General features: G+C 66.3%; 47 protein-coding genes and 1 tRNA gene (1 of these 48 running past the window's edge). 26 read left to right on the top strand and 22 right to left on the bottom strand.

What is annotated here, in order from left to right; genetic code table 11:
• From HNQ66_RS19360 to HNQ66_RS19335, 6 genes are all read right to left on the bottom strand, one after another.
• Nucleotides 1–80 carry the 5' portion of a transporter associated domain-containing protein gene (locus HNQ66_RS19360; protein WP_184145824.1) on the bottom strand. 805 nt of this gene lie to the left of the window's left edge, so only the first 80 of its 885 coding nucleotides appear in the window; it begins with the start codon at nucleotides 78–80; its stop codon lies beyond the left edge, outside the window.
• Nucleotides 77–1204 (bottom strand): 3-dehydroquinate synthase, encoded by a 1128-nt coding sequence (gene aroB, locus HNQ66_RS19355; RefSeq protein WP_184145823.1) that lies wholly within the window; start codon nucleotides 1202–1204, stop codon nucleotides 77–79. Before aroB ends, HNQ66_RS19360 begins: the two co-directional genes overlap by 4 nt.
• Before the next feature lie 10 nt (nucleotides 1205–1214).
• On the bottom strand, nucleotides 1215–1808 hold the full coding sequence (locus HNQ66_RS19350) for a shikimate kinase (protein WP_184145822.1): 594 nt from the start codon (nucleotides 1806–1808) through the stop codon (nucleotides 1215–1217).
• A 79-nt stretch (nucleotides 1809–1887) separates the two neighbouring features.
• Nucleotides 1888–6060, bottom strand: coding sequence for a translocation/assembly module TamB domain-containing protein (locus HNQ66_RS19345; protein WP_184145821.1), 4173 nt, complete (start codon nucleotides 6058–6060; stop codon nucleotides 1888–1890).
• Nucleotides 6061–6232: 172 nt separating this feature from the next.
• Nucleotides 6233–8155 carry an autotransporter assembly complex protein TamA gene (locus tag HNQ66_RS19340; protein WP_184145820.1) on the bottom strand — a complete coding sequence of 641 codons (1923 nt, stop codon included), beginning with the start codon at nucleotides 8153–8155 and terminating at the stop codon, nucleotides 6233–6235.
• Between the two features lie 263 nt (nucleotides 8156–8418).
• The gene (locus HNQ66_RS19335) at nucleotides 8419–8682 is read right to left on the bottom strand and encodes a glycine zipper domain-containing protein (RefSeq protein WP_184145819.1); all 264 of its coding nucleotides are present in this window, start codon (nucleotides 8680–8682) and stop codon (nucleotides 8419–8421) included.
• A 459-nt stretch (nucleotides 8683–9141) separates the two neighbouring features.
• Between HNQ66_RS19335 and HNQ66_RS19330 the strand changes: the two genes are divergently transcribed.
• The 4 genes from HNQ66_RS19330 (at nucleotide 9142) to hemA (ending at nucleotide 14356) form a co-directional block, all read left to right on the top strand.
• Entirely contained in the window at nucleotides 9142–9633 is a 492-nt protein-coding gene (locus HNQ66_RS19330) for a (2Fe-2S)-binding protein (RefSeq protein ID WP_184145818.1), read from the top strand.
• Between the two features lie 108 nt (nucleotides 9634–9741).
• A complete protein-coding gene (locus tag HNQ66_RS19325) occupies nucleotides 9742–12090 on the top strand; it encodes a xanthine dehydrogenase family protein molybdopterin-binding subunit (protein WP_184145817.1) in 2349 nt (782 codons plus the stop codon).
• Nucleotides 12091–12101: 11 nt separating this feature from the next.
• Nucleotides 12102–12899 (top strand): FAD binding domain-containing protein, encoded by a 798-nt coding sequence (locus HNQ66_RS19320; RefSeq protein ID WP_184145816.1) that lies wholly within the window; start codon nucleotides 12102–12104, stop codon nucleotides 12897–12899.
• Nucleotides 12900–13141: 242 nt separating this feature from the next.
• The gene (gene hemA / locus HNQ66_RS19315) at nucleotides 13142–14356 is read left to right on the top strand and encodes a 5-aminolevulinate synthase (protein ID WP_184145815.1); all 1215 of its coding nucleotides are present in this window, start codon (nucleotides 13142–13144) and stop codon (nucleotides 14354–14356) included.
• Between the two features lie 19 nt (nucleotides 14357–14375).
• Here hemA and dxr read toward each other — a convergent pair whose 3' ends face one another.
• Nucleotides 14376–15551 (bottom strand): 1-deoxy-D-xylulose-5-phosphate reductoisomerase, encoded by a 1176-nt coding sequence (gene dxr, locus HNQ66_RS19310; protein ID WP_184145814.1) that lies wholly within the window; start codon nucleotides 15549–15551, stop codon nucleotides 14376–14378.
• Nucleotides 15552–15739: 188 nt separating this feature from the next.
• Between dxr and HNQ66_RS23620 the strand changes: the two genes are divergently transcribed.
• Entirely contained in the window at nucleotides 15740–16456 is a 717-nt protein-coding gene (locus HNQ66_RS23620; RefSeq protein ID WP_343059565.1) for an META domain-containing protein, read from the top strand.
• 23 nt (nucleotides 16457–16479) lie between these two features.
• On the top strand, nucleotides 16480–16860 hold the full coding sequence (locus HNQ66_RS19300) for a CAP-Gly domain protein (protein ID WP_184145813.1): 381 nt from the start codon (nucleotides 16480–16482) through the stop codon (nucleotides 16858–16860).
• A gap of 17 nt (nucleotides 16861–16877) precedes the next feature.
• Here the strand turns inward: HNQ66_RS19300 and HNQ66_RS19295 are convergent.
• Nucleotides 16878–16954 (bottom strand) — tRNA-Arg (locus HNQ66_RS19295).
• Between the two features lie 150 nt (nucleotides 16955–17104).
• Between HNQ66_RS19295 and HNQ66_RS19290 the strand changes: the two genes are divergently transcribed.
• Entirely contained in the window at nucleotides 17105–17365 is a 261-nt protein-coding gene (locus HNQ66_RS19290; RefSeq protein WP_184145812.1) for a hypothetical protein, read from the top strand.
• A gap of 66 nt (nucleotides 17366–17431) precedes the next feature.
• Here the strand turns inward: HNQ66_RS19290 and HNQ66_RS19285 are convergent, their stop codons facing one another.
• Entirely contained in the window at nucleotides 17432–18592 is a 1161-nt protein-coding gene (locus HNQ66_RS19285; protein WP_184145811.1) for a M20 aminoacylase family protein, read from the bottom strand.
• A 131-nt stretch (nucleotides 18593–18723) separates the two neighbouring features.
• On the opposite strand from HNQ66_RS19285, the gene HNQ66_RS19280 reads away from it, so the two are divergent.
• Together HNQ66_RS19280 and HNQ66_RS19275 are read left to right on the top strand one after the other, a co-directional pair.
• The gene (locus tag HNQ66_RS19280) at nucleotides 18724–19836 is read left to right on the top strand and encodes a D-alanyl-D-alanine carboxypeptidase family protein (RefSeq protein WP_184145810.1); all 1113 of its coding nucleotides are present in this window, start codon (nucleotides 18724–18726) and stop codon (nucleotides 19834–19836) included.
• A gap of 11 nt (nucleotides 19837–19847) precedes the next feature.
• Complete coding sequence (locus HNQ66_RS19275) at nucleotides 19848–20996, top strand: CobW family GTP-binding protein (RefSeq protein WP_184145809.1); 1149 nt, start codon at nucleotides 19848–19850, stop codon at nucleotides 20994–20996.
• Nucleotides 20997–21023: 27 nt separating this feature from the next.
• On the opposite strand, the gene HNQ66_RS19270 is transcribed toward HNQ66_RS19275, so the two are convergent.
• The 5 genes from HNQ66_RS19270 to HNQ66_RS19250 form a co-directional block, all read right to left on the bottom strand.
• The gene (locus HNQ66_RS19270; RefSeq protein WP_184145808.1) at nucleotides 21024–21272 is read right to left on the bottom strand and encodes a sulfurtransferase TusA family protein; all 249 of its coding nucleotides are present in this window, start codon (nucleotides 21270–21272) and stop codon (nucleotides 21024–21026) included.
• Nucleotides 21269–22771, bottom strand: coding sequence for a L,D-transpeptidase family protein (locus HNQ66_RS19265; protein ID WP_184145807.1), 1503 nt, complete (start codon nucleotides 22769–22771; stop codon nucleotides 21269–21271). Before HNQ66_RS19265 ends, HNQ66_RS19270 begins: the two co-directional genes overlap by 4 nt.
• A 193-nt stretch (nucleotides 22772–22964) precedes the next feature.
• Entirely contained in the window at nucleotides 22965–23918 is a 954-nt protein-coding gene (locus HNQ66_RS19260; protein WP_184145806.1) for an acetyl-CoA carboxylase carboxyltransferase subunit alpha, read from the bottom strand.
• Nucleotides 23919–23996: 78 nt separating this feature from the next.
• Nucleotides 23997–24944, bottom strand: a complete 948-nt coding sequence (gene xerD, locus HNQ66_RS19255; RefSeq protein ID WP_184145805.1) for a site-specific tyrosine recombinase XerD — start codon at nucleotides 24942–24944, stop codon at nucleotides 23997–23999.
• Entirely contained in the window at nucleotides 24941–25090 is a 150-nt protein-coding gene (locus tag HNQ66_RS19250) for a hypothetical protein (protein WP_184145804.1), read from the bottom strand. The genes xerD and HNQ66_RS19250 overlap by 4 nt, the downstream gene beginning before the upstream one ends.
• 183 nt (nucleotides 25091–25273) lie before the next feature.
• Here HNQ66_RS19250 and HNQ66_RS19245 point away from each other — a divergent pair, with 183 nt between their 5' ends.
• Both HNQ66_RS19245 and HNQ66_RS19240 read left to right on the top strand, forming a co-directional pair.
• On the top strand, nucleotides 25274–25750 hold the full coding sequence (locus HNQ66_RS19245) for a chemotaxis protein CheW (protein WP_184145803.1): 477 nt from the start codon (nucleotides 25274–25276) through the stop codon (nucleotides 25748–25750).
• A 387-nt stretch (nucleotides 25751–26137) separates the two neighbouring features.
• Entirely contained in the window at nucleotides 26138–27901 is a 1764-nt protein-coding gene (locus tag HNQ66_RS19240; protein WP_184145802.1) for a methyl-accepting chemotaxis protein, read from the top strand.
• 63 nt (nucleotides 27902–27964) lie between these two features.
• Here HNQ66_RS19240 and HNQ66_RS19235 read toward each other — a convergent pair whose 3' ends face one another.
• The 6 genes from HNQ66_RS19235 to HNQ66_RS19210 all read right to left on the bottom strand — a co-directional run bounded on the left by HNQ66_RS19235 (nucleotide 27965) and on the right by HNQ66_RS19210 (nucleotide 35058).
• Entirely contained in the window at nucleotides 27965–28213 is a 249-nt protein-coding gene (locus tag HNQ66_RS19235) for a formate dehydrogenase subunit delta (protein ID WP_184145801.1), read from the bottom strand.
• Nucleotides 28214–28222: 9 nt separating this feature from the next.
• Complete coding sequence (fdhD, locus tag HNQ66_RS19230) at nucleotides 28223–28999, bottom strand: formate dehydrogenase accessory sulfurtransferase FdhD (RefSeq protein WP_210308833.1); 777 nt, start codon at nucleotides 28997–28999, stop codon at nucleotides 28223–28225.
• Between the two features lie 65 nt (nucleotides 29000–29064).
• Nucleotides 29065–31944, bottom strand: coding sequence for a formate dehydrogenase subunit alpha (gene fdhF, locus HNQ66_RS19225; RefSeq protein ID WP_184145799.1), 2880 nt, complete (start codon nucleotides 31942–31944; stop codon nucleotides 29065–29067).
• 4 nt (nucleotides 31945–31948) lie between these two features.
• Nucleotides 31949–33505, bottom strand: a complete 1557-nt coding sequence (locus tag HNQ66_RS19220; RefSeq protein ID WP_184145798.1) for a formate dehydrogenase beta subunit — start codon at nucleotides 33503–33505, stop codon at nucleotides 31949–31951.
• Nucleotides 33502–33981, bottom strand: a complete 480-nt coding sequence (locus HNQ66_RS19215) for a formate dehydrogenase subunit gamma (protein WP_184145797.1) — start codon at nucleotides 33979–33981, stop codon at nucleotides 33502–33504. The genes HNQ66_RS19220 and HNQ66_RS19215 overlap by 4 nt, the downstream gene beginning before the upstream one ends.
• A gap of 183 nt (nucleotides 33982–34164) precedes the next feature.
• On the bottom strand, nucleotides 34165–35058 hold the full coding sequence (locus HNQ66_RS19210; RefSeq protein WP_184145796.1) for a LysR family transcriptional regulator: 894 nt from the start codon (nucleotides 35056–35058) through the stop codon (nucleotides 34165–34167).
• A 102-nt stretch (nucleotides 35059–35160) separates the two neighbouring features.
• On the opposite strand from HNQ66_RS19210, the gene acuI reads away from it, so the two are divergent.
• Nucleotides 35161–36156, top strand: coding sequence for an acrylyl-CoA reductase (NADPH) (acuI, locus tag HNQ66_RS19205; protein ID WP_184145795.1), 996 nt, complete (start codon nucleotides 35161–35163; stop codon nucleotides 36154–36156).
• 57 nt (nucleotides 36157–36213) lie between these two features.
• Here the strand turns inward: acuI and HNQ66_RS19200 are convergent, their stop codons facing one another.
• Nucleotides 36214–36984, bottom strand: a complete 771-nt coding sequence (locus HNQ66_RS19200; protein ID WP_184145794.1) for an SDR family NAD(P)-dependent oxidoreductase — start codon at nucleotides 36982–36984, stop codon at nucleotides 36214–36216.
• 144 nt (nucleotides 36985–37128) lie between these two features.
• Between HNQ66_RS19200 and HNQ66_RS19195 the strand changes: the two genes are divergently transcribed.
• The 14 genes from HNQ66_RS19195 (at nucleotide 37129) to clpB (ending at nucleotide 55321) form a co-directional block, all read left to right on the top strand.
• Nucleotides 37129–37899, top strand: coding sequence for a DeoR/GlpR family DNA-binding transcription regulator (locus HNQ66_RS19195; protein ID WP_184145793.1), 771 nt, complete (start codon nucleotides 37129–37131; stop codon nucleotides 37897–37899).
• A 114-nt stretch (nucleotides 37900–38013) separates the two neighbouring features.
• The gene (gene glpD / locus HNQ66_RS19190; RefSeq protein ID WP_184145792.1) at nucleotides 38014–39531 is read left to right on the top strand and encodes a glycerol-3-phosphate dehydrogenase; all 1518 of its coding nucleotides are present in this window, start codon (nucleotides 38014–38016) and stop codon (nucleotides 39529–39531) included.
• A gap of 43 nt (nucleotides 39532–39574) precedes the next feature.
• Complete coding sequence (locus HNQ66_RS19185) at nucleotides 39575–40657, top strand: ABC transporter ATP-binding protein (RefSeq protein ID WP_184145791.1); 1083 nt, start codon at nucleotides 39575–39577, stop codon at nucleotides 40655–40657.
• Between the two features lie 10 nt (nucleotides 40658–40667).
• The gene (locus tag HNQ66_RS19180) at nucleotides 40668–41738 is read left to right on the top strand and encodes an ABC transporter ATP-binding protein (protein WP_184145790.1); all 1071 of its coding nucleotides are present in this window, start codon (nucleotides 40668–40670) and stop codon (nucleotides 41736–41738) included.
• A 3-nt stretch (nucleotides 41739–41741) separates the two neighbouring features.
• On the top strand, nucleotides 41742–42608 hold the full coding sequence (locus HNQ66_RS19175) for a carbohydrate ABC transporter permease (RefSeq protein WP_184145789.1): 867 nt from the start codon (nucleotides 41742–41744) through the stop codon (nucleotides 42606–42608).
• Nucleotides 42609–42622: 14 nt separating this feature from the next.
• The gene (locus HNQ66_RS19170) at nucleotides 42623–43468 is read left to right on the top strand and encodes a carbohydrate ABC transporter permease (RefSeq protein ID WP_184145788.1); all 846 of its coding nucleotides are present in this window, start codon (nucleotides 42623–42625) and stop codon (nucleotides 43466–43468) included.
• On the top strand, nucleotides 43468–43887 hold the full coding sequence (locus tag HNQ66_RS19165) for a DUF2160 domain-containing protein (protein WP_184145787.1): 420 nt from the start codon (nucleotides 43468–43470) through the stop codon (nucleotides 43885–43887). Before HNQ66_RS19170 ends, HNQ66_RS19165 begins: the two co-directional genes overlap by 1 nt.
• A gap of 75 nt (nucleotides 43888–43962) precedes the next feature.
• Entirely contained in the window at nucleotides 43963–45684 is a 1722-nt protein-coding gene (locus tag HNQ66_RS19160) for an ABC transporter substrate-binding protein (RefSeq protein ID WP_184145786.1), read from the top strand.
• Nucleotides 45685–45897: 213 nt separating this feature from the next.
• A complete protein-coding gene (locus HNQ66_RS19155) occupies nucleotides 45898–47172 on the top strand; it encodes an aspartate kinase (RefSeq protein ID WP_184145785.1) in 1275 nt (424 codons plus the stop codon).
• Between the two features lie 89 nt (nucleotides 47173–47261).
• Complete coding sequence (gene ptsP / locus HNQ66_RS19150; RefSeq protein WP_184145784.1) at nucleotides 47262–49529, top strand: phosphoenolpyruvate--protein phosphotransferase; 2268 nt, start codon at nucleotides 47262–47264, stop codon at nucleotides 49527–49529.
• Nucleotides 49530–49550: 21 nt separating this feature from the next.
• Nucleotides 49551–50633, top strand: coding sequence for a peptide chain release factor 1 (prfA, locus tag HNQ66_RS19145; RefSeq protein ID WP_184145783.1), 1083 nt, complete (start codon nucleotides 49551–49553; stop codon nucleotides 50631–50633).
• Complete coding sequence (gene prmC, locus HNQ66_RS19140; protein WP_184145782.1) at nucleotides 50630–51502, top strand: peptide chain release factor N(5)-glutamine methyltransferase; 873 nt, start codon at nucleotides 50630–50632, stop codon at nucleotides 51500–51502. The genes prfA and prmC overlap by 4 nt, the downstream gene beginning before the upstream one ends.
• A 330-nt stretch (nucleotides 51503–51832) precedes the next feature.
• Nucleotides 51833–52498, top strand: a complete 666-nt coding sequence (locus HNQ66_RS19135; RefSeq protein WP_184145781.1) for a DUF4167 domain-containing protein — start codon at nucleotides 51833–51835, stop codon at nucleotides 52496–52498.
• 216 nt (nucleotides 52499–52714) lie between these two features.
• On the top strand, nucleotides 52715–55321 hold the full coding sequence (gene clpB / locus HNQ66_RS19130) for an ATP-dependent chaperone ClpB (protein WP_184145868.1): 2607 nt from the start codon (nucleotides 52715–52717) through the stop codon (nucleotides 55319–55321).
• Between the two features lie 54 nt (nucleotides 55322–55375).
• Here the strand turns inward: clpB and HNQ66_RS19125 are convergent, their stop codons facing one another.
• Nucleotides 55376–57337, bottom strand: a complete 1962-nt coding sequence (locus tag HNQ66_RS19125; RefSeq protein ID WP_184145780.1) for a M23 family metallopeptidase — start codon at nucleotides 57335–57337, stop codon at nucleotides 55376–55378.
• Nucleotides 57338–57671: the final 334 nt, after the last annotated feature.

Here is a 57671-nt window from a genome sequence, read left to right as displayed (position 1 = left end):
AGGGCGGCGGAAAGCAGGAGCAGGCCGAGGGCAAGGGCGGCCCAGAGCCAGACATGCGGAGCGGGCGCCGCGCCGGTCATTTCGGCAGCTTTTCCCTGAGGAAGGCGACGACTTCGGATTGCGGCACGTCGTCGGCGACGAAGGACTGGCCGATGCCGTGCGTCAGGATGAAGGTGAGCTTGCCGCCCTTGACCTTCTTGTCCTGCGCGATGGCGTCCATCAGCGTCTCGGCCGGCGGCAGGCCGCCGGGGATCTCGCCCATCGTCGTCGGCAGGCCGACGTCGCGCAGATGTGCCTCGACGCGCTTGCCGTCGTCGGGGCTCGCAAGGTTCATCCTGGCGGAGAACTGGTGGGCGAGCACCATGCCGATGGAAACGCCTTCGCCATGGACGAGGCGGGCGCTGTCATAGTGCGTCGCTGCCTCCAGCGCATGGCCGAAGGTGTGGCCGAGATTGAGGAGGGCGCGCTGGCCGTTCTCCCGCTCGTCGGCGGCGACGACGTCGGCTTTCGCCTGGCAGCTCGTGGCGATGGCCGTAATGCGCGCCTCGCCGCCGGCAAAGACGGCGCGCCAGTTCTTCTCCAGCCAGGCGAAGAAGTCCGGCTTGTCGATGAGCCCGTATTTGGCGACCTCGGCATAGCCGGCGCGGAACTCGCGCGGCGAGAGCGTGTCGAGCACGTCCGTGTCGGCAAGCACGAGGTCCGGCTGGTGGAAGACGCCGATGAGGTTCTTGCCGTGGGAAGAGTTGATGCCCGTCTTGCCGCCGACGGAGGAATCGACCTGCGCGAGCAGCGAGGTCGGCACCTGGATGAAGCGCGAGCCGCGGCGCACGATGCCGGCGGCAAAGCCGGTGAGGTCGCCGATGACGCCGCCGCCGAGCGCCACTACGGCATCGCCCCGCTCGATGCGGGCGGCGAGCACACTGTCGCAGACGCCGATCAGGTGCTCGAAGCTCTTCGTCTTCTCGCCCGCCGGCAGGACGAGCGAGACGGCGTCGATGCCCTCGGCGCTCAGAGCCGCCATGAAGTTGTCGAGATAGAGGGGCGCGACGTGCTCGTCGGTGACGACGGCGATCTTGCGGCCCTTGAGGCGGCTTGCGATCTCGCGGCCGGCGGCGGAAATGAGGCCGGGGCCGATCAGGATGTCGTAGGAGCGGTCGCCGAGGTTAACCCGCACGGTGCGGCGCGCGGTGGCATTGGCAGTCATGGTCATCTCGTCAGGTTCGGGGCGGAGCGGCGGTGATCGCGGCGAGCACCTCCTCCACCATGGTTTCCTTCTTCACGTCGCGCGACATCACGGTGAGATCGGCTTCCGCATAGATCGGGTAACGGGCGTTCATGAGGTTTTCCAGCGTCTGACGCGGGTTCTCGGTCTTCAGCAGCGGGCGGGTGTCGCGCTTGTTGACGCGTTCCCAGAGCACGTCGAGGTCTGCCTTCAGCCAGACGGTAAGGCCGCCGCGCTTGATGTGCCGGCGCGTGTTCTCGTTGATATAGGCCCCGCCGCCGGTGGACACGACCCGCGGGCCGGTGCGCAGCAGCCGCTTGATGACGCGGGTTTCCAGCGCGCGGAACTCCGCCTCGCCATAGGCGGCGAAAAGGTCGGTGATCGACATGCGCGAGACGCGCTCGATCTCGTGGTCGCTGTCGATGAAGGGAATGCCGAGCGCCTGCGCCGTCATGCGGCCGATCGCCGACTTGCCGGCGCCCATCAGGCCGATCAGAACGAGGTTGCGCTTGCCGAGCGCGGCTCGGGCGACCTCGGCGAGCGGCGGGGCGAGCGTGGAAGAGGCCTGTTCGGTCGGCTCGGTCATGGTGGTTTCCGGATTCTCGTTCCTTCCGTATCGACAAAAGCGCCGGAAGCGTCAAGCCTGCCCGCAAACCGGCGCCGCGTCAGTATTCCTTCTCGTAGAAGATGCCGGCGCCCGCGCTGCCGCCGCTGCCGGCCTCGCCGCGCAGCTTGAGGCCCTTGCCGACGTCGAGGTTGATCACCGCCTTGGCGCCGTTGGTCTCCGGGTCCTGCTTCAGTTCGATATAGGTCCGGTCGTTGAGGTATTTGCCCGCCGAGACCGCGGCCCGGCCTTCCGCATCCGTCGTGATGTCGAGGTCGTCGACGCCGAGCTTGCTGCGCAGGCTGTCGAGCAGGCCCGTCGATCTGCCACCGGCAAGCTGGCTGGCGGCTGAGGCGAGCTGGGCGATCTGCACCGCCGAAAGGTTTGACATCGAGCGGTTGAAGATGAGCTGTGCGAGGATCTCGTCCTGCGGCAGGGACGGCGAGGACGCGAAGGTCACCGTCGGGTTGCTGGCAAGGCCCGCCACCGTCACCGTGATCTCCGTCGTGCCCGCCGTGCTGGCGGCGACGAGATCGACCGTCGGCACGAGGCCGCCGGCAAAGCCGATATGGGCGCTGGTGAAATCGAGGCGGCGGGTCAGGATCTCCATGCGGCCGCGCTTCAGCTCGAAGCCGCCGGAGACGACGGGGGCCACGGAGGTGCCGGTGATCGTCAGGGTGCCGCCCATTTCCGCGTTGATGCCGCGTCCGCGCACGAAGAGCTGTTCCGGCGCCTCGATCGTCAGGTCGAGGCCGATGCCGCGCGCCGCGCCGCTCGCGCCCTGCTCGCGCTGAACGTCGGCGGTCATGCGCCTGACGTCGGCGGGGGCGTTGCGGTGCTTGATGTCGATCTCGGAGAGCGAGGCCGGCAGCTTCTGCGGAATGGTGATGTTGGCCTTGTTGATATGCACCTTGCCGCCGAGGGCAAGCCCGGCGACCGGCCCCTTCAGCGTCAGGTCGCCCGTGACGTTCGCCGTCACCAGCGTGCCGTCGACATAGGTGACGTCGCCGAGCTTGAGGGCGACGTCCACCGGAAAGCCGCTCGCCGGATCGATGCCGACCGTGCCGCTCGCCGAAAGCTGCCCGCCGCTTGCCAGCTTGCCGGAGAGCGTCTGGATCACCGCCTGCTTGCCGTCCATGGTGACGCGGATGTCGAGGTTCTCGACCGCGAGGTTACGGCGCACGTCGACGAGGCGTGCCCCGCCCGAGGTGATGCTGCCGGTGACGGAGGGGGCGGCTGCCGTTCCGCCGATGGAGACATCGACGGCGGCATTGCCGGTGAGCACGAAGCCCTGCGCGGAGAGCTGGCCCTGCAGCAGGCCGAAGGGCACGGTGCCGTTGAACTTCAGCGCGAGCGGGGTCGCCCCGCCGATGCCCACCGTGCCGCCGCCGCGGAAGGAGAGGCCGCCGTCGCCGGTGAGCACCGTGTCGAGCTTCACCCTGTTGTCGGCGAAATCGCCCTTGGCGTCGATGTTGAGCGGGCCGATGCCGGCCCCGCGCGTCTGGCTGGTCACGGCGCCCTTCCAGTCGAGCGCATAGGTGACGACGGGGGCTGTCGCCTTGCCCTTGACTGTGACCGTGCCGTCGATGGCGCCGCCCGCGTCGAGCCCGGCGGCGAAGGTGTTGGCGAGCGCGGCCGGCAGCGCGTCGAGGCGGACGGCAAGGTCGAGCGTCTCGCCGGCCTTGCCGGTGACGGCGACGGCGCCGCTGCCCGTGCGGATCGTCAGCCCGTCGAGCACGGCCGCGCCGTCCACGACGCGGATCGTCGACGGTTTGGCGAGCTTCAGCGGGATGCGGCGCGGTGCGGCCTCGAAGGCGTCGAGCGCGACCGCGAGCCCGCCCTCCTGCAGGACCTTGCCCTTGACCGTAAGCGGCGCGTTGTCGAGGCGGCCGGCGAGATCGAAGGCGGTGCTCTGGCCTTGCCGGGAGAAACCGAGCCTCAGGGCCTCCAGCCGGTTCTCGCCGGCGGCGACCCCGGCGGCCTCCACCGTGCCGGTCACGGCGAGGCTGGCGAGATCGGAGACGGAAAGGTTGACGGCGGGCTTGGTGATGCTCGCCGTGTCGCGGCTCAGCTTGGATCCGGAGGCCTCGATGGTCGCGGAGGTCTTGCCGTTTGCCGTGGCGATCTCGACCTGGCCGGCAAGGTCGCCGGCGGCCTTCTGGCCCGCCATGGCGGCGAGGAGGCCGATATCCGGAAAATCGAAGCGGATCGTGCCGTCCGGCATGAAGTTCGGCGCAAGCGTCAGCGCGCCCTTCAGCGTGTTGGGGCCGATCTCGGCCTCCAGCACGGGAACGGTGATGCGGCCGTTCTCGGAAGCGACGGAGGCGCGCACGTTGATCGCCTGGCCGCCGAGCGCGCCGGTTGCCGTCAGGTCGCCGGACGGGCTGTCGGGGACGGCCTTGCCCTTGAGCGTCACGATGAGGTCGCTCAAGGTGCGGCCGGAAAGGGTCGCGCCGCTGGAGGTGACCTTGGCCGAGACGTCGAGCCCGTCGAGAGGGCCGCTGGCGGCAAGGTCGAAGGCGGCTTCCCCCGAGGCATCGGCAAGCAGCTTGCCGAGGGTAAGGACCTTGCCGGAGAGCGTGGCATCCAGCTTGCCGCCGCCGAGCGAGACGTCACCGCCGGCCTCCAGCGTGCTGGATTTCACTTCAAGGCCACTGACCGAGAGTGCGCCGTCGCCCGCCTGCCGGAGGCGGCCGGAAAGGCCGATGGTCGTGTCGATCTTGCCGGCGAGCGCCGGCGGCAGCACGGCCGGCAGCGCGAAAAGGCGGAAATTGACGTCGGCCTGACGGCTTTCCAGCCCGTAGCTGCCGGAAAGCGTGCCGCCGATGCTGGCGCTTTCGAGCGTTGCGGGGTCGAAGGCGATGGTCTGCGGCGAGACGTCGAGCGTCGCGGCGAGCTTGGCCGGGCCCTTCACCAGCCGGTCGAGATCGGCATTGGCGAAGGCGGTCGCGCCGGTTTCGAGCGTGATCTCGAGGCGGCCGGAGCGGTTTGCGACGTCGAAGGCGTCGCTGTGCGCCGACAGGTGGACCGCCTCGATACGGCCGGCGGGGAGGGCGGCGGAAGCGAGCCGCGCATCGGCCGAAAGCACCGCCGCCTTCGCCTCGCCCTTGAGGGAGATGTCGGCCCCTTCGATGAGGGCCTGGACCTCGCCGTCGGCGAGCGGCCAGCGGAAATCGATGGGGCCGTCCTTGCCGGCGAGCTTCACGTCGAGGTCGTTGGCGCCGCTGGCGCTGACGGTGCCGGAGGCGGCGAGCGTCAGCGCGCCGGTGGAGATCGCGCCCTTTTCGATGCGCAGCATGTCGGAGCCGTCGAAGGCGGCGGTGATGTCGATGCCGGTCTCGCCGGCGAAGAGCGGACGCAGCGGCGGCGGCATCAGCGCGTCGAACGTGCCGCCGCCGTTGAGGGAGAGGGTGTGCAGGCCGTTTGCCGCAAGGTCGTGTCGGCCGTCGATGCGCAGCGTCTCGGTGCCGTCGAGCGCGGCGGAAAGCCGGCCCTTCCATTGCGAGAGCGGGCCGTCGCCCGTCAGGCGGATCGAGACGGCGGGATCGTTCGGCAGCTTGAGGAGGCCGGCGAGCACGCCGCCCTTCGGTTCGGCGACGGTGGCCTCTAGGCGCAGTTCGTTGGCGTCCGGGTTGAAGGCGATGTCGGCCGCGACATGGGCGTCGGGCCGCGCCTTTTCGGATGCGGAGAGCTTGAGGGCGATGCTCTCTCCCGTCGCATCGCCGCGGCCGGAGACGACGATCCGCTGGTCGCGCCCGGCGACGGCGCCGGAGACGAAGAGCTCCGGAATGGCGAGCGAGCCGACATGCACTTCCACCGGCAGGGAGAACGAGCCGCCGGACGTCGTCGTTTCTGCTTCCGCTTTCTTTTCGGGCAGGCGGAACAGGGAAACGGTGGAGGCGGAGACGCGCTCGGCCTCGAAGCTGAGGGTCAGCAGGCGTAGCGGCGACCAGTCGACGGCAAGGTCGCGGATCTCGGCATAGGTGCCCTTCCCGTCGCCGAGCGTGATTGCGGCGGCGCGCAGCTTGCCGGTCAGAAGGCCGGAGGGCTCGCTGATCGAGATCACCTGCCCGTTCGCCGCCGCGATCCGCTCCGCATAGGAAACGGCCAGCCGCGCGCCCGTATCGGTGAAGCCGACGAAACCCAGCGCGGCGACAAGGACGACGAGGAGAACGGCAAGGGCGTAACCGGCATAGCGGAGCGTGGCGCGGAGAATTCGGGTCAGCCTGTTCATCTTCTTCCATTCGGCCGGCGGGAAGTGCCGCACCTCAGCGTCTAAACTAGGGCGCTTTCGCGCGTCTTCGAATCGCGCGGGGGCGCCCCTGGTCTTTTAGTCGAAGCAATGGCGGGCGCAAAATCGCCGCTTGCCTTCCCGCCATCACCCTGGCTGCAAATCGCGGCGGCCGTCAGAAGGACTGGCCGATGCCGGCATAGACCCCGAAGGAGGTTCCGCCGGGATATTTCTTCAGCGGAACGGCGACGTCGAGGCGGAGCGGCCCGAAGGGTGTCGCGTAGCGCAGCCCGATGCCGGCGCCCGCCCGGATGTCCTCGAAATCCGGCACCTCGTCGGTCGAGACCGTGCCGACGTCGATGAAGGGGACGATGCCGAGCGTCTCGGTGATGCCGATGCGCGCCTCCGCGGAGGCCGCCACATAGGACCGGCCGCCCAGCAACTCGCCCTTGCCGTTGCGCGGGGAGATCTCCTGGTAGCCGTAGCCGCGCACCGTGCCGCCGCCGCCGAGGAAGAAGCGGCGCGTCGCCGGGATGTCGGAAAGCTGGTCGCCGCCGATGATCGTGCCGGCGGCGAGCTTGCCGGCCAGCACGAAACGGTCCTCCGCGCCGAGCCCCTGGTAGCCGGTGATCGCCCCCTCGAAGCTGGAGAAGACCGTGCCGCGATAGGTCTCGTAGCTCGGCTTGGCGTTGATCAGGAAGCGGTAGCCTTCCGTCGGGTTCAGCTTGTCGTCGCGGGTGTCGCGCACATATTCGATGGGCAGGCTGACGGTCAGGTACTTGTTCTTGCCGAAGGCGTCCTCGACGTCGCTCCACATGACCTCGCCGCCGGCGCTCACCGTGTCCCTGTCGGAAAGCTCCACGCTGACGCCGGCGGCGGCCGTGGTGGTGAAGGCGTTGTAGGCGTCCGGATCGACCAGCGCGGCCTTCAGGCTGGCATTGAAGGTCGAGGCCGGCCCGAAGGCGCCGGGCTTGGAGAAGAGGATCGCCGTCGTATAGTCGAGGTCGCCGAGGTTCGACTCGCCGATCCGGTTGACCGAGCCTTCGATGCGCAGGGATTCGGCCTGGCCGAAGAGGTTGCGGTGGCCCCAGTAGCCCTGGAGGCCGAAGCCGTCCGTGTTGGAATATTGCGCGCCGACGCCGAAATAGCGGTGCTTGCCTTCCGAGACCTCGATGGTCATCGGCAACGAGCCGTCCGGGGCGAGGCTGCCGGCTTCGCGGATCGTCACGCTGGAGAAGACGCCGAGCTGGCGCAGGCGCTCGGCGGCCCTGGTGAGCGCTTCCGGCGAATAGGGCTGGCCGGCATTGATGCGCGAATAACGCTGCACGAAATCCGCATCCACCGTCTTGGTGCCCTTGACGCCGACGGCGCCGACGGGCGCGACCGGGCCGCCCTCGGCGGCGATCACAACGTCGACGGTGCGCGTCTTGTGGTCGGCGGTCGCGTTGCGCTCGGTGAGCTTTGCGAGCGGCCGGCCCTCGGCCTTGATATCCGCGACGATCTTCTCGCCGGCCTTCAGGATGAGTGTGGAATCGGCGCGCGCGCCGGCGACCAGACCGTAGTCCGCCGGGTTGCGGCCTTCCGCATCGCCGGAAAAGGCGACTTCGCCGAAGGTGAAGACCGGGCCGGGCTCGACGCGGATCGACACGGGGATCGCACCCCTGGCGTTGAATTCCGGGTTCGGCGGCAGCGAATCGAGGTCCTGCCCGTTGATGGTGACGTTGACCACGCCGCCGTAGCGGGCGTGCTCGTAGAGCGCGGCGAGGATGCGGTCGCGGTCGTCGCGCGCCTTGATGACGAGGCCGAGATCGCCGGAGACCGGCTTGCCCTCGTCCTGCTTGAGCAGTGCGGTGTTCTCGATCGCCTCCTTGAGGTCGTCGTCCTCCGTGCCGGGATCGAGCGTCAGCGTGTAGGAGACGGGGTCGATGACGGGAGCGGTGTCTTCCTCGCTCTCGAAGAACTTCATGCCGAAGAGCTCGAAGGCGGATGCCGAGGAAACGGAAAGCGGGCCGCAGGCGAGCGATGCCGCAACCGCGAGCGCGGTGCCAGCCTTCAGAAACGCAAAACTCTTTTCCGGCCGGTTCACTTTGTCCCGCATCCGCAGCAATCCGTCGCCTTTCTCCCAAGGTGCGGTGCGGGCGGCAGGCCGACAGCGTCCGACACGATCTCTAGGCACTCCGTTCCATCCGGAGCCTTCCAGGCAGGAAACGACCCTAACGCGTTAGGTTTTCCGTAATGTTAACGGCGGTTTTACACGCTGGCGCGGCGGATTTGAAGCACCGGAGGGGATTTTGTGCGAAGCGCGCAAAGCAAAAGCCCCGGGCCATGCCCGGGGCTTCGCATGAATGACAACCGTCAGGCTCAGTAGTTGGACGGGCAATTGTCGATGTAGCGGCGGCCGTAGCGGTCGCGGTAGTAGCACTGGCCCGGCTGTTCCGAGACATGGCCGATGACGCCGCCGGCAATGCCGCCGATGGCTGCGCCCACGGCCGCGCCACGGACGTTGCCGGTGACCGCGCCACCGATGATTGCGCCGGAGACGGCGCCGATGCCCGCACCCTTTTCCGTCTGCGTGCAACTGGCGGCGGCAAGGCCCACCAGGACGAGCGCAATGACTTTCTTCATGAAGATGTTCTCCAAAGTTGAGCGGCGGCCGCGTTTGCCGGGTCCGCCCTATCCCCTTCTACCCAGGAACATACCGGGGCCGTTCGCGACGGCCGGGTCTGTCCGAGCCTGAGGATATATGCGGGACCGGGGAAGTCCATGGCATTGAAGTATTTTTTTGCAGACCGAATAAAATGCGGGGCCGTTCCGTTTGGCCTCGCCCGGTGCGCGCCCGGTCACGATAATTTTCATCCCCCTTACAAAGTAGCGGTTGATCGCCGCCGCAAAACGTCAAATGATATGATTGTTGAGGTCGCGGCGAAGGAGGAGAAGACGTCGCCGCGGCACTCGTGCCGAAAAGAATGCACGCGAATCGAAATGCTGGAGTCGCTCGATCCCCGCCCGCGTCGTGAGGACGCCCGCTGCATATGACGTCGGATCGTCCGGTCCCAGCGGCAGGTAACCGCCAGGGAGGAATGAATGGCGAAAGTGGCAATGACCGTCAACGGCAGGAAGGTGAGCCGCGAGTGCGAGGACCGCACCCTGCTTGTGCACTTCCTGCGCGACCAGCTCGCTCTCACGGGAACCCATGTCGGCTGCGACACGTCCCAGTGCGGGGCCTGCGTGGTGCATATGGACGGCAAGGCCGTCAAGAGCTGTTCCATCCTCGCGGCCCAGGCCGCCGGCTCCGAGATCCTCACCATTGAAGGCCTTGCCGCGGGTGGGGACCTCCATCCCGTGCAGGCGGCCTTCAAGGCGAACCACGGCCTGCAATGCGGCTTCTGCACGCCCGGCATGGTGATGACCGCGGTGGACATGATCAACCGATACGGCGCCAAGCTCGACGAGAAGACCGTTCGGGAAAATCTCGAAGGCAATATCTGTCGATGCACCGGCTACCACAACATCGTGAAGGCCATCCTCGCCGCCGCCGAAGAGATGGGCGCGGCAGGCCGGCAGGCGGCGGAATAAGGCATTGGGCGGTAGGCGGTAGCCAGTAGGGAGGCCGTCGCGAGGCGACGAAGTCCCTGACGCCTATTGGCTAGAGCCTGTCGCCTCCATTCTCTGGAGGAGATGAAGATGGGTGTCGAAGGCATCGGCGCGCGCGTCGCGCGAAAGGAAGACAAGAGGTTTCTCACCGGCAAGGGGCGCTATACGGACGACATGTCCGTGCCGGGCATGCGCTATGCCGCATTCGTGCGCTCGCCGCACGCCCATGCGAGGATCAGGAGCATCGATACGTCGGCGGCGGAGGACATGCCGGGCGTCATCGCCGTGCTCAACGGCAAGCAGATGCTGGACGACGGCATCGGCAACCTGATCTGCGGCTGGATGATCCATTCCAAGGACGGCTCGCCGATGAAGATGGGCGCCTGGCGGCCCATCGCCCATGAGACGGTGCGCTATGTGGGCGATGCCGTCGCCGTGGTGGTCGCCGACAGCGTCGGCGAGGCGCGCGATGCGGCCGAGGCCGTCGTCGTCGACTACGAGGTGCTGCCCGCCGTCACCGACGCCGTGAAGGCGCTGGAAGCCGGCCAGCCGCAGCTTCACCCCGAGGCCCCCGGCAACCTCATCTACGACTGGGAGATCGGCGACAGCGCCGCGACGGACGCGGCCATCGCATCGGCCGCCCATGTCACCGAGATGAAGATCGTCAACAACCGCCTTGCGCCGAACCCGATGGAGCCGCGTGCCGCGCTTGGCATCTACGATGCGGCCGAGGACCACTACACCTGCTACACGACGAGCCAGAACCCGCATGTCGCGCGCCTCGTCATGAGCGCCTTCTACAACGTGGCGCCGGAAAACAAGCTGCGCGTCATCGCGCCCGACGTCGGCGGCGGCTTCGGCTCGAAGATCTACATCTACCCGGAGGAGATCGTCTGCCTGTGGGCCTCCAAGCGGGCCGGCGTTCCGGTAAAGTGGACGAGCGACCGCACCGAGGCCTTCCTCACCGACGCGCATGGCCGCGACCATGTCTCGACGGTCAAGATGGCCTTCGACGCGGAGAACCGCGTCACGGCGCTGAAGGTCGACACCATCGCCAATTTCGGCGCCTACATGTCGCTCTTCTCCTCGGCGGTGCCGACCTATCTCTATGCGACGCTGCTTTCCGGCCAGTACAATTTCCCGGCGATCCACGCCAATGTCAGGGCCGTCTACACCAATACGGTCGCGGTCGACGCCTATCGCGGCGCCGGACGCCCGGAGGCGACCTATCTTCTCGAACGGACCATGGAGACGGCGGCGCGCGAACTCGGCGTCTCGCCGGCCGAGCTTCGCCGCATCAACTTCATCCGCTCCTTCCCGCACCAGACGCCGGTGATCATGAACTACGACGCCGGCGACTACGAGGCTTCGCTGGAAGCGGCGATGAAGGCGGCCGACTGGGCCGGTTTTGCGGCCCGCAAGGCGGAGGCCGCAGGCCGCGGCATGAAGCGCGGCATCGGCATGAGCTGCTATATCGAGGCCTGCGGCATCGCGCCGTCTGCGGCGGTCGGCTCGCTCGGCGCGGGTGTCGGCCTCTGGGAATCGGCGGAGGTGCGCGTCAATGCGGTGGGCACCATCGAGGTCCTGACCGGCTCGCACAGCCACGGCCAGGGCCATGAGACGACCTTCGCCCAGCTCGTCGCCGACCGCTTCGGCGTGCCGCTCGACAGCGTCTCCATCGTCCATGGCGATACCGACAAGGTGCAGATGGGCATGGGCACCTATGGTTCGCGCTCGGGCGCGGTCGGCATGTCCGCCGTCGTCAAGGCGCTCGACAAGGTGGAGGCCAAGGCCAAGAAGATCGCCGCCCACCTGATGGAGGCCGACGAGAGCGATATCGTCGTGGAGAACGGCGCGCTGAAGGTCGCGGGCACGGACAAGTCGGTGCCGTGGTTCCAGATGGCGCTTGCCGCCTATACCGCGCACAACCTGCCGGCCGGCATGGAACCGGGCCTCAAGGAAGGCGCCTTCTACGACCCGGCGAACTTCACCTTCCCGGCCGGCTGCTATATCTGCGAGGTCGAGGTGGATCCGGAGACGGGCAAGACGAAGATCGTCCAGTTCGTCGCCGCCGACGACTTCGGCAACATCATCAACCCGATGATCGTCGAGGGGCAGGTGCATGGCGGCATCGCGCAGGGTATCGGCCAGGCGCTGCTGGAAGGCGTGCACTACGACCCGGAAACGGGCCAGCTCTTGACGGCGAGCTACATGGACTACACCATGCCGCGCGCCGACGACCTGCCGTCCTTCCAGGTCTCGCACCAGGTCACGCCCTGCCCGAACAACCCGCTCGGCATCAAGGGCTGCGGGGAGGCGGGGGCCATCGGCTCGCCGCCGGCGCTGATGAACGCCATCACCGACGCCATCGGCAACAACGACCTCACCATGCCGGCAACGCCCCAGAAGGTCTGGGCGGCGCTGGCGGCCAGCAACTGACGGAGGAAGCCATGTACGCAACCAATTACCATCGTGCATCCTCCGTCGCGGATGCCGTCAAGCTGCAGTCCTCGTCCGACGAGGCGAAATACGTCTCCGGCGGCATGACGCTGATCCCCACCATGAAGCAGCGGCTCGCCGCGCCGTCCGACCTCGTGGACCTGCGCCACGTCGCCGAGCTGAAGGGCATTTCCGTCGACGGCAACCGTGTCCGCATCGGTGCGGGCACGACGCATTACGAGGTCTCGACCTCGGCGGAGCTCAAGGCGGTCTGCCCGGCGATCTGCCATCTGGCGTCCCATATCGGCGACCCGCATGTGCGCCACATGGGCACGATCGGCGGCTCCATCGCCAACAACGACCCGGCGGCGGACTACCCCTCCGCCATGCTGGCGCTGGGGGCGACCATCGTCACCGACCGCCGCGAGATTTCCGCCGGCGACTTCTTCACCGGGCTCTTCGAGACCGCGCTGGAGGACGGCGAGATCGTGACGGCGGTGACCTTCGAGGCGCCGGCGAAGGCCGGTTATTCCAAGTTCCCCAACCCGGCCTCGCGCTATGCCATGGCCGGCGTCTTCGTGGCGAAGGGGGCGGACGGCAGCGTGCGCGTGGCGGTGACGGGGGCCGGCTCCGACGGCGTCTTCCGGCACGAGGGCATGGAACGGGCGCTTGCCGCAAACTGGTCGCCGGAGGCAGTCGCCGGCGTTTCGGTCGATGCCGGCGGTCTCCTCTCGGATATCCACGGCAGCGCGGAATACCGGGCGAACCTCGTGAAGGTCATGGCGAAGCGCGCGGTCGCGGCCGCCTGACCCCCGCAAAAGCTGAAACTGGTTCGATTAAAAGGACGGTTGAGGCCGTCCTTTTTTCGTGCAGACTTGACATGCATCAACATCGAATGGCCTTTGGAGACCTAGGATAGATTGGAATGGTTCAAAGGTGGCGCCGATTTGCCGCAGCGGATTTCGTTGCGGCGCAGGAGCGCCGGGTGTAGCCGATTGAACGACAGCCAACGACGATGATGTCCGGGTTCTCGCCGGACAGGAGACTGCGGATGGACTTCGAGACTTTCTTCAAGAACGAACTGGGCGGCCTGCATCAGGAAGGCCGCTACCGCGTTTTCGCCGATCTGGAGCGCCAGAAGGGCAACTTCCCCAGGGCGACCCGCTACACGGCGGACGGCCCGAAGGACGTCACGGTCTGGTGTTCCAATGATTATCTCGGCATGGGCCAGAATCCCGCGGTCACGGAGGCGATGAAGCTTGCCATCGACCAGTGTGGCGCCGGTGCCGGCGGCACCCGCAACATCTCCGGCACCAACCACTACCATGTGCTTCTCGAACAGGAACTCGCCGACCTGCACGGCAAGGAAGCGGCCCTGCTCTTCACCTCGGGCTACGTGTCCAACTGGGCTGCGCTCGGCACGCTCTGTTCGAAGGTTCCCGGCCTCATCTGTTTCTCCGATGCCGGGAACCACGCTTCGATGATCGAGGGCATCCGCCATTCGAAATGCGAGCGGGTGATCTGGAAGCACAACGACCTGAAGGACCTCGAAGCCAAGCTGGCGGCCGCCGACCCGAAGGCGCCGAAGCTGATCGCCTTCGAATCGGTCTATTCGATGGACGGCGACATCGCCCCCATCAAGGAAATCTGCGACCTTGCCGACAAGTACGGCGCGATGACCTATCTGGACGAGGTCCATGCCGTCGGCATGTACGGCCCGCGCGGCGGCGGCATTGCCGAGCGCGAAGGCCTGATGGACCGCCTGACGGTCATCGAGGGCACGCTTGCCAAGGCCTTCGGCGTGATGGGCGGCTATATCGCCGGCTCCTCCGCGCTGTGCGATTTCGTGCGGTCCTTCGCCTCGGGCTTCATCTTCACGACGTCGCTGCCTCCGGCGCTGGCCGCCGGTGCGCTCGCCTCGATCCGGCACCTGAAATCCAGCCAGACCGAGCGCTTCGCGCATCAGGAGCGCGTGCGCAAGCTGCGCGCCGCGCTCGACCGCAACGGCATCCCGCACATGCCGAACCCGAGCCATATCGTGCCGGTGATGGTGGGCGATGCCGCCAAGTGCAAGTGGATCTCGGACCTGCTGCTCGACAATTTCGGCATCTACGTCCAGCCGATCAACTATCCGACCGTGCCGCGCAAGACCGAGCGCCTGCGCATCACGCCGACGCCGCTGCATTCGGATGCCGATATCGAGCATCTCGTCGGCGCGCTGCACGCGCTCTGGTCGCGCTGTGCGCTGGCCCGCGCCGTCGCCTGAGACGGCGGCGCAATCGACGTTATCCGATGAGCCCGGCGGCCACCCGCCGGGCTTCTTCGTCTCCGGCGAAGACATCGTCCATCGAGGATGCCGGCGGCAGGTGGGCGAGCCTTTCCATCGTCTCCTCGGCGATGTCGGCCATGGCGAGGAAGCCGATGTGCCCGGCCACGAAGGCGTGGAAGGCGACTTCCTCGGCCGCGTTCATCACCGCGCCCTGCAGGCCGCCGCGCGTCAGCGCCGTGCGGGCAAGGCGCAGCGCCGGGAAGCGCACCTCGTCGGGCGCTTCGAAATCGAGCCGCGCGAGCTTTGCGAAATCCAGCCGGTCGACATCGAGCGGCGCGCGTTCGGGATAGGTCAGAGCGTAGCCGATGGCCGTGCGCATGTCCGGCGCGCCGAGCTGGGCGAGCACCGAGCCGTCGACATAGCCGACCATGGAATGGACGATCGACTGCGGATGGACGATGACCTCGATCTGCTCCGGCCGAACGTCGAAGAGGTGCTTGGCCTCGATCATCTCCAGCGCCTTGTTGAACATGGAGGCGCTGCCGATGGAGATCTTGAGTCCCATCGACCAGTTCGGGTGCGCGCGGGCGATATCGGCCGTCACGCCGGCCATCTCCTTGCGGCTCCAGGTGCGGAAGGGCCCGCCCGAGGCGGTGAGCACGATGCGCTCGACGGCGTGGCGCTGGTCCTCCTCCAGCGCCTGGAAGATCGCGCTGTGCTCGCTGTCGACGGGGATCAGCCGCCCGCCGCCCCTGGCGACGGCGTCGACGAAAAGGTCGCCGGCCGAAACGAGGCATTCCTTGTTGGCCAGCGCAATGTCCGCGCCGCGCTCCGCCGCCGCAAGCGTCGGGGCAAGGCCCGCCGTGCCGACGATCGCCGCCATCACCCAGTCCGCATCGCCGGAGGCCGCTTCCAGCAGCGCCGCTCGTCCCGCGGCCGCTTCGATGCCGCTGCCGGAAAGCGCGTCCTTCAGCGCGGCGTAGCGGCTCTCGTCGGCCGTCACGGCCAGTCGGGCGCCGCATTCCTTGGCCTGCGCGGCCAGCAGCTCGACATTGCCGTTGCCGGTCAGTGCCAGCACCTCGTAGCGCTCGCGCCCGCCGCGCTGGCGCACCACGTCGAGCGTGCTGGTGCCGATGGAGCCTGTCGAGCCGAGAATGGTGATGCGGCGCTTCTGCCGCGTGTCGGGAGCCATGATGATGTCCGCATTTTCTTGTGTTCTGTCTATGGCTCTACAGGCGAAAGAAGTCTGCAACAAGCCATGGAAACGCGTGAAAACGGCGGGCGGGCCGCCGTTGCCGAATCGCGGCTTGACCTTTTCGTGCGGACAGCCATAACGTCCCGGCAAAGCGGTCTTCCGCGACGATCCGATTGGAGAATTCTGTGCACCGACGCCTGAGAGTATGGACGCTCGCCTGCCTTGCCTTCTTGGCGGCAGCGCCGGCCTATGCCGACGAGCCGGTTCCCGGCGGTCTCGGCGGCACCTGGCTCGTCGAGGACATCGGCGGCAACGGCGTCATCGACGACCTGCAGACGACCCTTGAGATCAAGCCGGACGGCTCCTATGGCGGGAACGGCGGCTGCAACACCTATCGCGGCAAGCTGAAGGTGCAGAACGGCACCATCGCCTTCGCGCCGGCCGCCGCCACGCGCAAGATGTGCGCGCCGGCGATCATGGACCAGGAGCAGAAGTTCTTCGACGCGCTCGGCACCGTCATCTCCTGGAAGCTCGAGAACGGCATCCTGCACCTGACGGGCAAGGAGGGCGCGCCGGAGATCCGCCTTGCCGGCCTCAAGAACAACACGGACGTCGTCATCCGCCTGCCCGGGCCGGAGCAGAGCGTGGTGCGCGAGACGCTGAACTACCAGTGCGACGCCGACCAGCGCATCAGCGTCGAATACATCAATGTCGGCGCCAATTCGCTTGCCGTGGTGCGGATCGGCGAGGAGACGGTGATCGCCTCCAACGTCATGGCCGCCTCCGGCGCCAAATATGCCGGCGGCCGCTACGAATGGTGGACCAAGGGCGACGAGGCGACGCTCTACGACCTGACGAAGGGCGAGAACGCGCCGGGCGTCAACTGCCGCAAGACCGGCTGAGGCCGGTATCGGAGGGAAAGGGCATGCCCACGTTCCATGTCGGCCAGAAGGTCGTCTGCATCAACGACCGCTTCAAGAACGTCTCCATCGACCAGGGCATCCGCAAGGGCCAGGTCTATACGGTCCGCTGGGCGGGCCACTACCGGCACTATGTCGACGGCGATTTCTACGGCATCAAGCTGATGGAGCTCCATCGCGGCATGGACGACGGCCCGGAAGGCTACGGCGCCGTCGACATGCCCTTCCGCGCCAGCCGCTTCCGCCCGCTCGTCTCCGACCGCATCCGCACCATGCTCGGCATGAAGGCGCCGAAGCCGAAGGTCGTCGCCAAGCCGTCCATCGTCCCCGCCGTGCGCACCAAGCCGCGCGTCACCACGCCCGAGCGCGAGACGGAAGAGGTCTGATCGCCATTTCAAGGAAATGGTGATCCCGCCGCGATTCGAACGCGGGACCCCCAGATTAGGAATCTGGTGCTCTATCCTGCTGAGCTACGGGACCACTGACTGCACCCATACAAAAGCCGCGGCGGGAAGCCAAGCGATTTTCCGCGGGACGTTCCCTGCGGAACAGCGAGGCGGCGCGGCGCGTGAGACAGTCGGTTCATGGGATGAAATGGTTCATCCGCAGGAACCGACAGGAGAATGTCTCATGCGCAGGATCATGCTTTCCGCCGTCGTCGCCACTTTCGCGGCGCTTTCCTTCGCCGCGCCCTCCAGCGCCGGCGATTTCTCGATCGGCTTCGGCTTCGGCCATGGCTGGGGACATGGCCATGGGCATGGTCACGGCTGGGGCCACGGCGCCCATGTGCAGGTCTATGACGACTACGGCTACGACTGCTTCTGGAAGAAGGTGAAGCGCTACGACGCCTGGGGCAACCTCGTCATCCGCAAGGTGCGCGTCTGCCGTTGATCCTTACCTTCGCCCGGTCCTTTCCGCCTCGCCCGGCTGATGTCCCTGCAGCCGGGCGCTTTTCCGTCAGGCCGCAAGGCGGCTTTCGGCGAGCTTGACCCAGTAGGTCACGCCGTGGGGAATGGCCTCGTCGTTGAAGTCGTAGGCGGGATGGTGGAGCCCCGCCGTATCGCCGTTGCCGAGGAAGATGAAGGCGCCGGGACGGGCGAGCAGCATGTAGGAGAAATCCTCCCCGCCCATCATCGGGGCGAGCGCCGGTTCGACGGCGGCTTCGCCGGCGATCTCGCGCGCCACCGCGACCGCATGGCCGGTTTCCTCGGCATGGTTGACGGTGACGGGATAGTTGCGGTGGTAGGCGACCGTGATCTCCGCGCCGTGCGCGGCGGCAAGGCCGGCGCAGATCTGGCGGATGCGGCTTTCGGCCTCCTCGCGCATCTCCGGGCTCAGCGTGCGCACGGTGCCGGCAAGCTGCGCCTCTTCCGGGATGACGTTGTGCGCGAAGCCCGCATTGAACTTGGTGACGGAAACGACGAGCGAGGCGATGGGATCGGCGACGCGCGAGACGATGGTCTGCAATGCCGTCACCACCTGCGCGCCGATGACGATGGGATCGACCGTCTTGTGGGGCAGGGCGGCGTGGCCGCCGCGGCCCTTCACGGTGATGTTGAATTCGTCGGTCGCCGCCATGATGGGGCCGGAGCGCGTACCGAAGGCGCCGACGGGAAGGCCCGGCAGGTTGTGCATGCCGTAGACCTCGGCAATGCCGAAGCGCTCCATCATGCCGTCCTTGACCATCTCGTTGCCGCCGCCGCCGCCTTCCTCGGCCGGCTGGAAGATGACCGCCACGTTGCCGGAGAAATTGCGCGTCTCGGCAAGGTATTTCGCAGCGCCCAGCAGCATGGCGGTGTGGCCGTCGTGGCCGCAGGCGTGCATCTTGCCCCTGACGGTGGAGGACCAGGGCTTGCCGCTCGTCTCCTCGATCGGCAGCGCGTCCATGTCGGCGCGAAGGCCGATGGTGCGGCCTTCTGCCTTGCCGCGGATGAGGCCGACGACGCCGGTGCGGCCGATGCCGGTCACCACCTCGTCCACGCCGAATTCACGCAGCTTCTCGGCCACGAAGGCGGCGGTCTTTTCGACGGCGAAGAGGAGCTCGGGCTCCCGGTGCAGGTTCCGGCGCCATCCGGCGATTTCATCCTGCAATTCTGCGGCGCGGTTGAGAACGGGCATGCAACGCTTCCTGTAATTTCGGCCGTAAATTCGGCCTGCCTACCTCGATGGCTTTGCCATGAGGGTGCCATATAGGTTAAATAGGGCGACGGTTCGAGACAACTCCCGATTTCGAGGACAGACCTTTGCAGATGAACGGACGATCGACGCGCCGGAGCGCGCGGCTTTTGGGCTCCGCCCTGTTGCTTGCAGCTTCCCTTTCCGTAACCGTGGCGAATGCCAATCCGCGCATGCTGGTGGACGTCAACACGCTGAAGGTCATCGAGCACGAGGACGCGTTCCAGCGCTGGTATCCGGCTTCCCTCACCAAGCTGATGACGGCCTATACCGTCTTCCGCGCCATCAAGGCCGGCGAGTTGACGCTGGACAGCCCCGTCACCATGACGAAGAACGCCGCTGCCGAGCCGCCAGCCAAGATGTATTTCAAGCCCGGCCAGAAGATGACGCTCGACAGCGCGCTGAAGATCATCCTCGTCAAGTCGGCAAACGACGTCGCGGTCGCCATCGCCGAATCGGTCGGCGGTTCCGAGCAGCAGTTCGTGAACCGCATGAATGCGGAGGCGGCCCGCATCGGCATGACCTCCTCGCATTTCATCAATCCGAACGGCCTGCCCGGCAAGGGCCAGTACACGACGGCGCGCGACCTTGCGGTGCTCGCCGTCACGCTGAAGCGCGAATTCCCGCAATACGCGCCCTATTTCGCGCTGGAAGGCTTCACCACGGGCAAGAAGCAGTATCCGAACTTCAACATGCTGATCGGCCGCTTCGATGGGGCGGACGGCATGAAGACGGGCTTCATCTGCGCGGCCGGCTTCAACCAGGTCTCCTCGGCGACCCGCAACGGGCGCAGCGTCGTTTCGGTCGTGCTCGGCTCGGACAGCCTCGGCGCGCGCGCCGATATCTCCGCCAACCTTCTCCAGAAGGGCCTGACGGGGCCTGCCGGCAACGGCCCGACGCTCGGCCAGCTTCGCCCCTACGGCGAGACGCGCGACGTGGTCGCGGACATCTCGCAGGACATCTGCACGAAGCATGCCGCCAAGGTGCGCAGCGAGGGGCGCGACGAGGCCGGCCGCCAGAAGCTCGGCTCGCCCTATATCCATGAACTGAACCGGCCGCTGAAGCTCGTCTATGCCGGTCTCATCGCCGGCGACAGCGACAAGCCGGCGGGCGACGACAAGGTCGCCATCGGCGATATCGGCGATGCGGTCAACGTGCCGATCCCGATCCCGCGTCCCACCTACTGACAGGACTGGCCATGACCCTTGCAGAGCGGCGCGTGCCGGTTTCCGTGCTGACCGGGTTCCTGGGCGCGGGCAAGACGACCTTGCTCAACCGCCTGCTGAAGGATCCGAGCCTGACGGATACCGCCGTCATCATCAACGAGTTCGGCGAGGTCGGCATCGACCATCTCCTCGTCGAGCAATCGGGCGACGGCATCATCGAGCTTTCCGACGGGTGCCTGTGCTGCACCATCCGCGGCGAGCTGGTCGATACGCTCGCCGACCTGATGGACCGCATGCAGACGGGAAAGATCCAGCCGCTGAAGCGCGTGGTGATCGAGACGACCGGCCTTGCCGATCCCGCGCCGGTGCTCCAGGCGGTGATGGGCAATCCGGTGCTCGCCCAGTCCTTCAGCCTCGACGGCGTGATCACGGTGGTCGACGCCGTCAACGGCCTGTCGACGCTCGCGAGCCACCCGGAGGCCGTCAAGCAGGTCGCCGTCGCCGACCGCGTGCTCGTCAGCAAGACGGCGATGGCCGACGCGGCGACGCTGGAGGCGGTGAAGCGGGAGATTGCGGCGCTCAATCCGCGCGCGCCGGTATCCGATGTCGATACGCCCGGCCTTGCCGGTCCGGACCTGCTCGCCAACGGCCTCTACGATCCCGGCAGCAAGAGCGCGGACGTCCGCCGCTGGCTGCACGAGGAAGCGCACGGCCATCATCACCATGATCACGATCATGATCATGACGATCACCATCATCACCACGATCATGGACACCGGCATGCCCATGACGTGACGCGCCACGATGCGACGATCCGCTCCTTCAGCATCGTGCACGATCGCCCTATCGATCCGATAGCGCTGGAAATGTTCGTCGATCTCCTGCGCTCGGCGCATGGAGAGAAGCTGCTGCGCATGAAGGGCATCGTCGCCATGTCGAATGCGCCGGAGCGTCCGCTGGTGCTGCAGGGCGTGCAGAGCGTGTTCCATCCGCCGGAGCGTCTTGCGGCCTGGCCCGACCCGGACGACCGGCGCACGCGCCTGGTGCTGATCACGAAAGACCTGCCGGAAGCCTTCGTGCGCGACCTCTTCGACGCCTTCACCGGCACGCCCAAGATCGACCGCCCGGACCGCGCGGCGCTCGCCGACAACCCGCTGGCGATACCGGGATTGAAGCTTTAGGGTTGGGGCCACCCCCTCTGCCGCCAATCAAGTCTTCTTGCGGATCAGGAAACGGTGTCCCGCCCCTATGCGCTCGCTGGCTTCCAGCGCGTGGCCGTCCTCGTGGCAGAAATGGGGGATGTCGATGACGGCGAGGGGGTCGGTGGTCTCGACCCAGAGCGCGGTGCCGGGCGCCATGGCGGAGAGGCGCTTGCGCGTCTTCATCACCGGGAGCGGGCATTTGAGGCCGCGCAGGTCGTAGGTCTCGGTGTCGTCCTCTGCTGCCGTTCCGGTCATTTCTGCCAGAACTTCCAGAAAGGCTTCTTCGGCGTCTGCTCGACGACTTCCACGGCCGGGTTTTCCTCCGGCACCGGGACCGCGCCCGCCGTGTCCGCCGGCTTCTCCACCTCCGCTCCGACCTCGGCGGTCCGCGCTTCCTTGCGCGCCTGCCGGCCTTCGCCGAGGGGTTTTTCAGCGGTGTCCTGCGTCGCGGTTACGGCGGGCACGGCTGCGCTCTCGTCGCTGTCCTTCGTCCAGAGCTTCCAGAAGGGCTTCTTTTCCTTCTTCTCGACGACCGTCACGCCCGGGTTTTCCTCCGGCACGGGCAGGGCGCCCTTGCCCTGGGCGGCCTTCTGCGCCTTCTCGGCCGCGACGTCGGCGGCAAGGTCCTCGGCTTCCTTGATCTTCTTTTGCTCGGCCTCGATCTTCGCCTGTTCGACGGCCTGCTTTGCGCGCTCCTCGGCTTCGAGCCTGCGCTTTTCGGCCTCCTCGGCCTTGCGCTTCTGCGCCTCGATCTCGCGCTCGGTCATCAGCTTGCCGGCGTCGAGCGACGTGCCGGTCGGGGCATAGGCGAGCTCGCGGCCCTTGCGCTGGTCGGCGACGATCGCCTTGCGCTGGGCTTCGGACGGCTCGACCCAGACGGTGCCCTCGTATTTCGACAGCGCCTTCGCATAGGCGGCCGCATAGGTCTTGTTGTAGTTTGCGAGCGCCGTTTCCAGCGCGGCCGGCGTCGTCATCGCCGGGCAGGCGCCGCCCGGGGAGAAGGGCTTGTCGGCCTGCTGGTTGAAGACGTACTTGCCCTCGCAGACATTGACCTCCGGCGGGCGCTTGGTGATCTCGAAATGATCCCAGCCGACCTTCAGCATCTTCCAGAAGCCGATATTCGGATTGTCGCGGTGGCGCGCCATGTTCTCCGCGGTCATGCGGAAGGGGAAGGCCTCGAGCTGGATGGCCTTCTGCCCGCCGTCGAAGGCGTCGCGCGCGAAGGCGAAGATCTCCAGCATCTGCTCGTCGGTCATGGAATAGCAGCCGGACGACGAACAGGCGCCGTGTATCATGAGGTTGGTGCCGCTCGCCTTGTTGGCGCGGTCGTAGGTGTTCGGAAAGCCCGTGTTGATCGCGAGATAGTAGCTCGAATTCGGGTTCAGGTTGGCGCGCGAGAGCGGATAGAAGCCTTCCGGCGCCTGGCGGTCGCCTTCCTTGGTCTTCGGCCCCAGCTTGCCGGACCAGGCGCAGATCTTGTAGCTGCGCACGAGCTGGTAGCGGTTCGAGCGGTCGGCCTTCCAGATCTCCAGCCGGCCCTCTTCCTTGAGGATGCGCAGCATCATCGGCGAGGAGCGGTCGATGTTCATCGCCGCCAGCTTGCTGACGACGGACGAGGAGAGCTGATAGCCGGTCTTGCTGGATACCGTGCGCAGGTCGACGTCCACCTTGTCGAAGGAATCCAACGTCTCGTTGGTGCAGCCGGCGGCGGCAACGGCGAGAAGCGAAACGGCGGCAAGAGCTGTCAGGCGCATGCAGAATCCATGAACTATCGTCAGATCGCGAGCCGTCGCGCCGTTGCGGCGGGACGTGCTGTCGTTACCGGCTTATACTTCATAAAGCCTTAACCGGAAATTCTTTCGCGAGGCTGCCGGCAGGCTCACCGTTTCAGACACAAGGATTATGGCCGAGATGGGGCGGCGGGCGGCCTGCCGCCCGCAAATCGCCTCAGAGCTGGCGGCCGATGTTGAGGTAGCGCTGGCGGCGCTCCTTGCGCAACTGGTCGCCCGGCTTGGCGCCGAGATCCTTGAGCGCGGCGGCGATCACGTCGCCGGTGCGGCCGATCACCGCCTCGGCGTCGCGGTGCGCGCCGCCGACAGGCTCGGGAATGATGCCGTCGATGATGCCGAAGGCCTTCAGGTCCTCGGCGGTGATCTTCATGTTGCTCGCCGCTTCCTTGGCGCGGGTGGAATCGCGCCAGAGGATGGAGGCCGCGCCTTCCGGCGAGATCACGCTGTAGATGGCGTGCTCCAGCATGTAGACCCGGTCGCCGGTGGCAATGGCGATCGCGCCGCCCGAGCCGCCCTCGCCGAGAACGACGGAGACGATCGGCACGCGCACGTTGAGACACATTTCCGTGGAGCGGGCGATGGCTTCCGCCTGGCCGCGCTCCTCGGCGCCGATGCCCGGATAGGCGCCGGCGGTGTCGATGAGCGTGACGATGGGCAGGCCGAAGCGGTCGGCCATTTCCATGACGCGGATCGCCTTGCGGTAGCCTTCCGGACGGGCGCTGCCGAAATTGTGTTTCAGGCGCGACTTGGTGTCGTTGCCCTTTTCCTGGCCGATGATGGCGACCGCCTCGCCGCGGAAGCGGCCGAGGCCGGCCTGGATCGCCTCGTCCTCGGCGAACTTGCGGTCGCCGGCGAGCGGCGTGAATTCCTCGAAGAGCTGGGCGGCATAGTCGACGAAATGCGGACGCTGCGGATGGCGCGCGACCTGCGTCTTCTGCCAGGGGGTCAACTTGGAATAGATGTCGGCCATCGCCTCGCGGGCGCGCACTTCCAGCCGGCCGATCTCGTCCGTCGTGTCGATGCTCTCATCTTCCTCGGCGAGCTTGCGGAGCTCGTGGATCTTGCCTTCGAGATCCGAGATGGGCTTTTCGAAATCGAGGTAGTTGTGCATGAGATGCGTTTCCGATCGTTTGCTCAAACCGCGCCAGGCTGCCGTGGACCGGAAGGCCAGCGGCAAGCGATGGGGGTCCTAATCCGTTTTTTTCGCCTGTTTGGCAAGGGGGTGATGGGTTTGAACGAGCTCGTGCAGCCGTTCTTCCAGCACATGCGTATAGATTTGTGTCGTTGAAATGTCCGAATGACCGAGCAGTTCCTGTACCGCGCGAAGGTCCGCGCCGTTCTGCAGGAGGTGGCTGGCGAAGGCGTGGCGAAGGACGTGCGGGGAGAGCGTGGCGGCGCGGATGCCGGCCCGTCCCGCGAGCGCCTTGAGGTCGCGCGCGAAGACCTGGCGCGGCAGATGGCCCTCCTTGCTTGCCGCCGGAAAGAGGAAGTCGCCGGCCGGCGGATCGTCGTCGGCTTCCGCCGCAAGCGCCGTCCTGTAGGCCTCCATCGCGGTGACGGCGGCGCGCGACAGCGGCACCAGCCGCTCCTTGTTGCCCTTGCCCTTGACGACGAGGAAGCGCCCGGTCTGCGCCAGCACGCTCGCCGGCAGCGAGACGAGCTCGCTGACGCGCATGCCCGTCGCATAGAGGAGCTCGACGAGAAGGTGCATGCGCCGCTTGAGGAGGGGATTGCCGCCGGGTTCGTTCGCCTCCGTCTCCGCCCGGGCGATGAGGCGGGTGACGTCGTCGACGCTGAGGGTCTTCGGCAGGGCGCGGCCCTTCTTCGGCGCGTCGAGGATGCCGGTCGGGTCGTCGCCGCGCAGGCCCTCGCCGTAGAGGAACTTGAAGAATTGACGCAGCGCCGAAAGCCGCCGGGCCTGCGATGAGGCGGCAAAGCCCTGCCGCGCGAGATGGCCGAGATAGGCGCGCAGGTCGTCGGCCGTAGCCTCGGTGAGGCGCACGCCACGCCCGTTCAGGAAGGAGCGGGCGTCCTCCAGGTCGCGTTCGTAGGATTGCAGCGTGTTCGTCGCCGCGCCGCGCTCGGCGCTCATCATCTCGAGGAAGGATTCCACCTGGAGCGCCGAAGGATCCCTCATGGCTGCGGGTTCACCCGTTCGGAGGGGATGCGGATCGTCACCTCGCGCGTCGTCGGCTCGACGAACGTCACCAGCGCCACCATCGTGCCGTAGACCGAGCCGGCGATCACGGCGCAGAAGAACAGGAATCGGAACAGGGTGGGCATGACACTCTCCGGGACGACGATCCTATATCGCCCCGCCCGCCGCCGAGCGCAAGGGTAAGGGGCGCGGCGGCCCGCGAGCATCATGCGGGCGATGCGCAACAAAAGGCCCGCCGTTTGAAAGATTTTAACCAGAGGGTGCATAGGATCGGGCCCACGACGCAGACCAACTGGAAAGACCTCACGATGACCGCCATCAAAACTCCCGGCTTTACCGGCGATACGCTCGAAATCATCGCCTTCCGCCTGCACGATCAGGAATTCTGCGTGAAGACGACCACGATCCGCGAAATCCGCGGCTGGGCGCCGTCCACGCCGATCCCGCATTCGCCGCCGGACGTCATCGGCGTGATGAACCTGCGCGGCACGGTGATCCCGATCATCGACCTTGCCCACAAGCTCGGCATGAAGAGCACGGAGGCCAACGAGCGCAGCGCCATCGTCGTTGCCGAGGTGCACAGCATGGTGGTCGGCCTCGTCGTCGACCGGGTGTCCGATATACTCACCATCCGCGGCGAGCAGATCCAGCCGGTGCCGGAAGTGACGACCTCCTTCGACAAGGCCTATGCCGAGGGCATCATCGCCCATGAGAACGGCATGATCTGCTTCCTCAATCTCGCGCGCATGTTCAAGGAGCGCGACATGGAAGACATGGCGGCCTGACCGCCTCTTCCATCGCACACAGGACGAACCGCCGTGCCGGCCGCACGGCGGTTTTTTGTTGCCTGTTCGAGGCCGCAACTTTTGCGTTATTTAGCGTGCAGGCTGAAAATTCCGCCTGACGCAACGTTAACTTCCTCGACCCCGAATTGTCCCCGTTTCTCAGGGGAAAGGCGATATGTCGCTCGCTTTCCTTTATCACTTGTTAAGTCTGTCACTCTATCCTTGATTGCAAATGCGCATTCCGGCGGTTCGCCACGTCGCCTTCCGCCGAAAGAGACACCGAGGAACCCGCGCGGCCGGTGAAGCAGGCCGCGGAGAACGCAACCCAATGGCCGCCGCGCAGGCAATTCCCAGGAAGGCGTGGCCGTCGTAGAAAAGGGACAGGTCATGCTTTCATTCGCCAAGTCCATGGATGCGGGCCATATCGTCGATGCGCTGTCGCGCTCGCAGGCCGTGATCCAGTTCGATCTCAAAGGCAATATCCTCACCGCCAACGAAAACTTCTGCCGCGCGCTCGGCTACGAGCTGAAGGAGATCGTCGGCAAGCATCATCGCATCTTCTGCGACGCCGCCCATGTGGAGAGCGACGCCTACCGCCAGTTCTGGGCGCGGCTCGGCAACGGCGAATACGATTCCAACACCTACAAGCGCATCCGCAAGGACGGGGCCGAGATCTGGATCCTTGCGACCTACAATCCGGTCTTTCGCGGCGGCAAGCCCTACAAGGTCGTCAAGTTCGCCACCGACATCACCGAGGCGCGGATGCGGGCGGCGGAAGATGCCAGCAAGCTCGCGGCGATTTCCCGCTCCCAGGCGGTGATCGAGTTCACGCCGACGGGCGAGATCCTCGATGCCAATGCCAATTTCTGCGATGCGCTCGGCTACGACATTTCCGAGATTCGCGGCAAGCATCATCGCTTGTTCTGCGATCCCGCCTATACGCAGACGCAGGCCTATGCGGATTTCTGGAAGAGCCTTGCTGAAGGCAACTTCGCTTCGAGCGAATTCGTGCGCTACGGCAAGGGCGGACGGGAGATCTGGATCCAGGCGGCCTACAACCCCATCCGCGACCTCAACGGGCGCGTCTACAAGGTGGTGAAGTTCGCCACCGACGTGACGGAGCGCATGTCGGCGATCAATGCGCTCGGCGGCGCGCTGAAGGCGCTTTCCGAAGGAGACCTGACGCAGAACCTCGCCATGACGTTCGTTCCGTCGATGGAGGCGGTGCGCAAGGACTTCAACGAGGCGGTGGCAGGCCTTCACGAAGCCATGCGCACGGTCGAGACCAATGCCAATGCCATCGCCTCGGGCGCGCAGGAGATCCGCTCTGCCGCCGACGATCTCGCCAAGCGCACGGAGCAGCAGGCGGCCTCCGTCGAGGAGACGGCCGCCGCGCTCGACGAGATCACCACGACCGTCGCCGATTCGAGCCGGCGGGCCGACGAGGCCGGCACGCTGGTCGCCAAGACCCGCGCCGGGGCGGAAAAATCCGGCGAGGTCGTCAAGAAGGCGATCGACGCGATGGGGCAGATCGAGCAGTCCTCGCGGGAAATCTCCAACATCATCGGCGTCATCGACGACATCGCCTTCCAGACCAACCTGCTGGCGCTCAACGCCGGCGTGGAGGCGGCGCGCGCGGGCGAGGCCGGTAAGGGGTTCGCGGTGGTGGCGCAGGAGGTTCGCGAGCTCGCCCAGCGGTCGGCGAGCGCTGCCAAGGACATCAAGGCGCTCATCACCACCTCGGGCGAGCAGGTGAAAAGCGGGGTGGCGCTGGTCGACGAAACGGGGCGCGCGCTCCGGGAAATCCTGGAACAGGTGCAGGAGGTCCACACCAACGTGTCGGCGATCGTCGAAGCCTCGCGCGAGCAGTCGACCGGGCTTCGCGAGATCAACCAGTCCGTCAACTCCATGGACCAGGCGACGCAGAAGAACGCGGCGATGGTGGAGGAAAGCACGGCGGCAAGCCACGCGATGGCGCGGGAGGCCGAGGCGCTGCATACCCTCATCCGCCGGTTCCGGCTTTCGGGCAGCGCGCCGTCCGCGGCGCGCCCGCATACGCCGGCTCCCGTCCCGCAGCTTCATGCCGTGGCGCGCACCATGCGCGCGCCGCGTGGCTCCACGGCGGCGGCGGAGAGCTGGGAAGAGTTCTGAGCCCGCGATGCGACAGGAAGGCGGCCGGCAGCGATGCCGGCCGTCGGCATTCGTGAGGAAGCGTCAGCGGGCGGCGGGCGGCACTTCCGGCGGCGGCGGACGGCGGATCATGGGCACGGCCTCCATGACGAGCCAGTCGAGCCCTTCGCCGCCGCGGTTGTCGACGATGTCGAAAAGCTGCCGGCGCATGCGCGGCTCCCAGAATTTGTTGATATGGGTCGCCACGCCGCTCGCCGCTCCGCTCCTGGGCTGCGAATGGAAGAACGTGGCGATCTGGTTCGCCTCCCTGACCAGTCTGTTGCCTTCCGACATTCCTGTCTCCTAACCGCTGCCGACCTTGCGTCTCGCGCCGGAGGCGATGCGCCCGGCGCCTGTGAAAATCTCGAATTCATCGCCCCGGACCAGCGCGACCAGCGTCATGCCCGCCTCTTCCGCCGTGCGGATGGCAAGCGCCGTCGGCGCGGAAATGGCGATGATGAAGGGGCTGCCGACAATGGCCGTCTTCTGCACCATCTCGACGGAAACGCGGCTCGTCACGATAACCGCGCCCGCTCCGCCGTCATGGCCCGCGCGGCGCGCGGCGCCGACGAGCTTGTCGAGCGCATTGTGCCGGCCGACATCCTCGCGCACGGCGACGAGCCCCTTTCCCGGCACATAGAAGCCGGCGCCGTGCACGGCGCGGGTCGTCCTGTGCAGCGGCTGCCCGCCGTTCAGCAGATGGACCGCCTCGACGATCTCGTCCTCGCTCAAGGTCAGCGCCGACGAGCGCACGGACGGCGTGACGCGCACCGCCTGCTCGATCGATTCGATGCCGCAGAGGCCGCAGCCGACCGGCCCCGCCATATGGCGGCGGCGGGCGACGAGCGCGTCGTTGCTGGCATCCGCAAGGCGGATCTGCAGGTCGATGCCCTTGTCTTCCGCGACGACCTCGATGGCCTCGATCTCGCCGAGACCCGCGATGATGCCCTCGGTCAGGCTGAAGCCGGTGGCGAAGTCCTCGAGGTCAGCGGGCGTTGCCATCATCACCGCATGGGTGGAGCCGGCATAGGAGAAGGCGACCGGCGTTTCTTCCGGCACGAAGCGCTCGCCGTCCTCCATCCGCCCGCTGCGGCGGGCGATCTCGGCAACCTTGATCGTGGTGGAAAAGCCCGTCACGGTCGTTCCTATTCCGCCGCCTCCATCTTGCCGGCGATGCGGCGCGCGCGGCGCGCCACCTCGTCATATTCGACCTGCCATTCGGACGGGCCGTTCGACGGGGAGATCTGCACGGCGGTCACCTTGTATTCCGGGCAACTGGTCGCCCAGTCGGCGAAATCGGTGGTGATGACGTTCGCCTGCGTGCCCGGATGGTGGAAGGTCGTGTAGACGACGCCCGGCGCCACGCGGTCGGTGACGAGCGCGCGCAGCGTCGTCTCGCCGGCACGGCTGGCGAGGCGCACCCAGTCGCCGTCGCGGATGCCGCGGTTCTCCGCGTCGTGCGGGTGGATCTCCAGCCGGTCCTCGGCATGCCAGGCGACATTGTCGGTGCGCCGCGTCTGGGCGCCGACATTGTACTGGCTGAGGATGCGGCCGGTGGTCAGAAGCAGCGGGAAGCGCGGGCCGGTCTTCTCGTCGGTCGCGACATATTCCGTGCGGATGAACTTGCCCTTGCCGCGCACGAAGCCGTCGACATGCATGATCGGCGAGCCGAGCGGATGCTGCTCGTTGCAGGGCCACTGGATGGAGCCGACCTTGTCGAGGTAATCATAGGAAACGAGGGCGAAGCTCGGAGTGGTCGCTGCGATCTCGTCCATGATCTCGGAGGGATGGGTGTAGTTCCAGTCGAGGCCCATCGCCCTTGCGAGGTTCTGCGTGACCTCCCAGTCGGCATAGCCGTTCCTCGGCGTCATGACGCGGCGAACCCGGTTGATGCGGCGTTCGGCATTGGTGAAGGTGCCGTCCTTCTCCAGGAAGGTCGAGCCCGGCAGGAAGACATGGGCATAGTTCGCCGTCTCGTTGAGGAAGAGGTCCTGCACGACGACGCATTCCATGGAGGAAAGGCCGGCGGCGACGTGCCGCGTGTCGGGGTCGGACTGGAGGATGTCCTCGCCCTGCACGTAGAGGGCCTTGAACGAGCCGTCCACGGCCGCATCCAGCATGTTGTTGACGCGCAGGCCCGGCTCGGGATTGAGCGTCACGCCCCACATCTTCTCGTAGATGTCGCGCGTGCTCTCGTCCGAGATGTGGCGATAGCCCGGCAGCTCGTGCGGGAAGGAGCCCATGTCGCAGGAGCCCTGCACGTTGTTCTGGCCGCGCAGCGGGTTCACGCCGACGCCCGTCCGGCCGATATTGCCGGTGACCATGGCGAGGTTGGCGATGGCGATGACGGCGGTCGAGCCTTGGCTGTGCTCGGTGACGCCGAGGCCGTAGTAGATCGAGCCGTTGCCGCCGGTGGCGAAGAGCCGGGCGGCGCCGCGCAGCGCCTCGGCCGGCACGCCGGTGAAGGCCTCGGTCTCTTCCGGGCTGTGGCGCGGCTCGGCGACGAAGGCGGCCCAGTCCTCGAATTCCGACCAGTCGCAGCGCTCGCGGATGAACGCCTCGTCGCAAAGCCCTTCGGTGACGATGACATGGGCGAGTGCGGTGAGGATGGCGACGTTCGTGCCGGGCTTCAGCGGCAGGTGGAAGGCGGCCTTCACATGCGGCGCGGAGACAAGCTCGGTGCGGCGCGGATCGATGACGATGAGCTTGGCGCCCTCGCGCAGGCGCTTCTTCATGCGCGAGGCGAAGACCGGATGGGCGTCGCTCGGATTGGCGCCGATGATGATGATGACGTCCGTGTGCTCGACGGAATCGAAATCCTGCGTGCCGGCGGAGGTGCCGAAGGTCTGGCCGAGGCCGTAGCCGGTCGGCGAATGGCAGACGCGCGCGCAGGTATCGACATTGTTGTTGCCGAAGCCGGCGCGGACCAGCTTCTGCACGATATAGGTCTCCTCGTTCGTGCAGCGCGAGGAGGTGAGGGCGCCGATCGAATCCCGGCCGTACTGGTACTGGATGCGGCGGAATTCGGAGACGACATGCGCATAGGCCTCTTCCCAGGTGACTTCACGCCAGGGGTCGGAGGTCTTCTCGCGGATCATCGGGTTGAGGATGCGCTCGCGATGGGTCGAGTAACCATAAGCGAAGCGGCCCTTGACGCAGGAATGGCCGTGGTTGGCCTTGCCGTCCTTCCAGGGCACCATGCGCACCAGCTCCTCGCCGCGCATCTCCGCCTTGAAGTTGCAGCCGACGCCGCAATAGGCGCAGGTCGTGATGACGGAATGCTCCGGCTGGCCGATCTCGATGACCGACTTCTCCGTCAGCGTCGCCGTCGGGCAGGCCTGCACGCAGGCGCCGCAGGAGACGCATTCGGATTCCAGGAAATTCTCGTGCATGCCGGCCGAGACGAAGCTGTCGAAGCCGCGGCCCTCGATGGTGAGCGCGAAGGTGCCCTGCACCTCCTCGCAGGCCCGGACGCAGCGCGAGCAGACGATGCACTTGGAGGGATCGTAGGTGAAATAGGGGTTGGATTCGTCCTTCGGCGTCCAGCGGGCGTTGATCTCGCCGTTGTTGCGCGGCTTGACGTGGTTTTCGCCGTCATAGCCGTAGCGCACGTCGCGAAGGCCGACGGCGCCGGCCATGTCCTGCAGCTCGCAGTCGCCGTTTGCCGCGCAGGTGAGGCAGTCGAGCGGGTGGTCGGAGATGTAGAGCTCCATCACGCCCTTGCGGATCTGCTTGAGGCGGCTCGTCTGGGTATGGACGACGAGGCCGGGCGCGACGGGCGTCGTGCAGGAGGCGGGCGTGCCGTTCCGCCCCTCGATCTCCACGAGACAGAGGCGGCAGGAGCCGAAGGCGTCCACCATGTCGGTGGCGCAGAGCTTGGGCACCTCGATGCCGGCCTCCATCGAGGCGCGCATGATGGAAGTGCCTTCCGGCACGGTAATCTCGTTCCCGTCGATGGTGAGCGTCACCATCTTCTCGGAGCGGGAGGCGGGCGTGCCGTAGTCGATTTCAGAAATCAGGGGCATGGGATCACTCCGCAGCTTGGGCGATGGGCGCCGGCGAAAAATCTTCCGGGAAGTGGGTCATGGCGCTCATGACCGGATAGGGCGTGAAGCCGCCGAGCGCACAGAGCGAACCGAACTTCATCGTGTTGCAGAGATCGGTGAGCAGCGCGCGGTTCTTCTCCGGCTCGATGCCCTCGGCGATCTTGTCGGCGGTCTCCACGCCGCGCGTCGAGCCGATGCGGCAGGGCGTGCACTTGCCGCAGCTTTCGACGGCGCAGAACTCCATGGCGAAGCGCGCCTGCTTGAGCATGTCGACCGTGTCGTCGAAGACGGTGATGCCGGCGTGGCCGATCAGCCCGTCCTTTGCCGCGAAGGCCTCATAGTCGAAGGGCGTATCGAAGAGGGCGCGCGGGAAATAAGCCCCGAGCGGACCGCCCACCTGCACGGCGCGCACCGGCCGGCCGGAGGCCGTTCCGCCGCCGATGGCATCGACGATCTCGCCGAGCGTCAGGCCGAAGGCGGTCTCGTAGAGGCCGCCATGCTTGACGTTGCCGGCGATCTGGATCGGGATGGTGCCGCGCGAGCGGCCCATGCCGAAATCGCGGTAGTAAGCTGCCCCCTTTTCCATGACGACCGGCACGGAGGCGAGCGAGATGACGTTGTTGACGACGGTGGGGCGGCCGAGGAAGCCCTGCAGCGCCGGCAGCGGGGGCTTGGCACGCACGACGCCGCGCTTGCCTTCGAGGCTGTTGAGCAGCGCCGTCTCCTCGCCGCAGACATAGGCGCCGGCGCCGGTGCGGATCTCCATGTCGAAGGCCTTGCCGGAGCCGAGCACGGACGGGCCGAGGATGCCGGCGGCGCGCGCGATGTCGATGGCGTCGCTCATGGCGGCGATGGCATGGGGATATTCGGAGCGGGTGTAGACGTAGCCCTTGGTCGCGCCGGTCGCGAGGCCGGCGATCGCCATGCCCTCGATCAGCACGAAGGGATCGCCCTCCATGATCATGCGGTCGGCGAAGGTGCCGCTGTCGCCCTCGTCGGCGTTGCAGACGATGTATTTCTTCTCGCCCGGCGCCTCCAGCACGGTCTTCCACTTGATGCCCGTCGGAAAGCCCGCGCCGCCGCGTCCGCGAAGGCCGCTGTCGGTGACTTCCTTGACGATGTCGGCGGGCGCCATGGCGATGGCCTTTTCGAGGCCGAGGAGGCCGCCATGGGCCTTGTAGTCGGCAAGCGAGAGCGGGTCGGTGACGCCGCAGCGGGCGAAGGTGAGGCGGGTCTGGTTCCTGAGGAAGGCGATCTCCTCGGTCTTGCCGAGACAGAGCGGATGCGCCTTGCCCTCGATGAGGCCGGCGTCGAGAAGGCCTGCCACGTCGGACGGTTTCACCGGGCCGTAGGCGATGCGGCCGGCGGCGGTCTCCACCTCGACCAGCGGCTCCAGCCAATGCATGCCGCGCGAGCCGTTGCGCACGATCGTGATGTCGATCCCGCGGCCTGCCGCTTCCTCGGCGAGTTTCTTCGCGACGCGGTCTGCGCCGAGCGCAAGGGCCGCGGCATCGCGGGGAACGTAGAGACGAACGGTCATCGGCGTGCCTCCGCGACGAGTTCGGCGGCAAGGTCGGCGTCGAGCCTTCCATGCACCTCGCCGTCCAGCATGGCGGACGGCGCGCAGGAACAGAGGCCGAGACAGTAGACGGGTTCGAGCGTCACCGCGCCGTCGAGGGTCGTCTGATGGAAGTCGATGCCGAGCAGCGCCTTCACGCGGGCGGCGATATCGTCCCCGCCCATCGACTGGCAGGCCTCGGCGCGACAGAGCTTCAGGACATGCCGGCCGGCGGGATGGTCGCGATAGTCGTGGTAGAAGGTGACGACGCCGTGCACCTCGGCGCGCGACAGGTTGAGCTCCTGTGCGATGATCGGCAGGCTCTCTTGCGGGACATAGCCGAACTCCGCCTGGATCTCGTGCAGGATGGGCAGAAGCGGCCCTTCCAGACCCTTCAATGCGCCGACAATCGCCAGCGTCTTCGTTCCGACATCGTTGCCGGCGACGTGAACATTCATGATCTGGCCTCCCAACCTGCACGAATGAACCGCAGGGAAGTGCCGGTTCCGTCGCGCCGATACCATTGAATTTCTTCGGCGAAGACGGGAATCCCGACGATCCCCACGTCCTATTGTAGCAGCTTCTCAGGCGGGAGACGACGGGTCAATAAAGCTGTCCCGTCAATCAATAGAAATTTCCTATCAATCCATGCCCTTCTCGGCGAGGATGCGCGCCTCGTGCAAGAGGGCGGAGACGAGAGGGGTGAAGGGCTCGCGGTGGGTGGCGACGAGGCCGACCGTATGTTCCGGATTCGGCTCGACGAGCGAAACTATACTTAATTCCTCATGAAATCCGAAGGAATGGGCCACGTTGCGCGGCATGATGCTGCTCCAGCGGCCGGTGCGTACATGGGAGAGCAGCACGATCATCGAGTTGGATTCGAGCGAGGGTTCGGCGCTCACGCCGGCATCGGCAAGGTGGCGATTGATGATGCGGCGGTTCTGCATGTCGGCGGTCAATAGGCAAAGCCTAATGCTGCCGGCCTCCTGCCAGGTCACGCTTTCGCGATCGGAAAACGGGCCGCCCCTGGCGGTGATGAGGCAATAGTGCTCGTGCAGCAGCGGCACGCTGGTGACGCGGCCGAGCGGCTCGTTCTCGAGATAAGTGAGGCCGGCGTCGATCTCGAGGTTTTCCAGAAGCCCGAGGATGCGGATCGACGTGGTGGAGGTGATGGAGAATGTGACGTCGGGGTGCTTTTCCTGGAAGGGCGCGGTGAGGCGCGGCACCATGGCGAGCGTCGTCGGGATGGCGGCAAGGCGGATATGGCCGGAAAGGCCGGTGCGGGCGGCGCGCATCTCCTCGCGCATGGTGCGGGTGTCGCCGACGATGCGGCGCGCCCATTCGAGCACGCGCTGGCCTTCCGGCGTCAGGCCGCGGAAGCGCGAGCCGCGCACGACGAGCATCACGCCGAGCTGGCCTTCCAGCTGGCGGATCGCCGCCGAGAGCGTCGGCTGGGAGATGCCGAGCTCCTCGGCCGCCCGGGCGAAATGCCGTTCGCGGGCGAGCGCAATGAAATATTCGAGCTTGTCTATCATCGGGAAACTGCGCCTCCGGGCTCTTGATACAAAAGAACAGTGGCGGCACCAATGCCCCGCGCCCTATATCTAAAGCATCGAAATGAGGACGAGGAGGAAGCCATGACGTTTCAAGCATTGCTGGTCGAGAAGGGCGCGGACGGCGCGGTCGCCGCTTCGGTTCAGGAACTCGACGATTCGCGGCTTCCGGACGGCGACGTGACGGTCGCCGTCGAATATTCGACGCTCAACTACAAGGACGGGCTCTGCATCAACGGCAAGGGTGGGCTCGTGCGCACCTTCCCGCATGTGCCGGGCGTCGATTTCGCCGGCACGGTGGAGGCCTCCGACGATCCGCGCTACCGGCCGGGCGACCGGGTGGTGCTGACCGGCTGGCGCGTCGGCGAGGTCTGGTGGGGCGGCTATGCGAGCCGGGCGAAAGTCAAGGCCGACTGGCTGGTGCCGCTGCCCGATACGCTTTCCACGCGACAGGCTATGGCGATCGGCACGGCGGGCCTCACCTCCATGCTCTCCGTCATCGCGCTGGAAAAGGCCGGGCTTTCGCCGCTGAAGGGCGAGGTGCTGGTGACGGGCGCTGCCGGCGGCGTCGGCTCGGTCGCCGTCACGCTTCTTTCCCGGCTCGGCTATTCGGTTGCCGCCGTGACGGGCCGTCCGGAAACGGCCGGTTACTTGAAGGAGCTCGGCGCGGAAACGATCGTCCCGCGCGCCGAGCTTGCCGAGCCGAGCGGCAAGCCGCTCGAATCCGAGCGCTGGGCGGGTGCGGTCGATGCGGTCGGCGGCGACATGCTGGCGCGGGTGCTCAAGCAGATGAAATATGACGGGGCGGTCGCCGCCGTCGGGCTTGCGGCGGGCGCCGCCGTGCCCTCCTTCACGGTCATCCCCTTCCTCCTGCGCGGCGTGAGCCTCCTCGGCATCGATTCGGTCAACCGGCCCTACGACCAGCGCGTCGATGCGTGGAACCGCATCGCAAGCGACCTGCCGATGGACAAGCTGGAGGCGATGGTGGTCGAGCACCGGCTCTCCGACCTGCCGGAGCTTGCGAACCGGATTCTCGAGGGCAAGGTGAAGGGACGCGTCGTCGTGGACGTCAATTCCTGAAGCAATTCCAGCAAAAGTGTGAAGCGGTTTTGCGTTCGGAATTGCGTGGAGAAATCGTCAGCAGATGAGCTGGCCGCCGTTCACCTCCAGCACCTGGCCGGTGATGTAGCCGGAGAGCGTGTTGGAGGCGAGGAAGAGATAGGCGGGGGCGCAGTCCTCCGCCGTGCCGAGGCGTTGCAGGGGAATGGTCTTGCGGGTCGCCTCCAGCTTTTCCGCCGAGGAATAGCGCGCGTGGAAATCGGTGGTGATGGTGCCCGGCGAGACGCAGTTGACGCGGATGCCGGCGGGCGCAAGCTCCCGGGCAAGACCCTTGGAATAGGTCGAGACGAAGGCCTTGGTGGCCGAATAGATGGCCGAGCCCGGGCTGCCGCCCGTCAGCGCCGAGATCGAGACGGTGTTGACGATGGCGGCATGGGGCGCACGGCGCAGCGAGCGCAGCAGGCCGCGCGTTACCTCGACGACGGAGGTCTGGTTGAGGCGCACGACGGTGTCGTACTGCTCGTCCGTGAGGTCCGCCGCGGGAAAGCGGCCGACCATGGTGCCGGCATTGTTGATCAGCACGTCGACATGCGGGAAGAGGCTGTCCACCCGCTGCAGCAGCGCGCCGATGCCGCCTTCCTCCAGGAAATCCGCATAGACGACGTGGGCGCGGGCCTCCGCGACGGCGTTTTCCAGGAAATCGGGCAGGGGGCCTGCGGCGGCGCGCCCGCCGTGCAGCAGCACATGGGCGCCGCAATCGAGGAACTGCCGCGCGATCTCCAGCCCGATGCCGCGGCCCGCGCCGGTGACGACGACATTGGCGCCCTTGAACAGAGACGGATGAAACATGCGCTTTCCTCCCGGTATCGCCGCGGCCTGCCTTCGCCCAGTATCACAAAAAGCGGGGCGCTCTCCAAGAAGGCAGGATCGATCAATTGATGTACTTTCGTTTTTGCATATTATGAAACCAAACGAAAGCAATGGGAGGTGCCGATGTTTCTAACGGGTCGCCAGGCGGAGATCCTCGATCTCGCCAAGGCGGAGGGCCGCGTGCTCGTGGAGGATCTTGCCACGCGCTTCTCCGTGACGCCGCAGACCATCCGCAAGGACCTCAACGACCTTTGCGACAGCAAGGCGCTGACGCGCATCCATGGCGGCGCGCTGTTTCCGAGCGGCAACGAGAACGTGAAATACGAGGCGCGCCGCTCCATCGCCGCGCCGGAGAAGCAGGCGATCGGCCGCGCCGCCGCGGCGATGATCCCGGACAATTCCTCGCTCTTCATCAATATCGGCACGACGACCGAGGCCGTGGGCGAGGCGCTGCTCGAACATCGCGAGCTGATGGTCATCACCAACAATATCAACGTCGCCAACCGCTTGCGCGTCTATCCCTCGATCGAGGTGGTGATCGCCGGCGGCGTCGTGCGCGGGGCGGATGGTGGCATCGTCGGCGAGGCGGCGGTCGATTTCATCCGCCAGTTCAAGGTGGACTATGCCGTGATCGGCGTCTCGGCCATCGACGAGGACGGCGCGCTGCTCGACTTCGACTACCGCGAGGTGAAGGTGGCGCAGGCGATCATCGCCAATGCCCGCCACGTCATCCTGGTTTCGGATTCGACGAAATTCGAAAGGACCGCGCCGGTGCGCATCGGCCACCTCTCGCAGGTCCACACCTTCATCACGGATAGCTGTCCTTTCGAGGGGATTCGCGTCATTTGCCAGGAGCACGACGTCCGGCTCGTGGAGACCGCTTCACAGGCCTGACACAGGGGCCTGCTATTTCTATCTACATTCGTTTGACATTCGGAATGTTTTCGTTTTAACTCTCCTTGCTTTCGCAACTGCGCAGGATTGTGCAATGCGAAATGGGAGGGGACATTGGACGGCGACGTGATCCGCGATATTTTCGTCATCGGTGGCGGCATCAATGGCTGCGGCATCGCCCGCGATGCAGCGGGTCGCGGCTATTCGGTCGTGCTTGCCGAGATGAAGGATTTCGCCTCCGGCACGTCCTCGGCCTCCACCAAGCTCATCCACGGCGGTCTTCGCTATCTCGAACATTACGAATTCCGCCTCGTGCGCGAGGCGCTGATGGAGCGCGAAGTGCTCTGGGCCATGGCGCCGCACGTCATCTGGCCGATGCGCTTCGTGCTGCCGTTCCAGAAGGGCGGCCTGCGTCCGGCCTGGCTCATCCGCCTCGGCCTCTTCCTTTACGACCATATCGGCGGGCGCAAGCTCCTGCCGGCGACCGCGACGCTGGACCTTGCCAGGGACCCGGCGGGCGGGCCGCTCAAGAAGCTCTTCCGCAAGGCTTTCGAATATTCCGACGGCTGGGTGGACGATGCGCGCCTCGTCGTGCTCAACGCCCGCGATGCCGCCGACCGCGGCGCGGATATCCGCACCGGCACGAAGGTGGTCGCCGCCCGGCGCGAGAACGGCCACTGGAACGTCGAGACGGAGAATGTCGAGACGGGCGACCGCGAGACCGTCCGCGCCCGCATGCTGGTCAATGCCGCCGGCCCCTGGGTGGACAAGGTCCTGTCCTCCGCCTTCGGCCGCAACGACGTGCACAATGTCCGCCTCGTGCAGGGCAGCCATATCGTCGTGAAGAAGAAATTCTCCGATCCGCGCGCCTATTTCTTCCAGAATCCGGACGGGCGCATCATCTTCGCCATTCCCTACCAGGAAGAGTTCACGCTGATCGGCACCACCGACCGGGACTACAAGGGCGATCCGCGCGAGGCGCGCATCAGCGACCAGGAGATCGACTATCTATGCGCCTCGGCCAGCGAATATTTCGCCGAGCCGGTCGAGCGGGACGATATCGTCTGGACCTATTCCGGCGTGCGCCCGCTCTTCGACGACGGGGCCAGCAAGGCGCAGGAAGCAACGCGCGACTACGTGCTGAAGATCGACGGCGAGAGCGGCCAGGCGCCGCTCCTCAACATCTTCGGCGGCAAGCTCACCACCTACCGGCGCCTTGCCGAATCCGCGCTCGACAAGATCGGCGATGCGATCGGCGCCAAGGGCGAGCGCTGGACGGCGCGCTCGCGCCTGCCGGGCGGCGATTTCGCCATCGACGGTTTCGACGCCGAGGTGCGCTCGCTTGCGAAGCGCTTCGCCTTCCTTTCGCCTGCCCATGCGCGGCGGCTCGTGCGGCTCTACGGCACGCGGGCGGCGGCCATGCTGGACGGGGCGAGCCGCATCGAGGATCTCGGGCGGCATTTCGGCAGCGACCTCTACGAGTGCGAGGTGCGCTGGCTGATGCACGAGGAATGGGCCCGGCACGCCGAGGACGTGCTGTGGCGGCGGACCAAGAGGGGCCTGCATCTGACGGCCGCCGAGGCGGCCGCGCTGGAAGACTACATGGCCGGGGCGCCTGCCGCCCCGCATTAGCCGCCGCGCGATCCGGTGGCTGGGAGGAACATTGGAGACATGAATGCTTGAACTCAGAAACATCGCGAAGGTGTCGGGGGCGGAAACGCATATCCATCCGACGAACCTCGTGCTGGAGCGCGGCTCGCTCAACGTGCTGCTCGGCCCGACGCTGTCCGGCAAGACCTCGCTGATGCGGCTGATGGCCGGCCTCGACAAGCCGACCTCCGGCTCCGTCCGGTTCGACGGCAAGGACGTGACGGGCGTGCGCGTGCAGGACCGGGGCGTCGCCATGGTCTACCAGCAGTTCATCAACTATCCGGCGCTGACCGTCTACGAGAACATCGCCTCGCCGATGCGCATCAAGGGCGCCGATGCCGCGACCATCGACCGCGAGGTGCGCAAGGCGGCCGATCTCCTCAAGCTGACGCCCTATCTCGACCGCACGCCGCTCAACCTTTCGGGCGGCCAGCAGCAGCGCACGGCGCTTGCCCGCGCCATCGTCAAGAATGCCAGCCTCGTACTGCTCGACGAGCCGCTCGCCAACCTCGACTACAAGCTGCGCGAGGAATTGCGGCTGGAGCTTCCGAAGATCTTCGCCGCGTCCGGCGCCATCTTCGTCTATGCGACGACGGAGCCCTCCGAGGCGCTGCTTCTCGGCGGCAACACGGCGACGCTGTCGCAAGGCCGCATCACGCAGTTCGGCCCCACGATCGAGGTCTATCGCCGGCCGAACGACCTCGTTACGGCCCGCACCTTCGCCGACCCGCCGCTCAACACGATCACGGTCACGCGGAAAGGCGGCCATTTCGAGATCGGCGACAAGCCGGTTCTGCCGGTGCCGGCGCACCTTGCCGGCGTGCCGGAAGGGCCGTGCACCATCGCCTTCCATCCGCACCACCTGGCGCTCACGCGCCAGAACGCCGCCGCCGCGCCCCTTTCGGTGCGCACGGCGATCTCGGAGATCGCGGGGTCGGAAAGCTTCATCCATATCGAGTTCGAGGGCACCCGCTGGGTGATGCTCGCGCCGGGCATCCACGACATCGAGCCGGACGCGGTGATCACCGTCCATGTCGACACGCGCCACCTGATGGCTTTCGGCGCGGACGGCAGGGCGATTGCCGAGCCCGCGGCCGCGGCGGCCTGAGGAGGGGACCATGGCACGCATCAATCTCGACCATATCCGCCACGCCTACGGCGAAAAGCCGAAGTCGGAAGCCGACTATGCGCTGAAGGAAGTCCATCACGAATGGAACGACGGCGGCGCCTATGCGCTGCTCGGCCCGTCCGGCTGCGGCAAGACCACGCTGCTCAACATCATCTCGGGCCTCCTGCAACCTTCGGAAGGCCGCATCCTGTTCGACGGCAAGGACGTGACGTACCTGTCGACGCAGGAGCGCAACATCGCGCAGGTCTTCCAGTTCCCGGTCATCTACGACACGATGACGGTCTACGACAATCTCGCCTTCCCGCTGCGCAATCGCGGGGTGGCCGAGCCCGAAGTCGACCGCCGCGTGCGCGAGATTCTGGAAATGATCGACCTTGCCGGCTGGGCGAAGAAGACGGCGCGCGGGCTCACCGCCGACCAGAAGCAGAAGATTTCGCTCGGCCGCGGCCTCGTTCGCAGCGACGTCAACGCGATCCTCTTCGACGAGCCGCTGACCGTCATCGACCCGCACATGAAATGGGTGCTGCGCTCGCAGCTCAAGAAGCTGCACCGCCAGTTCGGCTTCACCATGGTCTATGTCACGCACGACCAGACCGAGGCGCTGACCTTCGCCGACAAGGTCGTCGTCATGTACGACGGCCAGATCGTGCAGATCGGCACGCCCGCCGAACTCTTCGAGAAGCCGAGCCACACCTTCGTCGGCTATTTCATCGGCTCGCCCGGCATGAACGTGCTGCCGGCCGCAATCGACGGCAGCGCCGTCAGGGTCGGCGAGGAGACGATCACGCTCGACTACGCGCCCGCGGTTTCCGCCGGCGCGAAGACCGAGCTCGGCATCCGGCCGGAATTCATCACGCTGTCGCGCGAGGGCATGCCCGTCTCGATCGGCAAGGTCGAGGATATCGGCCGCCAGAAGATCGTGCGCGCCGAATTTGTCGGCAAGCCGATCGCCATCGTCGTGCCGGAGGATGGCGAGATCCCCGCCGATCCGCACGTGACCTTCGATCCCGCCGCCATCAACATCTACGCCGATAGCTGGCGTGTCGGCAGGGAGGGCTGACCGATGAACAAGACCTGGAACAACAAGGCCTGGTTCATGGTCCTGCCGGTGCTGCTGCTCGTCGCCTTCTCGGCGGTGATCCCGCTGATGACGGTGGTGAACTATTCGGTGCAGGACACCTTCGGCAACAACGCCTTCTTCTGGGCCGGCACCGACTGGTTCGCCCAGGTGCTCGCCTCCGACCGATTCTGGGAGGCGCTCGGGCGCAACCTCCTGTTCTCGGCCATCATCCTCGCCCTGGAAATCCCGCTCGGCATCCTGATCGCGCTCAACATGCCCAAGAAGGGTCTCGGCGTGCCGGTCTGCCTCGTGCTGATGGCCCTGCCGCTGCTCATCCCGTGGAACGTCGTCGGCACGATCTGGCAGGTCTTCGGCCGCGTCGACATCGGCCTGCTCGGCCGCGTGCTCGACGGCATCGGCTTCGACTACAACTACGTCAACGACGTGTTCGACGCCTGGGTGACGCTGATCGTCATGGACGTCTGGCATTGGACGAGCCTCGTCGTGCTGCTGTGCTATGCCGGCCTCGTCTCGATCCCGGAGGCCTATTACCAGGCCGCCAAGATCGACGGCGCCTCGCGCTGGGCCGTGTTCCGCTACATCCAGCTTCCGAAGATGAAGCGCGTGCTGCTCATCGCCTTCCTCCTGCGCTTCATGGACAGCTTCATGATCTACACCGAGCCCTTCGTCGTCACCGGCGGCGGCCCCGGCAACTCGACCACGTTCCTTTCGATCGACCTCGTCAAGATGGCGATCGGCCAGTTCGACCTCGGCCCGGCCGCGGCCATGTCCATCATTTACTTCCTGATCATCCTGCTGCTGTCGTGGATCTTCTACACGGTCATGACCAGCAGCGACGACCAGGCGTGAGGGAGGAGAGACCCATGACCTCACAGGCAATCACCGCAAACACCGTCCAGCCGGGTGCGAAACGCAACCTCTCCTGGATCGTGCCGACGCTCTACATCGTCTTCCTGATGCTGCCGATCTACTGGCTCGTGAACATGAGCTTCAAGGAGAACACGGAGATCACCGGGGCCTTCACGCTCTGGCCGCGCCAGCCGACGCTGCACAACTACGCCGTCATCTTCACCGATCCGGCCTGGTATTCCGGCTATATCAACTCCATCATCTACGTGGTGCTGAACACGGTCATCTCGGTCTCCGCGGCGCTGCCGGCGGCCTATGCCTTCTCGCGCTACCGCTTCCTCGGCGACAAGCACCTGTTCTTCTGGCTGCTCACCAACCGCATGGCGCCGCCGGCCGTCTTCGCGCTGCCCTTCTTCCAGCTCTATTCGGCCTTCGGCCTCATCGACACGCACATCGCCGTCGCCATCGCGCACTGCCTGTTCAACGTGCCGCTGGCGGTGTGGATCCTCGAAGGCTTCATGTCGGGCGTGCCGAAGGAGATCGACGAGACGGCCTATATCGACGGCTACTCGTTCCCGCGCTTCTTCACGAAGATCTTCGTGCCGCTGATCGCCTCGGGCATCGGGGTGGCCGCCTTCTTCTGCTTCATGTTCTCCTGGGTCGAGCTCCTGATCGCCCGCACGCTGACGACGACGGACGCCAAGCCCATCGCCGCCACGATGACGCGCACGGTCTCGGCCTCGGGCATGGACTGGGGCGTGCTCGCCGCCGCCGGGGTGCTCACCATCATTCCCGGCGCGCTCGTGATCTACTTCGTCCGCAACTACATCGCCAAGGGCTTCGCCCTGGGGAGGGTCTGATGGCCGCCGTCGCCAACCGCAACACCCGCTGGCCCGTGGCGCTCGCCGCCGTGCTGGCGATCTACGCCGCCGCCGTCGTCCTGCTCGTCATGGCGCTGCCCGTCAAGGATGGCGCGCGCGACTGGTTCGCCACGCTCATCCCGGGGGGATGGATGGCCTGGTCGTTCCCGACCGCCATGTTCTTCCTGACGATCTTCCTTCTCATCGCGCTGATGGCGGTGTGGGAATATGCCCGGCCGGGCGGCGCCCCGCGCGTCGGCATCCTGCGCTTCGAGACGACCCGCGGCGACCGGCTCTTCGTGTCGCTGCTCGGTTCCGCATTCATCCAACTCGCATGGCTGGGCCTCGTCGGTCCCAACCTGTGGTGGGCTCTTGCCCTGTCCGTGGTCTACGCCATCGGCGTATTCCGCTTCGTCTAGGGCAATCGAACGGAGGCCCCGGGGAGACATAGGGGCCTTCGCACTTGCAATCGCAAAACCTTAAGGGAGGACAAAATGCGAAAGCAACTTCTGATGACGACGGCAGTCATGCTGCTGGCGTTTACCGGCTCCGCATTCGCGGACATGGATGCCGCAAAGAAGTTCCTGGATTCGGAAATCGGCGACCTGTCGTCGCTCTCGCGTGCCGACCAGGAAAAGGAAATGCAGTGGTTCGTCGACGCCGCCAAGCCGTTCGCCGGCATGGACATCAAGGTCGTCTCCGAAACGCTGACCACGCATGAATACGAATCGAAGGTGCTGGCGCCCGCCTTCACCGCGATCACCGGCATCAAGATCACGCACGACCTCATCGGCGAGGGCGACGTGATCGAGAAGCTGCAGACGCAGATGCAGTCGGGCGAGAACATCTACGACGCCTATGTCAACGACTCGGACCTGATCGGCACCCACTGGCGCTACCAGCAGGCCCGCGCGCTGACCGACTTCATGGCCAACGAAGGCAAGGACGTCACCAACCCGAACCTCGATATCGACGACTTCATCGGCAAGTCGTTCACGACCGCGCCGGACGGCAAGCTCTACCAGCTTCCCGACCAGCAGTTCGCGAACCTCTATTGGTTCCGCTACGACTGGTTCAACGACGAGAAGAACAAGGCCGACTTCAAGGCGAAGTACGGCTACGATCTCGGCGTGCCGGTCAACTGGTCGGCCTATGAGGACATCGCCGAATTCTTCACCGGCCGCGAGATCGACGGCAAGAAGGTCTTCGGCCACATGGACTACGGCAAGAAGGACCCCTCGCTCGGCTGGCGCTTCACCGATGCGTGGCTGTCGATGGCCGGCAACGGCGACAAGGGCATCCCGAACGGCCTGCCGGTCGACGAATGGGGCATCAAGGTCGACGAGAACTCGCGTCCGGTCGGCTCGTGCGTCGCGCGCGGCGGCGACACCAACGGCCCGGCCTCGGTCTATGCCATCCAGAAGTATCTCGACTGGATCAAGGCCTATGCCCCGCCGTCGGCAGGCGGCATGAACTTCTCCGAATCCGGTCCCGTTCCCTCGCAGGGCGAGATCGCGCAGCAGATGTTCACCTATACGGCGTTCACCGCCGATTTCGTGAAGGAAGGCCTGCCGGTGGTGAATGCCGACGGCACGCCGAAGTGGCGCTTCGCCCCGTCCCCGCATGGCGTCTACTGGAAGGACGGCATGAAGCTCGGCTACCAGGACGCCGGCTCCTGGACGCTGATGAAGTCCACTCCGGACGACCGCGCCAAGGCCGCTTGGCTCTATGCGCAGTTCGTGACCTCCAAGACCGTCGACGTGAAGAAGAGCCATGTCGGTCTCACCTTCATCCGCCAGTCGACGCTCGACCACCAGTCGTTCACCGACCGCGCGCCCAAGCTCGGCGGCCTGATCGAGTTCTACCGTTCGCCGGCCCGCCTGCAGTGGTCGCCGACCGGCACGAACATCCCGGACTATCCGAAGCTCGCCCAGCTCTGGTGGCAGGCGATCGGCGATGCCGCTTCCGGCGCCAAGACGGCGCAGGAAGCCATGGATTCGCTGTGCGCGGAGCAGGAGAAGGTGCTGAGCCGCCTCGAACGCGCCGGCGTTCAGGGCGACATGGGCCCGAAGCTCGCCGAGGAGCACGATCTCGAGTACTGGAACAAGGATGCCGTTTCCAAGGGCAACCTCGCTCCGCAGCTCAAGATCGAGAACGAGAAGGAAAAGCCGGTCACCGTCAACTACGACGAACTGGTCAAGAGCTGGCAGAAGTAAGAAGCTGACAGGGTCGCGGACGGCTTTTGCCGCCCGCAGCCGATTTTGAAATCCGATCCCCTTTGCCCGCGCCCCGCAAGGAGCGCGGGTCTTTTCGTTTCCGCGCTGCGGCCATTTGCCGGATTCCATGCATTGCACAGCGCGGGGTCTTCCGCTAAGAACCCCGCGGTTTCCCCGCGCGCTCGCGCGAACATCGAAAACAGCGGTACACCCATGGCACGCATCGTGATGAAATTCGGCGGAACGTCCGTCGCCGACCTCGACCGTATCCACAATGTGGCCCGCCATGTGAAACGCGAGGTCGATGCCGGCCACGAGGTCGCCGTCGTCGTCTCGGCCATGTCCGGCAAGACGAACGAGCTCGTCGCCTGGGTGCAGAACATGCCGAAGGTGACGGGCGCCAGCTCGCCCTTCTACGACGCGCGCGAATACGACGCCATCGTCGCCTCGGGCGAACTCGTCACCGCCGGCCTTCTTGCCATCGCGCTCCAGTCGATGGACGTCAACGCCCGCTCCTGGCAGGGCTGGCAGATCCCGATCCGCACCGACAACGCGCACGGCGCCGCACGCATCCTCGAAATCGAAGGCGAGGAGATCGTGCGCCGCATGGGCGAGGGCCAGGTCGCCGTCGTCGCCGGCTTCCAGGGCCTCGGCCCGGACAACCGCGTCGCCACGCTCGGCCGCGGCGGTTCGGACACGTCCGCCGTCGCCATCGCCGCCGCCGTCAAGGCGGATCGCTGCGACATCTATACCGATGTCGACGGCGTCTACACGACCGATCCGCGCATCGAGCCGAAGGCCCGGCGCCTGAAGAAGATCGCCTTCGAGGAAATGCTCGAAATGGCCTCGCTCGGCGCCAAGGTGCTGCAGGTCCGCTCGGTGGAGCTTGCCATGGTGCACAAGGTGCGCACCTTCGTCCGCTCGTCTTTCGAGGATCCCGATGCGCCGGGCATGGGCGATCTTCTGAACCCGCCCGGTACGCTGATTTGTGATGAGGATGAGATCGTGGAACAGGAAGTCGTAACCGGCATCGCCTATGCCAAGGATGAAGCGCAGATCTCGCTCCGCCGCGTCGCCGACCGGCCGGGCGTTTCGGCCGCGATCTTCGGCCCGCTGGCCGAGGCCCATATCAATGTCGACATGATCGTCCAGAACATCTCCGAGGACGGCTCGAAGACCGACATGACCTTCACGGTTCCCTTCGGCGACGTCGAGAAGGCGCTGAAGGTGCTGGAAGGCGCCAAGGAACAGGTCGGCTTCGACGTGATCCAGCACGAGACGGGCCTCGTCAAGGTCTCCGTCATCGGCATCGGCATGCGCAGCCATGCGGGCGTCGCCGCCTCGGCCTTCCGCGCGCTTGCCGACAAGGGCATCAACATCAAGGCGATCACCACCTCGGAAATCAAGATTTCCATCCTGATCGACGGCCCCTATGCCGAACTCGCCGTTCGGACTTTGCATTCCGTCTACGGTCTCGATAAGAAGTAAGGACCGGCCGACTCGGCGCCGATCCATGGGGATCGCCGGCGCGGCGCGCGCCGGTGTGGGGTAACGTCATTTTCGGGAGACGCCACGCGATGAGAGACCTCTCCGCGGGCCCGCGCGTTCTTCTCAAGCGGCTGCGCGAACTCATGGCGGAGCCGCTGGAGCCGCAGGAACGCCTGGACCAGATCGTGCGCCAGATCGCGCAGAACATGGTCGCGGAAGTGTGTTCCGTTTACGTGCTGCGCTCCGACGGCGTCCTCGAACTCTACGCGACCGAAGGCCTCAATCCGAGCGCCGTCCACCTTGCCCAGCTCAAGATGGGCCAGGGCCTCGTCGGCACGATCGCGGCCTCCGCCCGGCCGCTCAACCTTTCCGACGCCCAGTCGCATCCCGCCTTCACCTATCTGCCGGAAACGGGCGAGGAGATCTACCACTCCTTCCTCGGCGTTCCTATCTTGCGCACCGGCAGGGCGCTCGGCGTGCTTGTCGTGCAGAACAAGGCGAGCCGCACCTACCGCGAAGACGAGGTGGAGGCGCTTGAGACGACGGCGATGGTGATTGCGGAAATGGTGGCGACCGGCGAGCTGAAGAAGCTCACAAGGCCCGGCCTCGAGCTCGACCTTTCCCGCCCCGTCGCCATCGAGGGGGCGAGCTTCGGCGAGGGCATCGGCCTCGGCTATGTCGTGCTGCACGAGCCGCGCATCGTCGTCACCAACCTGCTCAACGAGGATTCCGAGCACGAGCTCGGCCGGCTTGCCGAGGCGCTCGGCTCGCTGCGCATCTCCATCGACGACATGCTGTCGCGCCGCGAGGTGTCGATGGAGGGCGAGCACCGCGAGGTGCTGGAGACCTACCGCATGTTCGCCCACGACCGCGGCTGGGTGAGGAAGCTCGAAGAGGCGATCCGCAACGGCCTGACGGCCGAGGCCGCCGTCGAGCGCGTGCAGAGCGAGACCAAGGCGCGGATGATCCGCCTGATGGACCCCTATCTGCGCGAGCGCATGCACGATTTCGACGATCTTGCGAACCGCCTCCTGCGCCAGCTCACCGGCTATGGCGCAAAACTCTCGGCCAGCAGCTTCCCGAACGACGCCATCGTCGTCGCGCGCGCCATGGGTGCGGCCGAGCTGCTCGACTATCCGCGCCAGAACGTGCGCGGCCTCGTGCTCGAAGAGGGCGCCGTCACCAGCCATGTCATCATCGTCGCGCGCGCCATGGGCATCCCCGTCGTCGGCCAAGCGGTCGGTGCGGTGGCGCTGGCGGAGAACGGCGATCCGATCATCATCGACGGCGACGATGCGAAGGTACATCTGCGCCCGATGCCGGACCTCCAGCGCTCCTACGAGGAGAAGGTGCGCTTCCGCGCCCGCCGGCAGGAGCAGTACCGGGCCTTGCGTGCCGTCGAGCCGGTGACGAAGGATGGCCGGGCGATCAATCTGCAGATGAATGCCGGCCTCCTCGTAGACCTGCCGCATCTCAACGAATCGGGCGCCTCCGGCATCGGCCTCTTCCGCACCGAGCTCCAGTTCATGATCGCCTCGACCATGCCGAAGGCCGAGGAGCAGGAAGATTTCTACCGCAACGTCCTGAAGCATGCGGGCGGGCGCCCCGTGACCTTCCGCACGCTCGACATCGGCGGCGACAAGGTCGTGCCCTATTTCCGCGCGGCCGAGGAGGAGAACCCTGCCCTCGGCTGGCGCGCCATCCGCCTGTCGCTCGACCGGCCGGGCCTCCTGCGCACCCAGCTTCGCGCCATGCTGCGCGCGGCCGCGGGCGCCGATCTCCGGCTGATGCTGCCCATGGTGACGGAGGTTTCGGAGCTGAAGGAGGTCCGCCACCTTCTGCAGAAGGAAATCCAGCGCCAGTCGAAGCTCGGCGAGCAATTGCCGAAGAAGCTGCAGTTCGGCGCCATGCTCGAAGTGCCGGCGCTGCTCTGGCAGCTCGACGAGCTGATGGCCGAGGTGGATTTCGTCTCGGTCGGCTCGAACGACCTCTTCCAGTTCGCCATGGCGGTCGACCGGGGCAATGCCCGCGTTTCCGACCGTTTCGACACGCTCGGCAGGCCGTTCCTGCGCATCCTGCGCGATATCGTCAGGGCCGGGGTCCGCAACGACACCTCGGTCACGCTCTGCGGGGAGATGGCGAGCAAGCCGATCTCGGCCATGGCGCTGCTCGGCATCGGCTTCCGCTCCGTGTCGATGTCGCCGACGGCGCTCGGCCCCGTGAAGTCGATGCTGCTGTCGCTCGATGCAGGCAGGCTGGAGGCCGTGCTGACGCCGGCGCTCGACGACACGAAGCCCACCGTCTCGATCCGCCAGATCCTGACGGACTTTGCGGCCGAGAACGGCATTCCGCTTTAACGATCTGATTGGAGTCGAACGGTGGCCACGCTTCCCGTTGAAAAGATGCGCGAACTCGAACGCCGTTTCGGCGAGATCGAGGCCCGCATGTCGGCGGGCCCGGATTCGGAGACCTATGTGCGCCTCGCCTCGGAATATTCCGAGCTCCAGCCGGTCGTCACCAAGGTGCGCGAATACGAGAAGGTGAGGGGCGAGATCGCCGACCTCGAGACGCTGCTTGCCGACAAGACGACGGACCGCGAGATGCGGGACCTCGCCGAGATGGAGCTGCCGGAGCTCAAGGAGCGCCTCGAAGGCCTCGAGAAGGAGATGCAGATCCTTCTCCTGCCGAAGGATGCGGCGGACGAGAAGAGCGCGATCCTCGAAATCCGCGCCGGCACGGGCGGCTCGGAAGCCGCGCTGTTCGCCGGCGACCTCTTCCGCATGTACGAGCGCTATGCCGCCGCCCATGGCTGGAAGGTCGAGGTCATCTCGTCGAGCGAAGGCGAGGCCGGCGGCTACAAGGAAATCATCGCGACCATCACCGGGCGCGGCGTCTTCGCCAAGCTGAAGTTCGAATCGGGCGTCCACCGGGTCCAGCGGGTGCCGGAGACGGAGGCGAGCGGGCGCATCCATACCTCGGCCGCGACCGTCGCCGTGCTGCCGGAAGCCGAGGAGATCGACATCGAGATCCGCCCCGAGGACATCCGCATCGACACGATGCGCTCGTCGGGCGCCGGCGGCCAGCACGTCAACACGACCGATTCGGCCGTGCGCATCACGCATCTTCCGACCGGCCTCGTCGTGACGAGCTCGGAAAAGTCGCAGCACCAGAACCGCGCCAAGGCCATGCAGATCCTGCGTTCGCGGCTCTACGACATGGAGCGCCAGCGCGCCGACAGCGAGCGCTCGGCCGACCGCAAGAGCCAGGTCGGCTCCGGCGACCGCTCCGAGCGCATCCGCACCTACAATTTCCCGCAGGGCCGCGTGACGGACCACCGCATCAACCTGACGCTCTACAAGCTCGACCGGATGATGGTGGGCGAGATCGACGAGGTGGTGGACGCACTGCTCGCCGACTACCAGGCGGGCCTTCTCGCGCAGCTCGGCGAACAGGGCCGATGAGCGGCGTGACGCTTGCCGGAATGCTGGCCGACGCGCGGCGCAGGCTTTCCGAGGCGGGCATAGCCGAGGCGGCGCAGGATGCGCGTGCGCTGGTTGGCGGCATTCTCGACCTTTCCTCCACCGCCTTCGTGACGGACGGCGCCCGCATGCTGGATGCCAGTGAGGTCTCGGCGATCGAGGCGGCGCTTGCCCGGCGCGCGGCGCGCGAGCCGGTGCATCGCATCCTCGGCCGGCGGGCCTTTTCCCGGCTCGACCTTCTCCTGTCGCCGGAGACGCTGGAGCCGCGGCCGGATACGGAAATCCTCGTCGATACGCTCGTGCCCCATGCGCGGCGGATGGTGGCGGAGAGGGGGAGCTGCCGCATTCTCGATCTCGGCACGGGCACGGGGGCGATCTGCCTTGCGCTCCTCGATCTCGTGCCCGGCGCGACGGGCGTCGGCGCCGATCTTTCGCCGGGCGCCCTTGAAACAGCGCGGCGCAATGCCGATATCAACGGTGTCGCCGACCGCTTCGAGACGGTCGAAAGCGACTGGTTTTCAGCCGTGACCGGGGCCTTCGACATCATCGTGTCAAATCCGCCCTATATCGTCCGCTCCGTGGTCGGAATGTTGGACGAGGATGTCCGGCTCTACGATCCGATCCTGGCACTGGACGGCGGTGAAGACGGGCTTGATGCCTATCGCACCATCGCCGCCGCGGCGGGCGACCATCTTCGGGAAAACGGCCTTGTGGCTTACGAAATCGGTTATGACCAGAAGGAAAGCGTCACTGCGCTCATGCACGAAAAGGGTTTCGTGCGCCTTGAAGCGGTGAAGGATTTCGGCGGCAACGACCGTGTCCTCGTCTTTTCGAAACCGGCGGTTGCTTGAGATATTGCTGCATGAGCGCAGCAATTTCCGCGACCGCAAAGAAAAGGCTTGGAATTGTGAAGGAAGCGGGCTAGGTTGCGGCCACGCACCGGGCAAGAGGTCATGGCACGGCGATTTGCTCCGCATGACCCGATCGCGAGGATTGCTCTCTCGAAGAGTTGCTAGGGTTGAAGACTGCCCTGTGCGGGTACCTGTTAATTTGACGTCTTACGGCGACAGGACCACCGACCGACGTGGTTCGCCCGCGGGTAAGGATGCTTGATCTGGCGTGTCCCGATCAGGCGCGAAGACACGAATCATCGATACATGGATACGTTAGGTGAGTGACATATGAGGCCAGGACAGCAAAACAAGCGCGGCCGCGGGCGTAATAACAACAATAATAATAACAACAATAGCAACAACAACCACCGCAAGGGCGGCAATCCCCTGACGAGGACCTACGACAGCTCGGGTCCGGACGTGAAGATCAGGGGCACGGCCCAGCACATCGCCGAGAAATATTCTGCGCTTGCCCGCGACGCACAGAGCGCCGGCGACCGCGTCATGGCGGAAAACTACCTGCAGCACGCAGAGCACTACAACCGCATCATTGCCGCCGCGCAGGCGCAGATGCAGGACCGCTTCCCGCGTGACGAGCGCTCCGACAATGCTGACCGGCACGACTTCAATGATCGCGACGGCTACGACCGGGACGACGAGATCGATTCGACGCCCGTCGAGGATCACCCGGCGCCCGCCGCTGCGGCGCCCGCTCCGGCTCCGGCCGCCGAGCGGACCGTGGTCGACGGCTCCGGCCCGCAGCCGGTGATCGAAGGCACGCCGGCGGAAGTCGCGCTCGAAGAGGAAGGCGCCGCTCCGGCCGCCGGCCGCCAGCCGCGCCGCCGCAATGCCGCCCGTCCGCGCCGCCCGCGCCGCGGCGAAGGCCAGGCCGGGGGCGAGGACGGCCAGCCGGCCGGCGACGACGCTCCGGCGCTCGAAGCCGCTTCCGAGTAAGCTTCGCTTCCATTCCATCGGGAACCCGGCCTTGTGCCGGGTTCTTGCGTTTGTGCAGTCCGGCTCCAAAAAATCCGCCGGAGCGGGCAGGCGCCTCCCTTTAATTTGGCGCGGGCCTCCACCATATCCTCCAGCGAAGGGCTTGCCTTGACGGGAGTCCTATCCTGAATCGTCGGTCGGTGCCTCGAAGGGCCGGCCGAGTTATGGAGGCAGATGATGAATATCGAAAAATACTCCGAGCGCGTGCGCGGCTTCCTGCAATCCGCCCAGACCAAGGCGCTTGCCGACGGCAACCCGCAGTTCACGCCCGAGCACGTCCTGAAAGTGCTGCTCGACGACGAGCAGGGCATGGCCGCATCGCTGATCGAGCGGGCCGGCGGCAATGCGCGCGAAGCGCGGATCGCCAACGACGCCGCCCTTGCCAAGCTGCCGAAAGTGACCGGCGGCAACGGCCAGGTCTATCTTTCCCAGCCGCTCGCCAAGGTCTTCTCGACCGCCGAGGAAGCCGCCAAGAAGGCCGGTGACAGCTTCGTCACCGTCGAGCGGCTGCTGCTGGCGCTCGCCATCGAGAAATCCGCCGCGACCGCCGATATCCTCGCCAAGGCCGGTGTGACGCCGACGGCGATCAACCAGGTCATCAACGATATCCGCAAGGGCCGCACCGCCGATACGGCGAGCGCGGAACAGGGCTTCGATTCGCTGAAGAAGTTCGCCCGCGACCTCACCGCCGACGCGCGCGAAGGCCGCCTCGACCCGGTGATCGGCCGTGACGACGAGATCCGCCGCACGATCCAGGTCCTCTCGCGCCGCACGAAGAACAACCCCGTCCTCATCGGCGAGCCCGGCGTCGGCAAGACCGCCATCGCCGAGGGCCTTGCGCTGCGCATCGTCAACGGCGACGTGCCGGAGAGCCTGAAGGACAAGAAGCTGATGGCGCTCGACATGGGCGCGCTGATCGCCGGTGCGAAGTATCGCGGCGAGTTCGAGGAACGCCTGAAGGCCGTCCTTGCCGAAGTGCAGGCGGAAGACGGCGAGATCATCCTCTTCATCGACGAGATGCACACGCTGGTCGGCGCCGGCAAGGCGGAAGGGGCGATGGACGCCTCGAACCTGCTGAAGCCCGCGCTCGCCCGCGGCGAGCTGCACTGCGTCGGTGCGACCACGCTCGACGAGTACCGCAAGCATGTCGAAAAGGACGCCGCCCTCGCACGAAGGTTCCAGCCCGTCATGGTGGACGAGCCGACCGTCGAGGACACGATCTCGATCCTGCGCGGCCTGAAGGAGAAGTACGAGCAGCATCACAAGGTCCGGATCTCCGACTCGGCCCTCGTTGCCGCCGCCACGCTCTCCAACCGCTACATCACGGATCGCTTCCTGCCGGACAAGGCCATCGACCTGATGGACGAAGCCGCCTCGCGGCTGCGCATGCAGGTCGATTCCAAGCCGGAGGAGCTCGACGAGCTCGACCGCCGCATCATCCAGCTCAAGATCGAGCGCGAGGCCCTGAAGAAGGAAACCGACCGATCCTCGCAGGACCGTCTCGAAAAGCTCGAGATCGACCTTGCCGCGCTGGAAGAGGAAGCCTCTGCGCTCACCGCGCGCTGGCAGGCGGAAAAGTCCAAGCTCGGCCGCGCCGCGGACCTGAAGCGCCAGCTCGACGAGCTGCGCAACGAGCTTGCCATCGCCCAGCGCAAGGGTGAGTTCCAGCGTGCCGGCGAGCTTGCCTACGGCATCATCCCCAGGCTCGAAAAGGAGCTGGAGGACGCCGAAGGCCGCGATGCGAGCGACGTGGACCCGATGGTGCAGGAGGTTGTGACCGCCGACAACATCGCGCAGGTCGTCTCCCGCTGGACCGGTATTCCGGTCGACAAGATGCTGGAAGGCGAGCGCGACAAGCTGCTGAGGATGGAAGACGAGCTCGCCAAGTGGGTCGTCGGCCAGGGCGATGCCGTGCAGGCCGTCTCCCGTGCCGTCCGCCGCTCGCGCGCCGGCCTTCAGGATCCGAACCGGCCGATCGGCTCGTTCATCTTCCTCGGGCCGACGGGCGTCGGCAAGACGGAGCTGACCAAGGCGCTCGCCCGCTTCCTCTTCGACGACGAGACGGCGATCCAGCGCATGGACATGTCGGAATACATGGAGAAGCACTCCGTGGCCCGGCTGATCGGCGCGCCTCCCGGCTATGTCGGCTATGAGGAGGGCGGTGCGCTCACCGAATCCGTCCGCCGCCGGCCCTATCAGGTCGTGCTGTTCGACGAGATCGAGAAGGCGCATCCGGATGTCTTCAACGTGCTCCTGCAGGTCCTCGACGACGGCCGCCTGACCGATGGCCAGGGCCGCACCGTCGACTTCCGCAACACGATGATCATCATGACCTCGAACCTCGGCGCCGAATACCTGACGGCGCTCGGCGAGAACGAGGACAGCGAAAGCGCCCGCGACCAGGTCATGGAGGTGGTGAAGACCTTCTTCCGGCCGGAGTTCCTCAACCGGGTGGACGACATCATCCTGTTCCACCGTCTCAAGCGGTCGGAAATGGGCGCGATCGTCGATATCCAGCTGGAACGCCTGCGTGCGCTTCTGGCAGATCGCAAGATCGTCCTCGATCTCGACGAGGAGGCCGTGCACTGGCTGGCCGAGAAGGGCTACGACCCGGTCTACGGTGCGCGTCCCCTGAAGCGGGCGATCCAGAAGCACCTTCAGGACCCGCTGGCCGAGAAGATCCTCGCCGGCGAGATTCCGGACGGCTCGATCGTCAAGGTGACGGCGGGTTCCGACCGGCTGCTGTTCACGGCGCGCAATGCGTCGGTCAGCAAGGCCGCCTGAGATCGGTCATCGGTGAAAGAATAAGGCGCGGGGCCGGTCCCCGCGCTTTTTTCGTCAGCGGGTTTCCGCCACCTCGGTCTGGTCCTCGTCATGGCCGAGCAGGTCGTCGATGCGCTTGCGCTCGGTCTCGAACTGGGCGAGGGCCTTGCCTTCCAGCGATTTGCCGCCGGGCAGGCGGATCTTCAGCGCATCCACCTTGTTGCCGTTGACGATCAGCTCGTAGTGCAGGTGCGGGCCGGTCGAAAGGCCGGTCGTGCCGACGAAGCCGATCACCTGGCCCTGCCGCACCTTGACGCCCGGCTTGATGCCCTTGGCGATGGCGCTCTGGTGGTTGTAGGAGGAGACGTAGCCGTTGGCATGGCGGATCAGCGTCTGGTTGCCGTAGCCGCCCGAATCCCAGCCCGCCTTCTCGACGACGCCGTTGCCGGCCGCGATGATCGGCGTGCCGCGGGGCGCGGCCCAGTCGACGCCGGTATGCATGCGCGAGAAGCCGAGGATCGGATGGCGGCGCATGCCGAAGCCGGAGCGGAAGACGCCGTTCGGGACCGGATTGCGCAGCAGGAACTGGCGGATGCTCTTGCCGTCCTCGTCATAGTAGTCGACGGAATCGTCGTCCGGGTTCTGGAAGCGGTAGACGCGGGTTTCCGTGTCGCCGAACTTGGCGTCGAGGAAGAGGATCTCCGAATCGGCCGTCGCCATGCCGTTCTGGTCGCTGACGGAGAAGAAGGCCTCCAGCGAATCCGTCGGGCGCAGTTGCGCCTGGAAATCCACGTTGCTGGCGAGGATGCGGATGATCTCCGCCGTCATGTCCTGGCCCATGCCGTAGGAAAGCGCGGCGCGGTAGATGCCGTCATAGACGCGCGGCAGGTCGCGCCCGGCAAGGATCGTCGGCCGGTCGTCGTCGTCGAAGGCCGTGCCGACGGCATCGAGCGGCGGCGGTTCCGCGCCGTTGACGAAGCGGCCGTTGTCGTCGAGCGCGGCGGTCACCACATGGCGCCCGCGCGTATAGACGCTCGCCCGCACGATGCTCGCTTCCTTGCTCTGCTGGGCAACGCAGATGCGCAGCACATCGCCCTCGGCAAGCTCGCGGCTGCCGAGCTCGCCTTCGAGATAGTTGGCAAGGTCGTCGGCCTGCGCCTTGGTGTAGCCGGCGGCGGTCATGATCTGGTCGATATCGGCGCCGCGGCGCACGGGGATCACGTCGTCGGCATATTCGGTGTCGTTCGAGGTCGGCGTGTCGAAGGTCGACACGCTCATGTTCTCCTCGACGATGCGGGCGGACAGGCCCTGCAGGAGATCGATGTCGGAACCTTCGGACGCGAAGCGCTGCGGGTCGACGTAATAGAGCGAGGCGACCTGCGTGTCGCCGTCCGTCAGCACCGAGCCGTTGGTGCGCACGTTCTCCTCGACCTCTTCCAGCGACATCTGGTCGGCATAGTCGAGCGCCGAGCCGCCGGTCGGGAAGGCTTCGGTCTGCAGCGCCACCTCCGATTCCACGTCCGAGCCGTAGATCGTGCCCATCCGCGAGGCGGCGGGCGTGGCATCCTTGTCGCTGGTGGAGAAGATCGCGAGCGGGTCGAAGCGCGGATAATCCTCGCTGGCCGCATGGTTGGCGGCAAGCGCCATCTTCACATGGGCGAAGGGCTGGCGGCGCACGACCTCCTTCTCGCCGTCATGGATCATGGTGGAGATTTCCATGATCTTCTTGTCGGACGGCTTTGCGACGATGGCAGGCTCGAGAACCCGCTCGCCCCGCTTGGCCGTCTCGCCCGACTTGCTTGCGGGGTTGGAAACGCCAAGCGCCGCGAAGGCTTCGGCCGGGATGGCGAGCTGCTGGCGTCCGTCGAGCGCGGCGAAAAGCGCGACTCCCATGAGGATCGAGGAGGTGATGCCGGTGAGGAACGTGCCGGAGAGCCAGCGAAGGGAGATTTCGCGGCGGTCGGGCGCCTTGCGCCCGTCGGCGAGGATCGGCGGCTCGTTGCCGAGGGATCGGATCATGTTCCGGTCGGTCGTCATGCCGATATGCTTCGCCTGTTTCGCCAATGGGTTTCAGCGCGCGACCATGCACGCAGGAGGGCATGCGAGTCAAATCACGCCCGCCTTCTCTCCTCTAGAGGCGGGGATTGTGAATTTCTGAGGGCGGAAAGGGGATAGGCGGGGCCGGCAGGGGGAAAATGCCGGAACGGCGGGACTTTCACGGGCAAGCGAAAGCCAAACGCACCGCCTGCGAAGAAATTTTCAAAAAAATGTCACATCCCCTGTTGACGTATCGCTGGGGGTGGGCTTATAACGCCGCTCATCGAGAGGGCGTTGGGCGCTTCTGGCGGCCAGTTCACTCGCTCTAAGGTTT

It is taken from the genome of Shinella fusca (assembly GCF_014203155.1).
In the GTDB taxonomy this organism is placed as follows: Bacteria; Pseudomonadota; Alphaproteobacteria; order Rhizobiales; family Rhizobiaceae; genus Shinella; species Shinella fusca.
The sequence above is the reverse complement of the archived record's forward strand: the minus strand, read 5'-3'. Positions and strand labels throughout refer to the sequence as shown.

Coding starts and splice junctions, on each gene's coding strand:
- HNQ66_RS19285 (WP_184145811.1), bottom strand. CDS start 18,592: ATGCCCGTTCTCAACCGCGCCGCAGAATTGCAGGATGAAATCGCCGGA.
- HNQ66_RS19185 (WP_184145791.1), top strand. CDS start 39,575: ATGCTTGAACTCAGAAACATCGCGAAGGTGTCGGGGGCGGAAACGCAT.
- HNQ66_RS19165 (WP_184145787.1), top strand. CDS start 43,468: ATGGCCGCCGTCGCCAACCGCAACACCCGCTGGCCCGTGGCGCTCGCC.
- HNQ66_RS19335 (WP_184145819.1), bottom strand. CDS start 8,682: ATGAAGAAAGTCATTGCGCTCGTCCTGGTGGGCCTTGCCGCCGCCAGT.
- HNQ66_RS19125 (WP_184145780.1), bottom strand. CDS start 57,337: ATGACGACCGACCGGAACATGATCCGATCCCTCGGCAACGAGCCGCCG.
- HNQ66_RS19350 (WP_184145822.1), bottom strand. CDS start 1,808: ATGACCGAGCCGACCGAACAGGCCTCTTCCACGCTCGCCCCGCCGCTC.
- HNQ66_RS19290 (WP_184145812.1), top strand. CDS start 17,105: ATGCGCAGGATCATGCTTTCCGCCGTCGTCGCCACTTTCGCGGCGCTT.
- HNQ66_RS19235 (WP_184145801.1), bottom strand. CDS start 28,213: ATGTCGGAAGGCAACAGACTGGTCAGGGAGGCGAACCAGATCGCCACG.
- HNQ66_RS19270 (WP_184145808.1), bottom strand. CDS start 21,272: ATGACCGGAACGGCAGCAGAGGACGACACCGAGACCTACGACCTGCGC.
- HNQ66_RS19265 (WP_184145807.1), bottom strand. CDS start 22,771: ATGCGCCTGACAGCTCTTGCCGCCGTTTCGCTTCTCGCCGTTGCCGCC.
- HNQ66_RS19180 (WP_184145790.1), top strand. CDS start 40,668: ATGGCACGCATCAATCTCGACCATATCCGCCACGCCTACGGCGAAAAG.
- HNQ66_RS19220 (WP_184145798.1), bottom strand. CDS start 33,505: ATGACCGTTCGTCTCTACGTTCCCCGCGATGCCGCGGCCCTTGCGCTC.
- aroB (WP_184145823.1), bottom strand. CDS start 1,204: ATGACTGCCAATGCCACCGCGCGCCGCACCGTGCGGGTTAACCTCGGC.
- HNQ66_RS19200 (WP_184145794.1), bottom strand. CDS start 36,984: ATGTTTCATCCGTCTCTGTTCAAGGGCGCCAATGTCGTCGTCACCGGC.
- HNQ66_RS19320 (WP_184145816.1), top strand. CDS start 12,102: ATGTACGCAACCAATTACCATCGTGCATCCTCCGTCGCGGATGCCGTC.
- HNQ66_RS19330 (WP_184145818.1), top strand. CDS start 9,142: ATGGCGAAAGTGGCAATGACCGTCAACGGCAGGAAGGTGAGCCGCGAG.
- HNQ66_RS19135 (WP_184145781.1), top strand. CDS start 51,833: ATGAGGCCAGGACAGCAAAACAAGCGCGGCCGCGGGCGTAATAACAAC.
- HNQ66_RS19210 (WP_184145796.1), bottom strand. CDS start 35,058: ATGATAGACAAGCTCGAATATTTCATTGCGCTCGCCCGCGAACGGCAT.
- prmC (WP_184145782.1), top strand. CDS start 50,630: ATGAGCGGCGTGACGCTTGCCGGAATGCTGGCCGACGCGCGGCGCAGG.
- HNQ66_RS19275 (WP_184145809.1), top strand. CDS start 19,848: ATGACCCTTGCAGAGCGGCGCGTGCCGGTTTCCGTGCTGACCGGGTTC.
- HNQ66_RS19340 (WP_184145820.1), bottom strand. CDS start 8,155: ATGCGGGACAAAGTGAACCGGCCGGAAAAGAGTTTTGCGTTTCTGAAG.
- xerD (WP_184145805.1), bottom strand. CDS start 24,944: ATGAGGGATCCTTCGGCGCTCCAGGTGGAATCCTTCCTCGAGATGATG.
- HNQ66_RS19325 (WP_184145817.1), top strand. CDS start 9,742: ATGGGTGTCGAAGGCATCGGCGCGCGCGTCGCGCGAAAGGAAGACAAG.
- acuI (WP_184145795.1), top strand. CDS start 35,161: ATGACGTTTCAAGCATTGCTGGTCGAGAAGGGCGCGGACGGCGCGGTC.
- fdhF (WP_184145799.1), bottom strand. CDS start 31,944: ATGCCCCTGATTTCTGAAATCGACTACGGCACGCCCGCCTCCCGCTCC.
- HNQ66_RS19300 (WP_184145813.1), top strand. CDS start 16,480: ATGCCCACGTTCCATGTCGGCCAGAAGGTCGTCTGCATCAACGACCGC.
- fdhD (WP_210308833.1), bottom strand. CDS start 28,999: ATGGAGGACGGCGAGCGCTTCGTGCCGGAAGAAACGCCGGTCGCCTTC.
- HNQ66_RS19155 (WP_184145785.1), top strand. CDS start 45,898: ATGGCACGCATCGTGATGAAATTCGGCGGAACGTCCGTCGCCGACCTC.
- HNQ66_RS19280 (WP_184145810.1), top strand. CDS start 18,724: ATGAACGGACGATCGACGCGCCGGAGCGCGCGGCTTTTGGGCTCCGCC.
- HNQ66_RS19160 (WP_184145786.1), top strand. CDS start 43,963: ATGCGAAAGCAACTTCTGATGACGACGGCAGTCATGCTGCTGGCGTTT.
- dxr (WP_184145814.1), bottom strand. CDS start 15,551: ATGGCTCCCGACACGCGGCAGAAGCGCCGCATCACCATTCTCGGCTCG.
- HNQ66_RS19345 (WP_184145821.1), bottom strand. CDS start 6,060: ATGAACAGGCTGACCCGAATTCTCCGCGCCACGCTCCGCTATGCCGGT.
- HNQ66_RS19240 (WP_184145802.1), top strand. CDS start 26,138: ATGCTTTCATTCGCCAAGTCCATGGATGCGGGCCATATCGTCGATGCG.
- ptsP (WP_184145784.1), top strand. CDS start 47,262: ATGAGAGACCTCTCCGCGGGCCCGCGCGTTCTTCTCAAGCGGCTGCGC.
- HNQ66_RS19260 (WP_184145806.1), bottom strand. CDS start 23,918: ATGCACAACTACCTCGATTTCGAAAAGCCCATCTCGGATCTCGAAGGC.
- HNQ66_RS19245 (WP_184145803.1), top strand. CDS start 25,274: ATGACCGCCATCAAAACTCCCGGCTTTACCGGCGATACGCTCGAAATC.
- clpB (WP_184145868.1), top strand. CDS start 52,715: ATGAATATCGAAAAATACTCCGAGCGCGTGCGCGGCTTCCTGCAATCC.
- HNQ66_RS19250 (WP_184145804.1), bottom strand. CDS start 25,090: ATGCCCACCCTGTTCCGATTCCTGTTCTTCTGCGCCGTGATCGCCGGC.
- HNQ66_RS19175 (WP_184145789.1), top strand. CDS start 41,742: ATGAACAAGACCTGGAACAACAAGGCCTGGTTCATGGTCCTGCCGGTG.
- HNQ66_RS19215 (WP_184145797.1), bottom strand. CDS start 33,981: ATGAATGTTCACGTCGCCGGCAACGATGTCGGAACGAAGACGCTGGCG.
- HNQ66_RS19170 (WP_184145788.1), top strand. CDS start 42,623: ATGACCTCACAGGCAATCACCGCAAACACCGTCCAGCCGGGTGCGAAA.
- HNQ66_RS19195 (WP_184145793.1), top strand. CDS start 37,129: ATGTTTCTAACGGGTCGCCAGGCGGAGATCCTCGATCTCGCCAAGGCG.
- hemA (WP_184145815.1), top strand. CDS start 13,142: ATGGACTTCGAGACTTTCTTCAAGAACGAACTGGGCGGCCTGCATCAG.